Here is a 55,704-nt window from a genome sequence, read left to right as displayed (position 1 = left end):
CCGAACGGGCTCGGCGGCACCGGACCGCCCTGGACGAGCGCGGTGTAGACGTCCGCGACCCGGCGGGTGATCAGCAGCGACCCGAAGGCGTCCATCACGGCATGGTGGTAGCCCTGGTACCAGTAGAAGCGATCGGCGGCGAGGCGCAGGAGCGCGTACTCGAAGAGCCGGTCCTCTGCCAGGTCCATCGGCCGGGCGACCGCGTCGTCCAGCCAGTCGCGGGCGGCTCGTTCGGGGTCCGGCTCCGCGCTGAGATCGACCAGAGAGGGTGACCAGTCGCCGATCTCACGGACGACCTGCCGTACCTCGCCGCGCTCCTCGACGAAGCCGACGTGCAGGGCGTCCGCTTCAGCGACGACCAGCAGCAGCGCCTGCTCGAACAGCGCCGGATCCACCGGCCCGTGAATCTCCAGGAATTCACCCACCCGGAAAACCCGGTTCGCTTCCCCAAGCCGCTGCTCGGCGATCCATATTTCGCGTTGCGCGGCCGTCAAGGGCAGCGCAGTGCCGGCACTGACGAACAAGTCTCTACCTCCGAAAAATTGCCGCACGGATGGCCGGACAGATGAAAGTGAAAAGCTCGTGACGGCCCAGAGAACGCACCGGAAATTCGACCGGGCAAGCAGGAGAGCAGTAACCGTCGGACCGTAGAAGCGAAAAAGGTGCGCCCGTAAGCATGAGAATCGGAGGCATCGGTCCTGAAAACAATCATGGGCAACCTAGCCGGGGATCCGTGAAGGGTCAAGGAAACACATGGATATGCCAGACACATGTCCCGCCGGCGGGACAAAGGAGCGACCGGCGAGCGCCGTCGCGCTCGCCGCGTGCTTGCCCGACGTTTCCCGGAAGTGCTAGTTTCCCCTTCACCAAATTCCGGATCTAACGTTTCGCGACCTCATGCGCTAAGGGAAACGTGAAGGAAACGCGTATGGAAAATAATTGGTGGGGAAGCCATCTACTGAACCGGGGCGTGGACGACGAATTATGGGCAATTTCCAGCGCACCAGTCACTCGAGGGCAGTTGCGCAAGACGGTCGCTGACCTCGGGGGGCACTTTCGGGAGCAGGGCATTACGGCGGGTAACTCGGTCCTTTTACGCATGAAACCGAGTTTCACCTATCTGCAAGTCCTGCTGGCCTTGTGGAGTCGCGGCGCACAGGTCGTCCTGGTCGACTTCCGGCTGCAACCGGCCGAATACGAGCCGCTGGTCGACCTGGTACGTCCGCAGTACGCCGTCGTCGCGACCGGGGCCGGCGGGCCGGTGGCCGGGTTCCGGCAGGAGTCCGACTTCGCCGTCCAACGGCTGCCGGACGGCCGACCGGCCTTCGACGGCGTCCGCCTGGTGCAGTTCAGTTCGGGCTCGACGGGCCGCCCCAAGGTGATCGGGCGGCCGGCCGACTCCGTGCTGGCCGAGCTCGACCGGCACAGCGCACTGCCCGGTGTCCCCGGCCGGGGGGATCGCGTGATGCTGCTGAACTCGGTCATGCACAACATGGGCCTGGTCAGTGGCGTGCTGCACGCCCTCGCGGCCGGGGCGACCCTGATCGTCCCACCGACGCTCCGCCCGGCCGAAGTGGTGCGCATGATGGCGCGGACCGAGGCGACCGCCGTGTACGGGACCCCCGTTCACTACGACCTGCTGTCCCGGGTCGGGAGCGGGCCCGAGCTGCCCGCGCTGCGGCTCGCGGTCTCCGGCGGTGAACGGGTGCCGCAGGAAACCTTCGATCGGTTCCGCACCCACTTCGGCCTGCCGATCAGTCCGGTCTACGGCGTGACCGAGTTCGGGTTGATCGCGGGCGACCTGTCCGGTGCGTCCACGCCTCCTCAGCTGGGGCCCCCGGTGCCGGGGGCCGAGGTGAGGGTGAACGGCGAGGAACTCTTCGTCAGGATGGGCCAGTCGCCGTACCTGTACAGCGAGCACACCGACCGCTTCGAGAACGGTTGGCTGCGCACCTACGACCGGGTGCACCAGGACCCGGCGACCGGGATTCTCGGCATGCTCGGGCGGGTCGACTCGTTGGTCGTCGTGGGCGGGCTGAAGGTGGACCTCACGGAGGTGGAGGCGGTCCTGCTCGATCACCCCCGGGTGACCGAGACGGTGGTGACCCATGGGGAGGTCATCGAGGCGTTCGTAGGCGCCGACCAGGCACTTACCCCGGATGAGCTCACCGCCTGGTGCCGGGAGCGGCTGAGCCCGGTCAAGAATCCCAAGCGGTTCTTCGTCACGCGCCAGTTGCCGCGGAACTCGATGGGAAAGCTGGTCCGCGACCGTGCGCTCATGCACGGGCGCGTCACGTCGGCATCGTCGTCGCAGACATAGGGGGATCAGTGATCTCGAAGGACGACATCAGAAAGATCTTGTCATCGAACGCGGGGCTCGGACCGCCCGAGGAACTACCCGACGACGCCGAGCTGGCGATCGACTCGTTCACCCTGGTCGTGCTCCAGCACAGACTGGAGGAGCGCCATGGCGTGGTCATCGACCCCCAGTTCGAGGATATGGCGCTGTTCACCTCGATCAACGGCATCCACACATACGTGACGGCGCTTCTGGAAGAGAAGTGACCGACCCGTCCCCCGCCACGACCGCCACGACCGTTTCACGCAGGGAGCAGCAATGACGAGCAACCCCTTCGAGAACCCCGACGGCACCTTCCTCGTGCTCGTCAACGACGAAGGCCAGCACTCGCTGTGGCCCGCGTTCGCCGAGGTGCCCGCGGGCTGGACCGTCGCACTCGCCGAGAGCGACCGTCCGGCCTGCCTCGCCTACATCGAGGAGCACTGGACCGACATGCGCCCGCTGAGCCTCGTACGCCGATAGGGGAACGTGATGGATGACGCCGCCTTCGCCCAACTGCTGCTGACCGAGAAGGATCTGGAGGAGTCGTTCTACGGCGAGGAACCGAGCGCCGCCTACGATCCCGTCTTCGTCTCCGGCGACGCATCAGGTCGGACCATCGTCGACCTGACGAACATGCTCACGCATGGCACGCACTCCGAGACGACGCATCACGCCTCCGCGCTGTTCACGAACATCGTGGGTTCGGTGGTGTTCCACCACGTCGCGCAATTCGGCAACGGGGCATGCCCGCAGGTGTATCAGGAACTCTTCGACGCGGTGCGCGACTGCACGCACTACCGGATGGGACTGAACGACGGCGTAGAGCTCGACATCACGAAAGTGAATCTGGAGCCGCTCGATCTGGGGGACGGCGGTTTCGTGGTGCGCTGGCTGTCCGCCGTAGACCACTTCCGTATCGAGACCGCCTGGGCGATCGTGCCCAAGGACGGCATCCTCACCTTCGTCAACACCCGCATTCCGGACGAGTCCGAGATCCATCGGCTCGCCCGCGTCGCCATCGATCGCGTCGTCGACCTGACGGGTTCGTCATGACGCCCACGGCATCCGTCGTCGACTTCGAGTCCGTACTGGAGTCGGTGGACTCGTGGCTGACCGAGTACATAGCGGCGAGCCATCCGGAGATCGGCCGCACGGGACCGATCTGCCCCTTCGTGTCCCCCTCCCGCAAGAACAGGACAATGGAGATCCGCCTGCGCCTTGTCGGGCACGCGCCGAGCCTCGAACTGGTCGAGGAGATCGCACGCAGCAGCCTGCGGGAGTACGAGCTGACGACCTGGCAGGGCCGGAATCCCATGCTGCAGGCCATGGTGACCGTCCTCCCCGATCTCCGCAGCGAGGACACCGGTCTGCTCGACCAGGCTCAGGCGCAGGTGAAGGACGACTTCGTGGCGCGGGGGCTCATGATCGGCCAGTTCCACGAGAACTGCGAGGTGACGGCGGCGCGCAATCCCCGCTTCGTGGTGAGCCGGGCGCCGGTGCCGGTCCTCGCGATCCGTGCGATCGCCCTCCACGATGTCTTCTTCCTGTCCGAACGGCCGCACTGGTTCCAGAAGTACCGGGAGAAGTTCGGCAAGTTCTACGGCCCGAATTCCACCCTCATGGATCCGCTTCTGATGGAGCGATTCCGGGAGAGCGAGCAGGCTTACGGACGGCCGTCGTGAGAGGGACGGATGTGCAGTTCGGCCAGGAATGCCTGCACATCCGTGGCCGTCTGCTTCGGGGTCGGCCGAGGACCGGAAGGGATCACCGGCTGGGCGGTGACGGTGGCCGTGCTGTTGCCCCAGACGCAACGTGAACTGGTCGTGTTCGCGACCTCGTATTCCACGCATCGCAGCTTGCCCCCGATGGGGCCGGGAGCGTAGTTCCGTACTGTGCCCGAATCCACTCGCGTGTTGAGAAGCACCGAGATGACGTCGTCGTCCTCCCCGGGATCGGATACGTCGACAGACGGGTCGAGTTCCAGGGTGACCGTGTAGGACTTCTTGCCGTCCGGGCGCACGTACGTCGCGTGTGCCGTCTCCTTGGTCGGGTCGAGATTGTCGCCGCCGCGCGTCGCCGACCACAGCGACTTGTCGCCCTTGCCCGCGAGCCGGTAGTCACCGAAGCCGACCGGCAGTTGGGCAGTGTGTTTGACCGGCGGCTCGTCCTCGTCCCCCACCGCACGCCAGGTCCCGACCGCCGCCCCGGCCGCGAGGACGACGGCAACGGCTCCACCGATCATCTTGCGACGCTTGCGGAGCCGGGCGGTCCGCGCCCTGGCGGCCGCCCAGTCGATGGGGCGTCCCAGGGGTCCGGCTTCAGGGGCGGCCGGTGGGCTCACGTGCGCGGCGTCGCCGACATCGGAGGGTGCGGGTGTCCCGGGGTTCGGCATGTGGCTCTTCCTTGCGTACTCAAATTCCGAGGCTTGCGCGGGTCACGGAGAGCCATACTGGTCGCCATGGATGAGGTCACGGTCATCGTCGCCCATCACGAGCGCGCGACGCTGCGGGTCGGCGACGTATTTCTGAAGATCGACGCCGACCGGACGCGCACCGACGACGAGGTCGAGGCGATGGCCCTGGCGCCGGTCCCGACCCCGGAAGTGCTCTGGCGCAAGCCGTCCGTGCTCGCGATCGCGGCGGTGCCTGGGACGGCGCTCGGCCGCCTCGGCGAGCCGTCGGCCGCGCCGCCGGCGGCGTGGGCCGCGGCCGGTGCCGCCGTGCGGAAGCTGCACGACGGCCCGTTGCCGCCCCGCACCGGCCGGGCCGGCCGGGACCTCGATGAGTTGGTGTCGGAACTCGACGGCGAGTGCGAGTGGCTCGTGGCGAACGGCGTCCTGCCCGCCGACCTGGTCACCCGCAACCGTGAGGTCGCCGAGGCCGCGCTCCGGCCGTGGACCCCGGTGTTCACGCACGGCGACCTGCAGATCGCCCACGTGTTCGTCGACGGCGACGAGATCACGGGCATCATCGACTGGTCCGAGGCGGGCCAGGGCGATGCGCTGTACGACCTCGCCACCTTGACGCTCGGACACGAGGAGCACCTCGGCGACGTCATCGCCGGTTATGGCACCGACGTCGGCCTCGACGTGATCCGCGCGTGGTGGTCGGTGCGGAGCCTGCTGGGGGTCCGCTGGCTGGTCGAGCACGGCTTCGACCCGGCCGCGCCGGGCTGCGAGGTCGACGTGCTGAGGTCCCGCATGTGAGCGGTCAGCCGCTTGCCGCGGGTCTTGCAGGGCAGCGCTGTTTCTCTTTTCAAAGCACTCGGTCGCGCGTAGTGTTTCGGTAATCGAAGCACCGCGCTTCGCGGCGAGAGGACATCGAACAATGTCTGCGACTCCGAGGCCGGGACATCCGGTGCGTGGTTCCACCACAGGGCGCCCGCTCATGGCCGCACTTGACCTGTTCGGCCGTCGCTGGGCCCTGCGGATCCTGTGGGAACTGCGCGACGGGCCACTGGGTTTCCGGGCTCTTCAGCAGCGGTGCGACGGCATGTCGTCCAGCGTGTTGCGCCAGCGACTGCTCGAGTTGCTCGAAGCACGGCTCGTACAGCGTGCCACCGATGAGAGCTACGGCCTGACGGCGCTCGGGAAGGAGGCGTGCGACGGGCTGACCGGCTTGCACGCGTGGGCGGAACGCTGGGCCGTCGAGCTCGGGACACACGGCCCCCCGCAAGGCCAGGACCAGTGAGAACCGGAGGAGCGCATGAGCGAACGGATATCTCCCCTGACGCGGCCCTTTCCACCGGAAAGCGAGGCCTTGCTGGGCCGGATGATGCCGCACGGCGAGGAGCCCATAGCCCTGTTCCGCGTATTCGCACACAACCGACAGCTCACCGAAGCGCTGCACGCGTGGGGCTCCTACCAGCTCAGCAGGCGGCTCAGCCTCGGCCTGCGAGACCGTGAGATCGTCATCGACCGTACCTGCGCTCTCTGCGGCTGCGAGTACGAGTGGGGCGTGCACGTGGCACGGTTCGCCGGCCGCGCCGAACTCACCGACGATCAGGTGTCGTCGCTGACGCACGGCACCGGTGCGGATCCCTGCTGGACGACTGAACGCGACCGCGTGCTGATCGATGCCGTCGACGCGCTCCACACTGCCTGCGACATCGACGATGATCTGTGGAGCCGCTTGCGCACGCAGTTCACGGAGGAACAGCTCCTCGACCTGCTCATGCTGTGCGGTTGGTATCACGCCATCAGCTTCACCGCCCGCGCGAGCAGGATCTCCCCGGAGCCCGGCGCACCGCGCTTCGCGGATATCCCGTCAGATCACGTTCGAGGGGGGTTCGGTAGCAGGGGGTGACGCGTGCGCGTCATGGCGCGGGGTCCGGGGGCCCGAAGCCGCTCACCATTCCTGGCGCTGGGTGACGCCGATGACGTAGCCGTGGGGGTCGGTGAAGTAGAAGAGCTTCTGGCCGTGGTGCTCCATGACGTCCTTCTCCACGGCGACCAGGGGCCGGATGGTCTCGACATACGTGTCGAAGTCGTCCACGGCCAGGTAGAACATCCCGAACGCGCCGACCGGGGTGTCCTTGAGCACCGGCAGCCAGTCGCGCAGGTGCGCGTCCCGGTAGAGCATCAGCGCGAACTCGCCCTCGAAGAGCAGGATGCGGATGTCGTCGCCGTCGGCGTCGCCACCGGGCAGGGCGGTGAAACCGAGCCGCTCATAGAAGTCGCAGGCGGCCTGCGTGTCCGGGACGCCGAGGCACGGGGAGATACGGGGAGCCTTCATCGCTGATCACTTCCTTGCTTACGAACAGTACATAAGTACTGTAAGCATGGATCGACAAGGTCCGCAATTCGGACCAATCGGTAACTTGCGGAGCGCCGACGGCGTCACACCCTGTACAGTACGTATGTACACAGCGACGCTCTCAGTGAGAAGGAGGGTCACGGTGACGGAGAAGCCCGCCCCCGCAACCCGACGGGCCCGTGACCCCCAGGCCCGGATCGCCGAAATCGCGGCGGCGACGGAACGGGTGATCGCCGAGCGCGGTATCGAGGGCCTCACCCACCGGGCGGTCGCCCAGGAGGCCCGTGTGCCGCTGGGCGCGACCACCTACCACTTCGCCACCAAGGACGACCTGATCACCACCGCACTGGAACGGTGCGTGGACCGCTTCGCCGCATACCTCGAAGACTGGGTCGCCCAGCGCCCCGACCTCACCCACGAACAGCTGACCGTGCTGCTCACCGACGTCCTGATGAGCTGCTTCGGCCCCCAACGCGACCAGCAGGTCGTGGAGTTCGAGCTCTACCTCGCCGCCCTGCGCCGCCCCGCCCTGCGTCCCGTCGCCGACCGGTACATCGAGCACACCGTCCAGGCGCTGGCCCACTACACCGACCCGGTCACCGCCACGACCGCGGCCGCCGCCATGAACGGCCTGACCCTGCGCGGCCTGGCCGGCACGAGCACCCCCCGACGCGCCGACGTCGAAGCGACCCTGCGCCGCATCCTCACCCCCAACCCCGCCCTCACCCCGCCCCGGAGCGAGGGTCACATCCGCCAGTGATGCTCCATCACGTCGAGCATCACCTTCGGCTTCTGCCACACGTCCCGCTCCTTGTGGGCCCAGTCGGAAGCCGCACGGCCCAGCGCTCGCGCCTCGTCCCGGTGGGAGGCGACCCAGCGGAGGTGCTGCGCCGCCTTCGCCACGTCCGGGACGCCGCGGACGCCGCACCGTCCCAGATGAGGCTCGTACACGTCCTCCCAGTGGGACGGGGTCACGGGCAGGACGAGATCGCCCGCGTCCGCGCAGACGTCGCCCTGGCCTTCGGAGGACAGGGCGATGACGGGCAGACCGGTTGCCATGCCCTCGACGAGCGGGAGGCCGAATCCTTCGCTGCCCAGGGCGAGGAGGACATCGGCCTGCTCGTACCAGTGCAGGATGCCGCGGGTCGGCTCATTCTCGTCGACGATCGTGATGCGGGGATCGCGCGCGGTCAGCCCGCCCCGGCCCTCCGCACCGAACCGCGCCTTGACCACGAGGCGAGCTGTCGGGTCCTCGGAGAAGGCCAGCTGCCACGCCTGTACCGCCTGGTCGACGTGTTTGCGCGGCACGACCGTGCCGACCACCAGCGTGGTGACGCCCTCGCGCTCCGGCCGTGCGACACAGGGGTACACGTCGGCATCGACACCGTCGGGGGTGACCTCGATGGGGGCGGTGATCCCACTGTCGCGGAACATGCGGGCGACGAAGCGGGTCGGCACCATCAGAACGCGCGCCCGGTCGAGCGGTCCGACCCAGCTCGCCGGCAGTCGGCTGGACTCCCACATGGTGTGGATCATGTGAGGGCGGTCGGCATACCGGTCGAGCTCGGGACGGACCCACGAGTTGAACAGCAGCGGGCCCGTCCCGATGGGTCCTGCTGCCGCCACGATGTCGAGCATCTCGGCCGAGAGGCCCTCCGTCTCCAGTTTGAAGGGGAGCGGATTGACCCGGACCCCGAGCCTGCTGAGGCCACGGGCGATGTACTCGGACATGCCGGCGTAGCCGTCGTAGATGTAGAACTCACCGGCCAGGTCCAGGGACTTGATCATCGCGGAGCCGTCACGAGCTCGGTTTCGCGCACCCAGCCGATGACCTCGTCCAGCATGACCTCCAGCGGGGTGTCGGCGACGAAGCCCAGGACTTCCTCGGCCTTGCTCGTGTCGGGCTTGCGCACGCGGACGTCGTCGGGAAAGGGCTCCTCGCGCCGGAGCACGAACGGCTCTCCGGGGTTGATCCGGGTCCAGACGGTCCTGGCCAGTTCGGCGATCGTGCAGCCGTGCCGGCCGGACAGGTTGAAGTCGTCGTTGTACGCGGCGTCCGACTCCATGGCGAGGACGACGCCGCGGGCCATGTCGCGGGCGTAGGTGAAGGTGCGGAACTGGTTCCCGTCCCCCAGGATGCGGAACGGGTTCTCCCGGCTCAGCGCCCGCTCGACGAAGTCGGGGATCACATGTCCGCGCACCATGCGCTGCTGGTCACCGGAGGACGTGCTGCTGTGCGGGGCGTGCCGCTCGCCCGCGCCGACGCAGTTGAACGGGCGGACGATGGTGTACGGCAGGCCGTACTGCGACCAGGCGGCCCGCGCGTAGTACTCGACGGCCAGCTTCTGGAATCCGTAGGCGGTGGAGGGCGGGCCGATCCGGCGTTCGTCACCCTCGCGGAAGCCGACGCCCGCATGGTGTTCGTACACCATGGAGGAGCTGAGGTAGGTGACCTTGCGCAGCTGCTCGCCCCGCCGTCTGATCCCCACCTCGGCCGCCGCGCCGACCAGCTGGTTGTTGGTGGTCAGGATGTCGTACGCGAGGTCCTTCATGTATCGCACGCCGCCGATGAGGGCGGCGTTGGCGATGAAGTGGTCGCAGCCCGCCGACAGTTCGTACAGGAGGTCCTTGTCCGCCGCGTCACCGACCACGTGCGTGTAGCGCTCGTGGTCGGGCAGTGTGCGCGCCGGTCGGCCGTACTTGGCGAGGTTGTCGAGGCCGACGACCGTGTACCCGCGGGTCAGCAGTTCTTCGACGACGTACCCGCCAAGGAAGCCGGCCGCCCCCGTCACCAGCACCTTCACATTGTTTCCCTTCTCACGTACGGATGTACCGATCTCATGTACCGATGTACCGAAATGTGTGACCCCGCGGTCCCGCGGAGCCGGTTCGCCTCACGCGAGGCGGGCCAACTGGCCTTCGCCGAAGGCGAGATACCGCACCGGACCGCTCAGCTCGGCGCCCGCCTCGGCGTGCAGGGCCCATGCGTCGTAGACAAGGCCGGGGCCCGCCATCCGCTCGGTGAGCCATTGCAAGGAGAGATCGGCGTACGCCCTGTGGTTGGTGCCGATGATGACCAGATTGGCGCCCTCTACAGCCTCTTTGGCCTCCGCGCACGGCTGGTAGCCGAGGGCCCGTTGCCGGTGTTCCGGCACGGCCGGGTCATGCGAACGGACCGTCACATCGCCGTATCGGCCGCGGAGTTGGCTCACGATCTCGACCGCCGGTGAGGATCGCTCGTCATCGGTCTCGGGGTGCCCCTTGAAGGCGACGCCGAGGAGCGCGACGGTCAGGGGGCCGAAGCCCTCGGTGCGCGTCACGTGCTCCGTCAGCTCGTCGGCGACCTGTGCCGCCGTCCCGCGATGGGCCGTGCGGACGCCGTTCAGGAGGTCGGAAGCCGGTGCCCCGTGAGCCAGGAAGGCCCGGGAGAGGATGGCCGTGTCCTTGGGGAGGCAGGATCCGCCGACCGGCCCGGCGAAGGGCATCGCAGCGCGGTCGTACCCGGCGGCCGCGGCGTCGCGCACCTCCCGTGCACTGACCCCCACGCTCCGGCAGAGCCGGGCGAGTTCGTTGGCGAAGGCGAAGACCGAGTAGCGGTAGGCGTTGCAGGCGAGCTTGGCCAGCTCCGCCGTCTCCAGGTCGGACACCTCGACGATGCCGGGTGTCAGCACCCGGAACAGGGCCGCGGCCCGCTCGGCCGCGCCGGAGGAGCCGGCGGACACGATCTGCGGGAGGCTGCGCAGCTCCTGCACGGCGATGCCCTGAACGGTCCGCTCCGGACAGAAGGCCAGCTCGATGTCCGCGTGGGTGCGCAGTTCGGCCAGGAGGCGCCGGGACGTCCCCACTGGCACGGTGGAGCGGAGGATCACCAGGTTCCCGTCGACCGCCACATCGGCCACCGACCTTGTCGCGCCCTCCACTTGGCGAAGGTCGGGCGTGCCGTCGTCGTCCACGGGGGTGCCCACGCACACGATGTACGCGTCCACGTCCCGGCCCGGCGGGACGGAGTCCGTCACCGTGAAGCGGCCGCTGTCGATCGCCCCGGCCAGATCCAGACCCTCCTCCCGTACGTGGGGCTCCTTGCGCGCCAACTGCTCGCGCACTGCCTCGTTCCGCTCGACACCGATGACCCGGCGGCCCTGCACGGCGAGCGTGACGGCGAGCGTCAGGCCCACGTAGCCGAGGCCGATCACGCAGACGGCGCCGGTCCCTTCCCGCGCCTTCACCTCGGCTCGCCCCCTTCCGGACGGCGGCCCACCGGTGGTCTCAGCGGGCGCCTCGGGCGCATATGGGTCTCCATGGCGTCGAGCAACGCGGGCCCCTTGTTCCATAAGTTGCGGTGCTTGTGCACCCACTGCGACGCGGCCACACCCATGGCCGTCGCCTCCTGCCGGTGGCCGGCCACCCAGCGCAGTCGCTCCGCGACCTCCTGGACGTCGGGGACGCCGCGTACCCCGCACCGCCCGTAGCCGGGCTCGTCCGCGACTTCCCACGTTTTGGGGCGTACGGACAGGAGGAGATCGCCCGCGTCCGCGCAGACGTCGCCCTGGCCTTCGGAGGACAGGGCGACGACGGGCAGACCGGTGGCCATGCCCTCGACGAGCGGGAGGCCGAACCCTTCGCTGCCCAGGGCAAGCAGGACATCGGCCTGCTCGTACCAGTGCAGGATGCCGCGGACCATCTCCTGGTCGTCGACCAGGGTGATGCGCGGGTCACTGACCGCGAGACCGTACGCCTGAGCCGTCTGGAAGCGGGATTTGATGATCAGACGCGCGTCCGGGTCGCCCTCGAAGGCCAGTTGCCAGGCGGCGATCGCCTCGGAGACGTGCTTGCGCGGCAGCACCGTGCCCACGATCAGCGTCGTCACGCCCTCGCGGGGCGGACGCTCGGTCCACGGGTACAGCTCGGGGTCGACGCCCTCGGGGATCACTTCGACGGGGACGGTCACGCCGCTGGAACGGCACACGTCGGCGACGAAGCGGGTCGGCACGATCACGGCGCGGGCGCGATTCAGCTTGCGGGGCCAGTCGGCGGGCAGCGCGCTCGACTCCCACATGGTGTGCACGAAGTGCTCGGTTCCCGCGTAGAGCTCGAGCTCCGGTTCCAGGGCGGCGGAGAAGAGAACGGGCCCTTCCTCATACGGTGTGGAGTTCACGAGGAGGTCATGCATCCGCGGGGACAGGCCCTCGGGGAATACCTTGATGGGGATGATGTTGACCCGAGCGCCTTCTCGGGCCATTCCCAGGGCCGCGTACTCTGCCAGGCTCCCGTAGCCATCCGCTACGAGGAAATGCGCCACCAGGTTAACGGGCGCAGGGTTCTGATTCACGATGTGACGGGCCTGCTTTCCACTTGTGACAGTCGGACGCATAACCGCGACCACCCCCAGCATCACGCCTCTGACCAGCGACCTTCTCTACAGAGACGGATGATCGATCGAAGTGGTCCTTCGGGACGCTAAGCAACTAATGCGATTTAGTCAACAGCCCATCCGGCGCGCCCCGTTGGGGGCTTCACCCGCCGCGTTCACCGGCAGATCCGATGCTTGACCCTGCGCCGAAAGGTGCTCTAGCGTGACGGTCGTTTCATGCGGAACGCAGTTCGACTTCACAATGAAGTCTCTTGTTTCTCCGTCGCCGACGGTGGGCAAGGGGCCGCTGCACACATCTGAATGACGTGCCGAATCCAGGCTGTCGCGGGGGGAACGGTGGAGCATTAGTGGATGAGCGAATAGCCGTGGTGACGGGGGCTGCCGGGGGAATCGGGTCGGCCACGGCCCGGTATCTGGCACGTGCGGGTGCCGCGGTCGCCCTTGCCGACATCGAGGCCGAGAGCGTCACCCGTCTCGCCGCTGAGATCACCGCCGCGGGCGGCCGCGCGCTGCCCGTCCGGTGCGACGTCACCGACCCGGTGCAGGTCAAGGCGATGGTGCGAACCGTCGCCCGGGAGTTCGGCGGCCCGCACATCCTGGTCAACAACGCGGGCGTCGTCAGGGACGGTGCCCTGCACCACATGTCCGAGGCCGACTGGGACGCGGTCCACTCCGTGAACCTGCGCGGGGCGTTCCTGTGTGCCAGAGCCGTGCACAAACACATGGCGAGGGCCCGCTGGGGGCGCATCCTCAATCTGTCGAGCGTCTCCGCGCTCGGCACCGCGGGCCAGGTCAACTACGCAGCTTCGAAAGCGGGGTTGGAGGGCATGACCCGCGCGTTGGCCGCGGAGCTCGGCCCGTTCGGCATCACGGTCAACGCCGTGGCGCCGGGATTCATCGAGACCCCGCTGACCACGGGCGCCGACAGCTTCGAGGGAGCAGTCGGCGGGCGGTCGACTGTGGTGGCCGAGACGGCTCCCATGCGCCGGGCCGGGCGCCCACAGGACGTGGCGGCGACGCTCGCCTTCCTCGCCGGGGACGGGGCTTCGTACATCACAGGTCAGACGATCCACGTCGACGGCGGGCTGCCCTTGGGGCGACTCCCCTTAAGCGGCTACGGGGTGGGAGATTGATGCGCCAGCACCGGCACCAGCAGCAGCAACAACAACACGTGCACAGGCCCATGCACTTGCCCGTACACATGCCCGTACACATGCACCGGCAAGTGGAACAGCACGCGGCCGAGCGCCCCGAAGCGTCCGCCGTGCGCGTCTTCACCGCCGGTCGATGGGTGGACACCGACTGGTTACGGCTGCGCGACATGGCAGCAGGGGTGAGCGAACACGCCCGCCGCACGTACCGGGCCGGTGCGCGCGTGGCCCTGGCGCTCGACAACTCCGCCGAGAGCCTCGCCGTGTTCCTCGGACTGACGTCTGCCTCGGTCGATGTCCTGTGCCTGGAGGCCGACCCGGCACGGGCCGAGGTGCGGCGGGCGGCGGCGCGGCGCGTCGGCGCCCGGGACTCCATCGGCCCGGTCGGCGGCGACGGCGTCCTGGCGTACGCGGACGTGCTGGAGACGGCCGAGGGGCCGCTGGAGGCGCCGGACCGGAACCCCGAGCTCCTCGGGATGACCTCCGGCTCCACGGGCGAGCCCCGGATCGTGCGCCAGAACCTCGCCAACATCGAGCGCGGCGGGTGCGTCTACCGCGACACGTACGGCTACACGGCGCACGACAGCCTGCTCGGCCCGATCCCGATGGCTCATTCCTTCGCCATGATGGGGCTGTTCGCGGGCGCCCTCATGTCCGGCGCCCGCATTGTCACCATGCCGCGCTTCAGCGTCAGCGCGGTGCACACGGCCTTCGACGAAGGCGCCACCGTCCTCCTCGGCACACCGATGATCTACCGCATTCTCGGCATGGCGTCGCTCCCCGCGGAGCGCGCGTCCTCCCTGCGTGCCCTGCTGTCGTCGGGCGGACCGCTGCCTACGGACACCCGGGCGCAGGCGGAGCGCGTGTTCGGTCTGCCGGTGCGCCAGATCTACGGCAGCACGGAGGCCGGCGTGATCGCCTGCCAGTACGACCGCGAGGAGCCGTGGCAGGACGGGTGCGCGGGTCGGATCCACCCCTCGGCGACATGGGAGCTGCGGCCCGCCGGGGTCGCCGACGCCCCGGCGGGGGCCGGGTGGCTGCACGTCCGCACCGCCACCTTGTTCGCCGGGTACCTGGGCGGCGACGACGCGCTTGACGAGAACGGTCTGTACGACACCGGGGACCTGGTCAGCGTCGGCCCCGGGGGCGATCTGACGGTCCTGGCGCGCAAGAGCAGCTTCATCAACGTCGGCGGGCGCAAGGTCGAGCCCGGCCGGGTGAGTGCCGTCCTCGACGCGTGTGCCGCCGTGGCGGAAGCGCATGTCTTCGGCCACGAGAAGGACGGTGAGGAGTCGGTGCACGCGGCGGTCGTGCTGCGGGATCCGTGCGCCGCATCGGTCGCCGATGTCCTTGCGTTCTGCCGCGAGCGCCTTGCCGCCTATGAAGTGCCGCACCGTGTGCACGTCCTGTCGGCCCTGCCGCGGACCTCGCTGGGGAAGGCGGATCTCACCGCGATCAAGCAGGCGTGCGCCCTGCCCGCGGTGGCGGGCACGGGCGGCGGGAGCGTGCGGTGACCCTTCGGCCCTGCCGCGATCAGGCTGCCGGGGCCCCGGACTCGGCGGCCACCACCGCCGCGAGATGCCCCGGAGTCGCCTGGTCGAAGACGGCCGTCACCAGGGCCGCGCGCAGCCGCTCGGCCCCCTCTCCTTCGACCGGGTGCAAGCGGTCGACGAGCCGAGTGATCAGATCGACCGCCCGCAACGAGTCGCCCCCGCTCGCCACGAAATCCTCGTCGGGCGTCAACGGGATACGGCTGAGAATGTCACCCATCTCCGCACCGATGACCCTGGATATGCGAACGACATCGCTGAACGCCTCGTCGGCTGCTCCGTTGACCATGGCCGCAATAGTAGAGGGATTCCCGGTGGACGAACAGCCCGGCCGTTGTCAGAAGTTGGCGAGGAGTCCACGATGACAGTGATCCGAGAGGTTTCCGGATACTGGCCCGAGAGTTCTGTTCCGGCCCGGGAGTTCCTGCGGCGGAGCGGAGTTCCCGAACCGCGTATCAAGGTTTATGAGCGGTACTTCGGATTCTCGCGGATCCGCGTCTGCGAGGAACCGGACACCGCACGACAGCTCTTGGCCGCGGCACGCGGTCTGGCGGGACTGCGGGGGAACGAGCACCGCGTTCGCCATGTACTCCAGGGCCGCACGATGCCCGTGGGCGCCCCCTATCCGCACAGCACCGTGCACGAGGTGCGCGACGCCCTCGGGCTGCACGGCGCGCGCGCCTTCTGCGTGACCCAGCACGCCTGCGCGGCGGGCCTGCTCGCCGTCGAACTCGCCGGGCGGCTGCTGACCGACGACGGTGATCCGGAGGCGCTCGCGCTGGTCCTGACGGGGGAAAAGGTGTTCACGGAGGGCGCCCGCGTGATCCCCGACACCGGCGTGATGGGGGAATGCGCGGCGGCCGTCCTGGTCGGCCCGAGCGGTCCGGGCGACCGCCTCCTCGGCTATGCGACGCAGACCTGCGGCGCCTTCGAGGACGGCATGGACATGGCCCCGGAAGCGGCCGAAGCGTTCCAGGAGGTCTATCCGAAGGTGCTGGCGGATGTCATCAGGTCCGCCGTGGCACGCGCCGGCCTCACCGTCGGGGACATCGACCTGATTCTGCCGCACAACGTCAATCGGCTGTCCTGGATGCCGGTTCTCAAGGAGCTCGGAATGCGCGGCACCGACCGCCTCTTCACCGAGAACATCGCGGAAATCGGGCACTGCTTCGGCGCGGACCCCTTCCTCAACCACCTGTCCGCCCGCGCAGCAGGACGGTTGATTCCGGGAAGCCGGTATGTGATGACCGCAGTCGGACTCGGCGCGACATTTTCCGCCATGGCCTTCGAACACGGAAAGTGAGTACGGAAAGTGAGTTCTGACAAAGGCACCGTGAACACGAATGCCGCCAAATCCTGGCCCACCCGGATACGTCGCGTACTCGCCGGAGCCGCGGACACGCCGATGGTGCTGCTCGGCAACTTCGAGGTCGAGAACCAATGGGCCGCGGACGAACCGGGGCTGCCGCGGATCGCGGTGAGTGCCACCCGCGAGATCGCCCACCGCATGGATGAGTTCTGTCTGCTGTTAGCGGGACCGGACGATCATGTGCTCCTCAAGTCGGCGCCCGACGAAGCCCACTTGTCGCACCTCGCGGCACTGGGTTTCGAGCTGCCGCGCGTACTGACCCCCGCTGTGCAGGATCCGGTCCGAACGGTCACGGAGGACGTGCTCGCCGACCCCGCCCTCCTCAAAGAGATCGGGGCGCTCACCGGCAGCCCCGTGCTCTGGCCGCACGGGGTGTCCGAGCGGGAGGAACTCCTCGCCGAGAGCACCGGCCTGCGGCTCGCGGGACCGTCCGCACAGATCTGCAAAGCGGTCAACGGCAAGGCCTACAGCCGGGAGATCGCCGACGAGCTGGGGCTGCGACAGCCGCGGGGCTGGGTCTGCCGCACGGTCGGCGAACTGCTCGGCGCCGCCGCCGAGTCCGGGCACCTCCTGGACCGGGGAGGCACGGTCGTGCTGAAGGACTCCTACGGAGTGTCGGGCAAAGGGCTGCTCGTCGTCTCCGACCGGTCGGCCCTGGACCGTGTCGTACGGAAGATCGCCCGACGCGCGGAGCGCACGGGCGACGACCGCGTGAACATGGTCGTCGAGACGTGGGTGGCCAAGAAGACCGACCTGAACTACCAGTTCACCATCGACCGGACCGGCACCCGCACGTTCGACTTCGTGCGGGAGGCCGTCACGGAGGGCGGCGTCCACAAGGGCCACCGCATTCCGGCCCGTCTCGACAGCCACCAGCGTGCGGGGCTCGCGGAGGCGTCGCGCAGGATCGGGGCCCGGCTCCACGCCGACGGCTATGTCGGCACGGTCGGGGTCGACGCCATGGTGGACCCGGACGACGGGCTGTATCCCCTCGTGGAGATCAACGCCCGCAACAACATGTCGACGTACCAGGAACGCGTGCGCGAACGGCTCGTTCCCGAGGGGCGGGTCGCACTCGCCACCCAGTACCCCCTCACCCTCCGCGGCCATCTGCCGTTCGACCGCCTGGCCGACCGGCTCGGCGACACCCTGCTGACACCCGCGTCCTCCGAGGGGCTCCTCGTCAACAACTACGCCACCGTCAACGCGGCCGAGCACCGGCTCGACGCCGACGGCCGGGAGACCTTCGACGGCCGCCTGTACGGAATCGTCGTGGCGGAGAACGACGACCGTCTCGCCGCCCTCGACCAGCGGATCGCCGCACACATCACGGCCCTCACGGAGGAGAACCGGCATGGCCACTGACCCCTCGCCCGCCACCGAGCTCCACATCCAGGGCCTCTCCGGCACGGACCTGGCAGCCGAGTTCGGCACTCCGCTGTACGTGTACGACGCGGCGGCGATAACCCGCCAGTACCAGGACCTGCGCGACCTGCTCCATCCTCACCTGGAGATCTTCTACTCGTTCAAGGCCAACCCCAACGCCTCGGTCTGCGCCCTGCTCGGCTCCCTCGGGGCGCGCGCGGAGGTCTCCTCGCTGGCCGAACTGACCACGGCGCGACGAGCCGGATTCGAACCGGACGACATCGTCTTCCCCGGCCCCGGCAAGAGCACCGAGGAGCTCATCGCCTGTCTGGACGCGGGGATCGCGGCGATCGTCTGCGAATCCCTGGACGAGCTGGAACTCATCGACCGGCTCGCCACCGAGCGAGGCGTCACCGCGCGGGTGGCGCTCCGCGTCAACCCGAACTTCTCCGTCAAGGGCGCCAAGCTCGTGATGAGCGGCACCAGCAGGCAGTTCGGCATCGACCAGGAAACGCTGCTCGCCCAGCGGGACCTGGCGCTGCGCTTCCCCTCGGTGCGCCTGATCGGCGTCCACATCTACATGGGGACGCGCGTCCTGGAAGAGCGCGTGGTGGCCGAGCACACCGAGCGCATCCTGGAAGCGGCCGAGCAACTCTCCGCCGCCCTCGACTTCTCCCTCGAACTCGTCGACATCGGGGGCGGTCTGGGCGTTCCGTACTTCGACGGTGAGCGTGCCCTCGACCCCGCGGCCCTCACCGCGCTGCTGAATCCGCTCATCGAGAAGTTCACCGCCGACCACCCCCGGACGCGGCTCGTCATGGAACTGGGCCGCTACCTCACGGCGCCCGCGGGCATCTACCTGACCCGGGTGCGCTATCTCAAGGAATCGCGGGGCGAGCGGTTCGCGATCGTCGACGGCGGCACGCACCACCACATGGCGGCGGTCGGCATCGGATCGTTCGTCAAGCGCAACTTCCCGATACGGCTGCTCAACCGCGCTGCCACCGAAGAGCACCAGGCATGGAACATCGCCGGCCCCCTCTGCACGCCCAACGACACGCTGGGCAAGAAGGTGGCCCTGCCGCCCCTCCGCGTCGGCGACCTCATCGGCGTACTCCAGTCCGGCGCCTACGGGCCGAGCGCGTCGCCCGTCCTCTTCCTCAGCCACGGCCACCCCGCCGAAGTCCTCGTCCACGAGGGCCGGGCCCTGCTGGTACGGGCCCGTGACGGCATCGACGACCTGCTCGGCAAGCAGTACAGCCACGACTTCACCAGCGCCGACGGCCGGGCGAGCGCGCCCTGACGCGAACGACCACCCGGACGAAGACGAAGAAGAAGACGAAGGAGAGAGAAGACCATCGTGAACGCACCTGCCCAGTCCTCCGCCGGACTGCCCCTCATCACCCGGACCACCATCTCCGCGCTCGCCACGATGCGCGAGCGCGAGCCGGACTCGATCACCGAGAAGACCCGGCTCTTCGACGATCTCGGATTCGACTCGACGAGCATCCTCGAACTGCTCATGACGCTCGAGGACGAGCTGGACTTCGAGTTCGACCCCGAGACCCTGGAGCCGGACGACTTCGAGACGGTCGGGTCGCTCGCGGCGTACGCGGCGAGGCAGCTCGACGAGGCCGAGCAGTGATGCACACGTCCGTTCCCCCGCCGACGGCCGGCGCACCCGCGCCGCTGCGCCTCGCGTTCGTACACCGGCGGGAGTTCGCCCCCGAAGAGGCCGCCGACGAGCCGTTCCCGGCGGGCGACCGGGAGTTCTTCTCGGATCTCGTGTCCACCGCCGGTCTTCCGGTGGACGACGACGCCTTCACCCGGGGGCGCACGGTGTACGCGGCGATGGTCTCGGCGATGCTGCCCGAGCTCGCGCCCCATGACGACTTCGACCTTGCCCTGCTCGCCCACGCCACCCCTGACGCGGCACCGGGCTGGCCGCTCAGCCGCCTGGAACGGTCCACCCCCCGGACCGGCCTCGCCTTCGCGATCTCCGACCAGGGGATCACATCGCCCTTCGCCGCCCTGCGCATGGCTGTCCGCGGCATCGCCGTCCAGGACGCCCGCCGCGCTCTGGTCCTGATCACGGAACAGAGCGCCGTGTACCACCGGGGCCCGATACCCGAGGAGTTGCGTGCCCGGCACGACACGGGCGTCGCCCTGGTCCTGGACGCCTCGGGCGAGCTCGGCGCGCTGGAATGCGACCAGTTGGCCGGGGTCGCGCCCGGGGACGTACCCGCCCGGCTCGCCACCCTGACGCCACCGGTCGCGGACGGCACCGTCCGGCCCGTACTCATCGCCGGAGCGGGGCTGGCCCGCCACTGGGCCGGCGCCCCCGAGGGATACACGGTGCACCTGGCCCCCGACGGCAGACCGGCGGCCGGGATCTGGTCGGTGCTCGCGGAACAACTGCCGGACCTGCGCAGGACCGGCCGACCCGTCCTCCTCGCCGACTACGACGCGCGCTTCGGATACCTGGGGTGGTGCCGACTGGACGTCGCGGCGGACGGCGGGCAGGCCGAAGCCGGCCAGGAAGGGAAGAGAGCCCATGCCGGGTGAGACCGAGGAACAGCACACCGGTCCCGGCCGCCTCGCGTTCCACCGGAGGATCGACGAGGTAGCACGGAGGTCCGGAGCGATACGGGCCTTCGAGGAGTTGTACGGGGCCCACCCCGAGGGCGCCCTGCTGCGGGGTCCCGCGGGCCACGCCGTGGTCCCGTCGGGGCGGCGGCCGGACGCCGACGACGTGCTTCCGGAGCCGCTGCGGGGCTGCGGCCTGACCATCGTCCGTGACCCGGTGGCGGCCCCGGAGCAGGCCGGGTCGGACGACGCCGACGCGCTCGCAGCGCTCGTATGGCTGCGTCTCGGGCTGTCCCGCGCCCTGCTCGACGCGTGCCTCGGCTACCTGGAGCAGCGCACCGTCCACGGCGCTCCCCTGCTGCGCCAGCAGTTGGTCGGCGGCGCGTTGGCCGACGCGGTCACCGAGCAGACGGAGGTCGAGAGCGTCCTGCTGGCCCCCGTGCACGGACCCGCCGCCCTCGGCGACCTGCACCACCAGATCAGCGCCGTCGACCGGAGGCTGCTGCGTCTCCTCGGCGCGTTCGGCTTCACCGCCGAAGGGCCCGGCCGCACGGCCCTGCTCTCCGAACTGATCGCCGACGTGTACAGCTGCCACCGTCACGCGGAACCTTCGGAACTTTCGGAACCTTCGGAGCCTTCGGAGCCTTCGGAACCAGCGCAACCAGAGGCCGTCCAGTGATCGAACTCGACCCGCACCACAGCCTGCTCCAGGGGCAGGCCCGTGAGTGGTGGGCCCAGGTGCGCCCCCACGCACTCGACGTGGACCGTGACCCGACGCTCCCCACCCGGCTGCTGCACCTCGCGGGGCTCGGGCGGCTCGCCACCCTGCAGATACCGCCCGCGTACAACCCGGACCCGCTCGTGATCGGCGGTCGGCGCTTCCACCTGATGACGGCCGCGGAGCGTGTCGTGTACTACGAGGAGGCCGCGTGGGGCGATCTCGCCACGGCCCTCGCCGCACCGGGCGCACCCATGGCAGGGGTCCTGGTGGACGCCCTGGGTGACCGGGCGCAGAAGGAGTGGTTCTACGGGCGGCTTCTCGCCGAGCCGACGTGGACCTTCTTCGCGCTGACCGAGCCGGAGCACGGCTCCGACGCCGCCGCCATGGCCACGTCGCTCACCCGCGCCGACCCGGCCGGGCCCTGGCGCCTCAACGGGACCAAGAAGTACGTGGGGAACGCGGTGCGAGGCCAACTCGGTGTGGTGTTCGCGCGGACGGGCAAGGGGCCGCTCGGTGTCAACGCGGCGCTCGTCGAGGCCGGTCAGCCCGGGTTCGACGTACGCCCCGTGCCCACGCTCGGCCTGCGGGGAGCCCAACTCGGCGCCCTCACCATGGAGTCGGTGGAGATCGCCCCCGAGCGCGTGCTCGGCAGGCACCTTTCGCCCACCCGGCGCGGCATGGCCGGCTGGCTGCGCACCTTCAACCTGCTGCGGCCCGTCGTGGCGAGCATGGGCGTCGGCCTGGCGCGGGCGGCACACGAGTACGTGCGGAGCGAACGACGCGGCCTGACACGCGACGAACAGCACCGGCTGGACGCCCTGGCACGCCGCGTCGAAGGCGTACGCCGTCTGACCAGGCGGGCCGCGGCCACCGTCGACGCTGACATCACCGCCGGTCAACTGGCGTGCATGGCCAAGCTCCGGGCGGCCCGGCTCGCCGAGGACGTGACCGTGGCGGCCCTCGCGTTCTTCGGCCCCGGTGCCCGCCTCGACCACCCGTTCCTGGAGAAGCTGGCGCGCGACGCACGCGGCATCGAGTACATGGAGGGCACCGAGAACATCCAGCGCATGAGCGTGTTCAAGGACCTCTCCCGGGGTGGTCGGCATGGCTGACGACCCCACCACCGGCCCGCCGACCAAGAACACCGAAGGCACCTCCATGGACTCGCCCACGAACACGTCCGCCCCCAGGCCCGCCGCCGCGGAGCCGAAACCGGCCCGGCACACGCTGCAGATCGGCCGCCTCGCCGTCCCCATGGTCATGGGTGAGATCGTCGGCTATCTGACCATGCTGATCCTGGTGGCGATGGTCGGGCGCATGGGCAGCAACGCCCTGTACGTGCGCTCGCTCTTCCTGCCCCTCGGCATGGTGTTCAGCGCCATCAACGCGGCCCTCGCCGTCAGCACCCAGGTCGCCTGCGCGATGAGCAAGGGCAAGGACGCCCCCGAGGACGCCTTCCCGCTCACCGTGAGCATGACGAAGGTCTGGGTGGTGGTCGGGACCTCACTGACCTTGCTGCTCTCCTTCGGCGCGCCCGCCTTCGCCACGTTCTTCGACGTGTCGGCCGCCGCACACCACGAGTTCATCTGGTTCCTGCGGTGGATGTCCGTGGTCAGCCTGCTCGGTTTCGGGCCCGCGCTCTGCGCGTCCGCCCTGCGCGGCTTCGGGTTCGCGCGGCAAGGCCTGATCCTCACCCTGGTGAGCTCGTTCGTCGAGATCGCGCTCGTGGCCTGGCTCGGCTTCGGCACGGGGCTCGGCATGAACAGCCTGCCGATCGCCGCCGCCGTCTGCGCCGTGGCGGGCACGGCCGCGGGCCTGTGGCTGCTGCGGCGTGCGGGCCTGTGGCGGCGCGGTCAGCGTGCCCCGTGGCAGCCGGCGACGCTCGGCCACATCAGGTCCGTCGGCCTGCCCGTGGGCGCCACCCTCGGCATCATCTCCCTCTACAGCCTGGCCCTGGTCTGGGTGCTCGGCCCCTTCGGCGAGGCGACGGTGGCGGGCTTCTCCACCGCCTCATCGGTGCAGAGCCTGATCATCATGCCCGCGCTCGTGCTCGGTTCGGCCACGGCCATCGTCATCAACCAGCAGCGGGGCGCCGGTGCGTACGGGAGCGTGGCGCCGACCTACCGCAGCGGCATCCTGCTGTCCTTCGCCGTCTTCGCCGTCATCGCCCTCGCGACCTTCTTCGGCCGGGACCCGATCGCGCAGCTGATGACCGGCGACGACGAAGCGGCCGCGGTGGCCGCCAGGTACCTGGCCGTCGTGGGCCTCACCTATGTGGTCGAAGGGCCCGTCCTGGTGGCGCTCACCCTGCTGGAACACGTCGGCGGCGGTGGCCGCGCGGTGGTCCTGAACATCGTCTACTTCGGCGGGAACGTCGTGGTCGGCCGCTGGGCGGTCGCCGCCGCCGACAGTCCCGACGGCCTCTACTGGACGGTGGCCGTCTCCAATCTGGTCAGCGCCGTGGCCCTCGTCGTGGGGGCCGCCTACGTACGCAGACTCGTCGCGGGCGCCAAGAGAGCCGAGGCGGAGGCATGTTAGGGAGCCGAGCCGGGCGCGGGCCCGGAACGCGGGGCGAGCGCGCGCCGGGGGCGGACCGGGTCCGTGTCTGGCGGATCGACCTCGACGCCGTGATGGAGCGGTCCGCCGCCCCGCTCCGCGCGGCCCTCAGCCCCGAGGAGCGGCTCCGCTCCTCCCGTATGCGGGACCCCGTGCTGCGCGGCCGGTTCGAGGCCGCACGCGGTGCCGCCCGCCACATACTCGGCCGGTACGTCGGCCGGCCGCCCGCACGGCTCGCCTGGCACACCGGGCGCTGGGGCAAACCGTGGATCGCCGGTCACGAGGACACCGTGCGCTTCAACCTGTCCCACTGCGACGGGCACGCCCTGCTGGCCGTGACCGGCCCGCGGGACATCGGCGTCGACCTGGAGCGCGTACGGCCCGGCGGAGACGTAGTCGCGCTGAGCCGCCGCTACTTCCCTGCCGAGGAGAGCTCACTAGTGGCCGACGCCCTCGAAGCCCGCAGGCCCGACGTGTTCCTGACCCTGTGGGCGAGGAAGGAGGCGTGCACGAAAGCGGCGGGGGCGAGCCTGCTCGGACACGGCCTGCGCCTGCTCGTCTCCGCGCCCCCCGTCGGCGGAGGCGCCGTCCTCGCACACGACCCGACGCGGCGGCTGCCCGGCAGATGGCTGGTCCACGACGTCCCCGCACCGGCCGGTCACGGTGCGGCCGTCGCCCTCGACGGTGCCGAGCCCGCGCACCTCACGATCCGACAGTGGGAGCCGCAGTGAACGACACCCGATGGGCCCCCATGCTCTGGGGCCAGGAGCACTACTGGTTCCTGTACTTCGACGTACCGGCCTACGGCGCCGACCGGGACTGTGTGAAGATCACCCGCACCTGGCGCATCGGCGGGGACCTGCCGGACGACACCGTCCTCGCGGCGCTCAGTGCTCTGGTGCGCCGGTACGAGTCGCTGCGGACCAACTTCCTCCAGGACGGCACCGGCAGGCCGGTCCAGGCGGTGCGCCCGCCATGGGAGGTGGCCTTCGAGGTGCGCGCCGAGGGCGACGCGTCGGAGATACCCGCGGTCATGGAGCGTCTCGCCGCCCGCGCCTTCGACCCGGCGCGGGACAGGCCCGTCCGGTTCGCCCTGATCAGAGAACCGGGCAACGGCGCGTGGGTGGTGGCGACGGCCATCCACAGCGCCATCGACGGGCAGAGCTGGGTGGTTCTGGAACGCGCCTTCCTCGCCCTCCTCGACGCGGAGAGCGACACCCCGCCGTTCCTTCCCGCACGGCAGCCGCGCGAGCAGGCCGAACTCGACCACTCCCCCGAGAAGACCCGCTACCGCGAGCGCGTGCGCGCCTACTGGCGCGACCGCTACCGGACGATCCCGCAGGGCATGTTCCCCGACTACCGGCCGGCGCCGGTGGGGCACTTCAACGGATACACCCCGCCGAGTCCCTACGAGCGGGTGACCCTGCGGTCCCGCGCGCTGCCGTTCGCCGCCGAACGGGTCGCCGCCCGGCACAGGGTCTCCCCCGGCATCGTCTACCTCGCGGCCTTCGGCACCGCCCTGTCGTCCCTGTCGGGAAGCGAGCGCTGCGTCGTGTCCATGGACACGGCCAACCGGGCCGACCCGCGGCTGTCCGCCGCGGTGGGCTGCTTCTTCCAGCCCGCTCTCGTCGTCTTCGACGTCACGGCGCAGGACACGTCGGACGCGCTGCTGACCAAGGTGTTCCGCGCCGTCGTGGCGGCCCAGCGGTACGCGCGCTACTCCACGCTGGAGATGACCGAGGAACGCGCCCGCGCCGGCCACGAGCGCGGGATGAACCTGCGGATCGGCGTCACGTACAACTACTTCGCCCAGGCACGACCGGAGCACGACACGGCGCCGCCCGACCGGCCCGACGGCGCCGTGGCCACCGACGACTTCGTCATCGAGAAGGCGCCCATCGACTGGCAGGACAACAGCGCCGACCTGTACCTCGCGGTGGAAACCGGCGCGGACGGGGTGGTCCTGTCGATGCACGGCCACACCTCCGTGACCGACGCGGACCGCATCGCCCGCGCCGTGCGCGCCATGGGCGCGCTGATCACCGGCTGGGCCGACGGCACGCTGCCGCTGGACGCCCCGATCGGCGGCATACAGGAGCAACTCGGCTTCCCCCGGCGCGAGTTCGACCCGGGGTGGGTTCTGGTGGATCACGCCTGGGTGGACACCGGGGCGTGCGCCGCACGCCTTGCCGAACTCGATGGGGTGACGGCGGCCCAGGTCTTCTCCGACGACGGCGAGGCCCGGCTCGTCGCCTACGCGGCAGGACCCACCACACCCGGCGAGCTGCGCGAGCACCTGGCGGCCGCCCAGGTAGACCACCCCTCCCTGGTCATCCCCCATTGGTACGTGGTGTGTGCGCGGGCACCGGACGAGCTGAGCGTCAAAGGCTGGGGCAGGGTCGCCGTGGTGACCGAGGGCGACGGACGACCGCTCCACCCGGCGCCGCCCCGCACCCCGCAGGAGCAGGCCCTGGCCGCCGCCGTCCGTGCCCACTGCCCCGCCCACCCCGCCGACATGGCGACTCCCTACCTGCCGCCGGGCGGCAGGACGGCACTCGCGCCCCGGGTGACCGACCACCTCCACGCGGCCGGCTTCACCGGAATCGTCCCGGCCGACCTCCTTGGGCCCCTCCCCCTCAGGGCGGTCGCCGCGAAACTCAGAGCCCGTCCTTGAACCCCGACCGGCACTACCAGGAAGCACTGATGGACAGCACCGACGTGAACACCGTCAAGGACACCCCCGACGACCCCGGCGCCGCGCTCCCCGGCCTCCCGTTGACCCGGACGTGCCCCTACCACCCTCCCCGGGAGTACGAGGACCTGCGGGCGAGCGGCCCGGTGACGAAGATCCGGCTCTACGACGGACGGGAGATCTGGGCGGTGACCGGCCACGCCGCGACCCGCTCCCTCCTTGCGGACGAACGTCTCACGGTGGACCGGGACAAGGCCGAATTCCCCAAGCTCGCCCGGCTCCTGGTCCTGGGCCGCCCGGACCGTCACCCCGCCATGCGGGCCCTCCTGCGCTCCGACCCGCCGCTGCACACCGAGCAGCGGCGCGCCCTCCAGCCGGGCCTCGCCCTCAAACGGATACAGAGCTGGCGGCCCGCGATCGAAGCGGACGCCGAAGCACGGCTGGACCAACTGGCCGCCGCGCCGCGGGGCGAGCCCGTCGAGCTGATGAGCGCCTACGTCCGGCCCCTGGTCACGACGAGCATGCACGAGATGCTCGGCATACCGGACGAGGACCGCACGCACTTCCACGAACTGCTGCACCGGAACTTCGACCCGGTGCCCGGCCTCGTCGACTATCTGACGTCGCTCTGTGCGGCCAAGCAGCGCCGCCTCGCCGCCGGTGAACAGGGCAGCGGGCTCCTCGACGACCTGGCAGGACGGGTGGGAGCGGGAAAGCTGACGGCCGAACAGTTCGCGCACTACGGCACCGTCCTCATCGTCGCAGGACAGGACGTCACCGTGGCCACCATCGGGGTCGCCGTCCTGACCCTGCTCGAGCATCGGGACGAACTCGCGCTCCTGCGCCGCGACCCGGCACTCTGGCCGAACGCGGTCGAGGAGCTGCTGCGGTTCCTGTCCCTCACCGGCGGCCTGATCCGCGTCGCCACCGAGGACATCGAAACGTGCGGCGTGGTCATCCGGGCCGGGGACGGCATCGTGCTCCTCAACCCCGCGGCCAACCGTGACCCGCAGGTCTTCGCCCGCCCCCACGGACTCGACCTGCGGCGGAACCCCCGAAGCCATCTCTCCTTCGGTTTCGGCGCCCACCAGTGCATCGGTCAGAACCTGGCGCGCCTCGACATCGAGATCGCGCTGAGAGCGCTTTTCGACCGCTTTCCGACGCTGCGGCTCGCCGTGCCGCTGGACGACGTACCGGTACGCCAGGGCCTGGTCTTCGGCGTCAACGCGCTGCCCGTGCAGTGGTGAGCGCAGCGCCCTGACGCCCGCGCCGCTCAGCCGTGCGCGGCCTTGGCGTAGAGGGTGGCCGCCTCGATGCCGAGGATCACGCTGTACGACACGTCGGGGGTGTCGCCGCCCTCGTGGTAGCCGCCGAGGACGCCGATCACGTGGCCGTCGGCGGTGACCCACGGGCTGCCGCTGGTGCCGCTGCTGAAGCCGGGGCAGCCGATGCGCTGCTGGCCCGCGCGGAAGCGGTTCGTGGTGCTCGTGCAGGTGCGCGGGGCGTCCTCGTCGGAGGGGTAGCCGGTGACGGTGACGCGGTGATCGGGGTCCGCCGTGGTGTCCAGGGTGTTGGCCCCGGTCACGTCCTCGATCTTCCGGCCGCCTCGGGGTTCGACGACGGCGAAGGCGAGGTCGTGGTCCTCGTCCCCGTCGCGGGCCCAGCGGTCGTCGGCGTAAACGCGCTCGATCTTCCACAGGCCGTAGGGGGCCTTGCCGTCGTGGTAGCCGGGCGCGAAGGTGACGCCCTCGCCGTCGCTGAGGCAGTGGCCCGCGGTGACGATGAGGTCGCGGCCCTTGCTGTGCACCACGGACGCGGAGCAGAAGTGGTCGTCGCCCAGGCCCCCGTCGAGGAGGACGCCGACCCGCGCCGCATCGGGCGGTTCGGGCGGTGCGGGCCGCACGGTCGTCGTGACGGCGTGGGGCAGCGCGTTGCCGTCCGCGAGCGCGAGGCACGAGAACAGGGCACCCACAGTGAGCAGCGCCCGCAGGGGCCTGCGTCTCAGCCGTACGCGCCTCGCCATCCGTCGCTCCCCTCGCTCGATCTCGGGGAAGCATGCCCCGGGAATCTGAGGATTCTCTGTGACGCCCCGCACAAAAGATCCTGATGGACGGTGAATACCCGCAGGCGGGTGCGTGAACGGCCGGGGGTCGGCGCGTCGGACGGCACCGCAATGCCCTTCACCTGAAGGCGAGTTGAGGAGCGAACCGGTCGATCAGCCGTCGAGTCAAGGTGCGGCAAAATCTCGCCGCATTGGTCCAGTCCTTTACGAGCGCGGGAGCGTGGCAGAGGCGTCCGGCGCCGCGCATTGGTACGGCCCGCACCCCTTTCCACCCGCGTTGACATGCCCACGGAGGGTGGTTCTCTAAGAGGTCTGAACCTCAAAAGGTCTGTACCGCAAGAGCCTGCATCGCGGGCCCGGCACGGACGGACGCCTCACCTCCCAAGGAGAGCCGTGTCCCCACTCAGATCCACGGCCGGACCCCGCGAGGTCCTGGCCCACCCCCGACGCCTCATCGCCGTCCTGGCCGTGCTCGCACTGGCGCTGGCCGGACTCACCTCGTTCGCGGCCCCCGCCGTCGCGGCCGCCAAGCTCACCGCCACCTTCGTCAGCGAGGGCAGCGGCTCGTCCTGGACCGGCAAGTTCGTCGTGAAGAACAGCGGCGACACGGCCGTCGACACCTGGTCCCTGGAGTTCGACCTGCCCGACGGCGTCACCATCAGCGGCCACACCCACGGCACCGCCGAGATCAAGGGCAAACACGTGGTCGTGACGCCCGCGTACTACAACGCCCGCGTCCCGGCGGGCCGTGACACCGAGCCGTACAGCTACAGCTTCCGCGGCAGCGGCCAGCTCAAGGCCCCCACCGGCTGCCTCATCAACGGCGACAAGTGCGACGGCACCGCGGCCGTGCCCCCGAAGGCCCCGACCGGGTTGAGCGTCGCCGATGCCACCGCCCGTACGGTCGGCCTGAAGTGGACGGCCGCCGCACAGGGTGACTTCCCCGTCGCCTCGTACGAGGTGCTTCGCGGCACCACCGTCGTGGCGGCCAGCGCCACCACCCAGGCCACCGTGCGCGGCCTGGAACCGGCGACCGCCTACCAGTTCAGCGTCCGGGCCAAGGACTCGCGCGGCAACGTCGGCGAGGCGAGCGCTCCCGTCAGCGCGACCACCGTGGACCCGGCGACCGACACCGTGCCGCCCACCGCGCCCCGCAACCTCCGCTCCACCGAGGTCACTTCGAGCACCGTGAAGCTCGCCTGGGACGCGGCCACCGACAACCAGCGCGTCGCCGCGTACGACGTCTACCGCGGCACGACACTCGTGGAGAGCCTGCCCGCCGACACCCTCACCAGCACCGTGACCGGACTGACGCCCGACACGGAGTACTCCTTCACCGTCAAGGCGCGGGACGCCGCCGACAACGCCTCGCCAGCGAGCAACACCCTGGCCGTCACCACCAAGGAGCCCGTCGGCCAGGGCGGCTACGCCAAGGTCGGCTACTTCGTGCAGTGGGGCATCTACGGCAGGCAGTACTTCGTGAGGGACCTGGAGACGTCCGGCGCAGCGGCCAAGCTCGACGTCATCAACTACGCCTTCGCCAACGTCGACCCCAAGAACCTCACCTGCCTCAACGGCGTCACCAAGGGCACCACGCAGAACCCCCAGGACCCCAACCAGGGCGACGGAGCCGGGGACGCGGAGGCCGACTACGGCCGGGCCTTCCCCGCCGGGCAGTCCGTGGACGGCGTCGCCGACGACGGCTGGGGCAAGCTGCGCGGCAACTTCAACCAGCTGAAGAAGCTCAAGGCCAAGCACCCGAACCTCAAGGTGGTCGTCTCGCTCGGCGGCTGGACCTACTCCAAGTACTTCTCCGACGTCGCCAGGACGGACGACTCGCGGAAGAAGTTCGTCAAGTCCTGCGTCGACATGTACATCAAGGGCAATCTGCCCGCGTACAACGGCGCGGGCGGTGACGGCGTCGCCGCCGGCATCTTCGACGGCTTCGACCTGGACTGGGAGTGGCCGGGATCGCCGGACGGCCACCCCGGCAACCACTGGAGCACGGACGACAAGGCCAACAACACCGCCCTGATCGCCGAGTTCCGCAAGCAGCTCGACGCGCTCGGCGGCAGCCACCGGCTGCTCACCGCCTTCACCCCGGCCGACGCCAAGAAGATCAACGACGGCTGGGACCTCAAGGAGGTCTTCAAGTACCTGGACTTCGGCAACGTCCAGGGCTACGACTTCCACGGCGCGGGCAGCGACAACTCCTGGGAGCCGAACCGCACAGGACACCAGGCCAACCTGTACAAGGACGCGCAGAGTCCGTACCCCACCGACTTCAGCATCGACGACGCCGTGAAGGTGTACACCGACCAGGGCATCAAGCCGCGCAAGCTGACCATCGGCTTCCCGTTCTACGGGCGCGGCTGGCAGCAGGTCGCCGACGGCGGTGCGCACGGCGAGTGGCAGAGCGCCAACGGCGCCGCGCCCGGCCAGTTCCAGGAGGAGGCGGGCACCCGCGGCTACGACAACCTCGTCGCCGCCTTCCCGAACCTGACCGTCTACCACGACGAGCAGTCCGTCTCCACGTACGGCTACACGGGGGCGAACGGCCAGTGGTGGTCCTTCGACGACGCCTGGTCGATCGAGAAGAAGACCCAGTACATCAAGTCCAAGGGTCTGCTCGGCGGCATGATCTGGGAGATGTCCGGAGACACCTCGAACAACACCCTGTTCAACGCGCTGGACCGCGGTCTGAAGTAACCGCACTGAAGTATCCACACTGAAGCAGCCACCTGAGGACAGCCGGGGCCGCTTCGGAACCTCCCTCCGAAGCGGCCCCTTCCCCTGCCATGTGTGCCATGTGCGACCGCGCTCCGACATCGTTGTCAAGATGCGGCAGGCACCGTCACGTCACGGCGTGTAGACGGCATCACTCCCGTACAGCTCCCTGGTGAACGCGGAGACGTCGGCGCTGCGGTCGGTGCCGTCGAGGTTGTACGTCAGATAGACGCCGTACCCCTCGCTCACCGTGCGGCGGGCGAAACTGGCCACCGTGCTCTGCGAGGTCCTGCCGATCTCGACGGCCGCGGGCGACAGCTTGGACTTGGGCAGCGCGATGCCGGGGACCTGCCAGGAGCCGTAGTACGGGTTCCAGGCGTAGTCGAACTTGGACGAGACGTCGACGCCGCCGTAGGAGAGGCGCGACGCGGCCGGGCCGATGTTGTAGAGACTGATGATCTTGTTCGGCATGTTCGTGCGCAGCGCCGTCACCAGGTTCACGAACGAGCCGGCGTTGGGCTGGCCGGTGCCGTTGTTGCCGTACTCGGCGTACTCGTCGTCGAAGTCGATGCCGTCGAGGTTGTACTTCGACACGGTGTCCGACATCTGCTTCGCGAACGCCGAAGCCGCTTGCTTGGACGGGAAGTTGGCGAAGCCTGCGCCCTGGTGGTTGCCGAGCACCGAGAGGACGACCTTGATGCCCTTCTGCTGCAGCGGCCGTATCTCCGTGGCGGCGTTGTCGAGGACGCGCTGCACGTTCTCGTTGAAGTGCAGGTACGCGGCCTTCTTGCCCGTGTCGTAGTTGATGTTCGCCGCGAAGATCACGGCGACGTCGAAGGCGTTGCCGCCGCCGTTGGCGAGGGTGTACTTGCCGACGTTGCGCATGCTGTTGTTGTTCACCTCGACGTACGCCACCGAGGTCGGTCCCTGCTTCTTGGGAGCCGGGGCGGGCGCGGGGGCCGCCGCCGCGCCGGTCGTGGCGGTCGTACCAAAGGCGAGGGCCGCGACGGCCGAGAGCGCGAGCGCTGCCGTCCGCGTTCTGCTCCGTACCAGAGTGAACATCGTTGATCGGTCTCCCATCGTGTGGGTCGGCGCCCGACCTGTTCGAAAGCGCCGAGTGAGCCCTCAGAGTTTTCCGCTCAGGTGACCGAATGCGGCGAATCACAGGGGAGATCTTCACAACTTCCACGCATCACACGCCACGACGGGGCGCGTGCGCTACGGGATCACCGTTCCGGGGCCGTTGTCCCCACTGAGGTTCTCGCCGAACAGCGCCTTCGACGCCGGTGCCCCGATGTCCTTCGGGTTCCGCGCCGTGGAGTTCGCGGTCGTCAGGCCGGAAGAGGCACCCCGCAGCAGCCACACCGCGCCACCGTTCACGACGGAGCCCAGGTTCTCCCCCGGCGCGCCCGCGACCAGGTCCGCCTTGGCGTCACCGGTGACGTCGGACAGCCGCACCGATCCGCCGAACACGTCGCCGGACTCCGCGACCCCCGGCACGCCCGCCGTGTCCTGGTGGAAGGCCTGCGCGTCCTTGCCGGTGAGCCCGCTCCTGCCGCCCTTGAGCAGCACCACCGCGCCGGACTTCGCCTTCGAGCCGATCGCCTCGCCGGGGACGCCGACCGCCAGGTCGGGATAGCCGTCGCCGTTCGCGTCCCCCGCGCTCAGCCGCCCGCCGAACTGGTCGCCCTTCTCGTTCACGCCGGGCACACCCGCCGTGTTCTGCGTGATCGTCTGCGTACGGGTCCGGCTGGGCCCCGCGGCCGAACCGTAGGAGAGCTTGACGGTGCCGAAGTCCTCCTCGGTGCCCTCGGTGTCGCCGCCCGGGAAGATCCGCGTGGCGAGGTCGGCGTAGCCGTCCTGGTCGAAGTCGGCGACGGCCGTGCCGGCCGCGGAGTCCAGTCGCTGCGGGACGGTGGAGAGGCCGGTCCTGGTGCCGAGCCACAGCTTGCCGCCCTCGGCGTGGTTCTCGTAGACGTAGAACGTCGCGAGGTCCTCGATGCCGTCGCCGTTGAAGTCGCCCGCGGCCGTCGAGTTGATGGAGTTGTCGGTGCTGTACACCTGCACCCGCTGCTCACGCGCGGGGGCGCCGCTCCGGCCGAAGGGGCCGTAGAGCACGTCGTGGTAGTCGTAGTCCTCGCCGTTGCGCATGAACAGGTCCACGTGCCCGTCGGCGTCGAAGTCGCCGGCGGTGAGGTCGTCGCCGACCTGGGCGTTCGCCGGTGCGTCGACGCGGACGGCGCCCTCACCCGAGATGCCTGTCTTACGGCCCCACAGGACGATGACCGATCCGCTGACGTCGTCGTCCGGTCGGTGGCCGCGGGCGACCGCCGCCAGGTCGGTCAGACCGTCCCCGTCCAGATCGCGGGAGACCATGTCGTAGCCGAAGACCTGGTGGTCGCCGGAGGCACCGGGCACGCCCGGGGTGTCCTGGCTGATGACCGTGGTGCGGGCCGGGTCGAGGCCGTGCGCCGAGCCGTAGCCGATCGTGAGGTAACCGGCCCAGGCGTGGCCGCCGACCGTCGCGCCGGGGGCGGCGACTGCCACGTCCTGGTAGCCGTCGCCGTCGAAGTCCTCGCGTACGGTGACGGCGCGGGCCTGCGCGGCCGCGGTGCCCGCGACGGCCGGGAGGCCGAGCGACCCGATCAGGGCTGCGGCCACGGCGGTCGACAGGGCGGGTCGGCGGATGCCCACGGTTCCTCCTTCAGCGCGAGCGGTCTCGAGACGCGTGCGCGCGGGTGTCGTTCACCTGCGAGACACGCGGAATCGGCTGATGGTTGTACGCGCGGAGCACGTGAGGCGTACGTGCTGACCCGCGCACTCACCCCACCAGATCGGGCGAGCGCAGCATCTCCGCCGGGATGCCCCAGGCGTCGACGAGTTCACCGGCAAGGGGCCGGATCTTGCCGCAGAGGTCGTTCACCTCGCGGCGGATCGCCTTGGACCGCTGCACGGTCAGCCGGCCGTGCTCCATGAACCAGGCACGGTCCGTCTCGATCGTGGAGAGGGCGAAGAGGTCGCACAGCAGCCCGAGGGCCACCTTGTTGTCGCCCTCGGGCAGCCCCCGCACCTTGTCGACGAACGCCTCGAGCACCAGCCGCTCGACGTGGGCGTGAGCCACCGCGATGACGTGGTCCTGCACCTGCGAGAAGACGACGCCGGGGTGGCCCTCCTGGTCCACCCCGCGCTTGAGCCGACGTGCCGCACCGGCGAGCATGTGCTCCTCGCGGAAGCGGAGCATGGCGAGGTGGTACTCCGAGTCGAGGAGGCCCGCCTCCTGGTCCCACTCATCGCCGCCCGGCAGCAAGTCCCGTACGCGTTCCAGCAGTTTGTGGGCCGAGGACTTCTCGATGACCGTCTCGACGGCGAGATTCGTGACGTACCGGACCATGCCGAGCTGGTCCATGCTCTCGAACTCGCTCGCGTAGTGCGTGAGCAGGCCCTTCGCCACCAGTTGCAGGAGGACGTGGTTGTCGCCCTCGAACGTCGCGAAGACGTCGCTGTCGGCCTTGAGCGCGGCGAACCGGTTGACGGCGAGATAACCGGCGCCGCCGCACGCCTCGCGGCACTCCTGAATCGTGCGGGTCGCGTGCCAGGTGCCGAGCGCCTTGATGCCCGCGGCCCGCGCCTCCAGCTCACGTCGTGCCTGCTCGTCGTCGCTGATCCCCGAGAAGACCGCGTGCAACTGGGTGCGCGTGACGTCCTGGGCGAAGTGCAGCGCATAGGTCCGCGCGATGAGCGGGAGCAGCCTGCGCCTGTGCATGCCGTAGTCGAGGAGGACCTGCTCCTCGGAGTCCGAGGCCGCCTCGAACTGCCGTCGGCGCAGGGCGTACTTGGTGGCGATGGCCAAGGCGACCTTGCCGGCGTTGACGGCACCGCCCGCGACGCTCACACGTCCCTGCACGAGCGTGCCGAGCATGGTGAAGAAGCGGCGGTCGGGGTTGTCGATCGGACTGCGGTAGACGCCCTCGGGCGTGACGTCGGCGAACCGGTTGAGCAGTGCCTCGCGCGGTACGCGCACGTCGTCGAACCAGATCCGGCCGTTGTCGACGCCGTTGAGACCCATCTTGCGGCCGTCGTCCTCGATACGGACCCCGGGGGCCACCCTGCCGCCGACGCGGATCGGCACGACGAACGCATGCACACCCCGGCGCTCTCCGCCCACCTCGAGCTGGGCGAAGACGACCGCGAGTTCGGCGTGCCGGGCCGCGTTGCCGATGTAGTCCTTGCGCGCCTGGTCCTCGCCGGTGGTGATGACGAATTCCTGGCTTTCGGTGTCGTACCGGGCCACCGTGCCGAGCGCTTGGACGTTGGAGCCGTGTCCGGTCTCGGTCATCGCGAAGCAGCCCATCAGCTTCCCGGTGATCATGTCCGGCAGATGGGCCTCGTGATGGCGCTCGGTGCCCAGCTGCAGGATCGCACCGCCGAAGAGCCCGAACTGCACGCCGACCTTCACAAGGACGGACAGGTCACCGAAGGCGAGCGTCTCGAACGCGGCGATCGACGCCCCGATGTCGCCGCCACCGCCGTACTCCTTCGGGAACCCCATGCCGGTCTGACCGGTGGCCGCCATCTGCACGACGATCTCCCGCACGCGCTCGCGGAACGCGTCGAAGCCGAGCTGTTCCGCGTCGTCCAGCACATCGGCGTACGTCGAGAGGTTGGCGCGGACCAGGCGGCGGACCTCGGCGTACTCGCCGTCGAGCAGCTCGGCGAGAGCCTGGGTGTCGATGACGGGCTGCACGTAGCCGTTCGGGGAATCGGCGTTGTCGGTGACCATGGCGCACGGTTACCCGGCCTCGGGACGATCAAATCGAGGGCTACTGCAGGCGGGCGCCCGCTTCAGTGCATATTCAACTCAGTGAAATATTCAACTAATGCGCACTGTTACAGGTCTCGAAGGAGGCAGACAGTGGACATGCAGACAGTGGACATGACCTACTACGACCACGGGACGGCGGCGGAGCGCTGGGAGCGTGCGCGGCAGTTCTTCGACGCCAAGGAGTACGCGACGGCGGCCCGCGTCCTCGACGCCCTGGCCGACGAGGTGCCGGAGCAGGTCGCCCCGCGTCTGCTGCTCGCCCGCGCCTACTACCACTCGGCGCAACTCCTGCGCGCCGAAGCGGCGTTGCGCACGGTTCTCGAACTCGACCCGGTGGAGAGCTACGCCCGGCTCATGCTGGGGCGCACGCTGGAGCGGCAGGGCCGCCCGGACGAGGCGCGTCCGCAGCTGCGGATGGCCGCGGCACTGACCGGCGACGACTTCGACCGGATGTGAGAGGACGCGGGGCCGGACGGTGCGTACCGTCAGCCCAGCGACCTGCCGCACCGGCGGGCGCACGACGACGGTGAGGACCCGTGATGGGCAAGATCGTCTGGATGATGTCCGCGTCCTTGGACGGCTTCATGGAGGGACCGGACCGCGAGCTCGACTGGCACCTGGTCGACGACGAGCTGCACCGGCACTTCAACGAGAAGGCCGCCCGCATGGGCGCCTCCCTGGAGGGGCGCGTCACCTGGGAGCTGATGGCCGGCTTCTGGCCGACCGCGGACGCCGATCCGGACTGCACCGAGCCGGTGCGGGAGTTCGCCGGTATCTGGCGCTCCATGCCCAAGTACGTGTTCTCCCGGACCCTGGAAAAGGCCGGTTGGAACACCACGATCGTGCGCGAGGTGGTGCCCGAGGAGATCCGGGCCCTGTGCGAGGGCTCGGAGGGGGACCTGGGCGTCGGCGGCGCCGATCTCGCCTCGTCCTTCCTGCGCCAGGGGCTGCTCGACGAGATCCATGTCTACGTCCACCCGGTGCTGATCGGCCGGGGCAAGGCCATGTTCCAGGCGGCGGACGTCACGGCGGACCTCCGGCTCACCGGGACACACACGTTCGGCAACGGTGTCGTCCTGCTCCGCTACGACGTCCAGAGCGCCTCGGCGACGGCCACCCCCGCGTAGGCCGCGCCGAGGCCCGCGACGACGCTTCCCAGTGCGTTCGCCACCGAGTAGAACCCCGCACCGCGCTCGGCGAGCCGCAGGGTCTCGTACGAGAAGGTCGAGTAGGTCGTCAGTGCCCCGCACAGGCCGGTGCCGAGGAACAGGTGGATGTGCGAGGTCGCCGCGCCCGCCACGACCGCGCCCGTGAGCACGCCGAGGACCATGCAGCCCACCACGTTGACGGTGAGGGTGCCCCACGGGAAGTCGGTCTTGTGCCGCGCTTGCACGGCGCGGTCGGTGAGGTAGCGCAGCGGGGCGCCGATCATGCCGCCGGCGACGACGAGCAGCCAGTTCACGTCCGCCTCCACGCCACCAGGCGGCGCGTCGTCCACGCCGCGCACCACACCGCCGCGACGGCAGCGAGCAAGGTCAGGCCCAGGTAGGCCAGGCCGGTGCGGGCCCGGCCGTCCCGTACCAGGCGCTCGATGTCCACCGCGTACGTCGAGAAGGTGGTGAAGCCGCCGAGGACGCCGGTGCCGAGGAACGGCCGGACCAGCCGGTGCGCCGTCCCCAGCTCGCTCACGAGGACCATGAGGACGCCGATCGCCGCGCACCCCACGGCGTTCACCACGAGGGTCGTCCAGGGGAATCCGCCTGTGGTGCCCGGCCAGGTCCTCGACGCCCCGTACCGTGCCACGGCGCCGATGCCGCCGCCCACGGAGACCGCCGCCAGGATCTGCCACTGGCCCCATCGGCCCCCCGCGAGTTCGCGGCGCCGCGCGGCCACGGACAGATCGATGTCGGGGTCCGTGGGTTCGTCCACCGCCCCGGGCCGCTGAGCTCCCATGGGCCTACGCTAACCGTCCCCGCCGGTCGCCGTGTCGCCGACTCCCGGCGTCGGCTCCCTAGGACCGCCCTAGGACAGGTGCTCGCCGTTCCGGATCGCGCGCACGAGGCCGGCGACGAGGTCGGCCCGTCCGGCCATCGTGTCGACCACCAGGTACTCGTGGTCCGCGTGCGCGCCGCCGCCGACCGCGCCGAGGCCGTCCAGTGTCGGCACCCCGAGCGCGGCGGTGAAGTTGCCGTCGCTTCCGCCGCCGACCGCCCTGCCCGCCAAGCCGGGCACCAGCCGCCGCGCCACCGCGAACAGCCCGGCGGCCGCGGACTCGGGCATCGGGGGGCGGCCGACCGATCCCCGGACTGTGACCTGCGCCTTTGCGAGGTGCGGGGTCAGTGCCGCGAAAGCGGACTCGATCCGCTCCTTCTCCTCGGCGGTCTCGACCCGGACGTCGACGACGACGGTCGCCTCGGCGGGAACGACGTTGTCCAGGGTGCCCGCGGACGCGACGGTCGGGGTGACGGTCGTGCCGATGCCGGGGCGGCCGAGTGCCGCGATGTCCAGGACTTGGCGGGCCGCTTCGACCAAGGCGTTGACGCCCGCCTCGGGTTCGAGGCCCGCGTGCGAGGCGCGGCCCGTGACCGAGACCTCGAACGTGCCGCACCCCTTGCGGCCGGTCTTCAGGCCGCCGCCGTCGGCAGCGCCCTCGAACACCAGGACCGCACCGCAGGCAAGGGCGCGCTCCTCGATGAGCGCGCGGGAGGAGTGGGAGCCGACCTCTTCGTCGGCGGTCACCAGGATTTCGACGCCGGACCGGTCCTCCAGGGCCGCGATGCCGTGGATGGCCTGGACGAGACCGCCCAGCATGTCGAAGACTCCGGGGCCGGTCGCGTGGCCACCCTCGACCTCGAACGGGCGGCGTTCGAGAGTGCCGAGCGGAAACACCGTGTCGTGGTGGCCGAGGATCAGCACCCGGGGCTTGCCACCGCCCGACCAGTGGACATGCGGCCCGGCTTCGCTCCCGACGAGGACGGCCCGCCCGCCCAACCGGCTCTCGATGACCGCGGCGACGGCCCGCGCCGAAGCCGTCAGGGCGTCGACGTCGCGCGAGGGCGACTCGACCTCCACGAGCGTCCTGAGATCCTCGATCATCGCGCTGACACTCACATCGACTGCCTTTCGCATCATCACGGCGCAAGGGTACGTGGCGTGTCGATCTTGCCCGGCCGATCTTGGAGCATCGGTCAAGGAACGGGCCCGCCCGAGCGCCGCGCGTTGGGGGGCGCCACCTTCGGCGGCCACGCGGCCGGGTCGAGGAGGCCGAGTACGTAGGCCCGCGCCACGAGCGCCGTCCGGTTCGGGGCCTGGAGGCGGCGGCAGAGCCGTGTCAGGTGGTAGTTGACGCCGTCGACACCGATGCCGACCGTGCGCGCCACGACCGATGTGGTGGCGCCGCCCGCCACCAGGCGCAGGATGCGGGCCTCCTGCGCGCTCAGGGCGGGGTGGGCGAGCTCCGCTCCAGCCTCGTCCGCGTCGGTCGCGACACCGTCCGCGGCCTGCTCCGGCCGCTCCTCCGCCACGCGCAGCGTCACCAGGAGGGGCGGGATCTCCTCCAGCGGGTCGGCGACCGGTTCGACGGTCACCCGACCGTGTCGTGCCGCGCCCCGCACCGTCCAGGTCGCCTCGACGGGGTAGCGGGATCTGCGGCCGGAGCGCATGGCCTCGTCCAGCTTGCGGAGCTGTCGGCTGTTGGTGGGGGTGAGCAGTTCGAGGAGCAGCCGGTTCGCGACGCGGCCCGGCTGGAGCCCCAGGGCCGCGGCGAACGCGGGGTTGGCGACGGAGACGAGGCCGTCCGCGCCGGCGATGGCGGTCGGGGTGGGCGAGCGGTCGAGCAGGCTGAGGAAGCGCCCGCGCCAGACGGCCGCGTCGGCGACCTTCCCCGCGCTCTTCCCCGCGCTCTTCCCCGCGCTCTTCCCCGCGCTCTTCCCCGCGCTCTTCGCCGTGCTCCTCGCCCCGTGCCCCGCGGTCCCGCCCGGGGCGCTGTCGGGTTCGCCCGAATCACTCACGTACATCACTTCCCGCACACATCACGACTGCACACACTCCGGTCCACGCACTCCGGTCCACGCACTCCGGCGCCCCGCGCGCAAGCTCCGGGGCCGAAAACACCCCTACAAGATTATGTAGTTCTCGCGCGGCGGCGCGGCCCGGGGCGGGTCACGGTATGAACGGCGCCCCGCCCACCGGGCGCTCAACTCCCCTGCGTCCACGGGAAGAGGCACTGGCCGATGAGCGAAGAACACACCGTCGAAGTCTGCGGTCTGCGGGATCACCCGGACCTCGTACTGCCCACCGTCGATGTGACGGCGGCCGGACCGACCGCCACCCCCATCCAGCAGTCCGTGGAGCTCGCGCGGCGGCACGGCCCCTGCTACGTCCGCCGGTACCACGGGCGCGAGACCGTCTTCGTCAGCTCCCTGGAGCTGGTCGAGGAGCTCGCCGACGAGACCAGGTTCGCCAAGGGCATCGGACCGGCGCTGGAGAACGTCCGGGGCATCGCCGGTGACGGCTTGTTCACGGCGTACGACGACGAGCCCAACTGGGCGAAGGCGCACGACATCCTGCTGCCCGCCTTCGCCATGAACTCGATGCGTACGTACCACCCGCACATGCTGCGCGTGGCCCGGCGCCTGATCGCCTCCTGGGACGGCCGGTTCGCACCGGGCGCGGCCGAGTCCGCACCGGTGGACGTGTCGGACGACATGACCAGGATGACGCTGGACACCATCGGCCTGGCCGGGTTCGGCTACGACTTCGAGTCCTTCGGCCGCGCCGAGCCCCACCCCTTCGTGCAGGCGCTCGTACGGGGCCTGGCGCACAGTCAGGCGAAGCTGGCCAGGGACCCCGCCGGGGAGTACCGCGCGCAGGACGCGGCCTTCGAGACCGACGCCGCCTTTCTCGCGCAGGTCGTCGACGAGGTGATCGAGACCCGCAAGACGTCGGGGGACACCGGCGTCGACGATCTGCTCGGTCTGATGCTCAACTCCCCGCACCCCGACAGCGGTGAGATCCTGGACGAGGCGAACATCCGCAACCAGGTCATCACCTTCCTCATCGCCGGGCACGAGACGACCTCGGGCACGCTGGCCTTCGCCCTTCACCAGCTGGTGCGCAACCCCGCGGCCCTGCACCTCGCGCAGGCCGAGGTCGACGCGCTGTGGGGCGACGAGCCGGACCCCGAGCCGACGTACGAGGACGTGGGCAAGCTGCGTTACGTACGCCAGGTGCTGAACGAGGCGCTGCGGCTGTGGCCGACCGCCCCCGCGTTCCAGCGCCGGGCCCGCGCCGACACGACCCTCGGCGGGCGCCACCCGGTCGAGGCGGGCCAGAGCGTGGTGGTGCTCACGCCGATGCTGCACCGCGACCCGGTCTGGGGCGACAACGTCGAGGAGTTCGACCCCGAGCGCTTCGCCCCGGAGACCGAGGCGGCCCGCTCCCCGCACGCGTACAAGCCCTTCGGGACAGGTGAACGCGCTTGTATCGGGCGGCAGTTCGCGCTGCACGAGGCCACCATGCTGCTCGGCATGCTGGTGCATCGCTACCGCTTCGTCGACCGGGACCGCTACCGCCTGAAGATCAAGGAGACCCTCACCCTCAAGCCCGAGGGCTTCACCATGACGCTGGTCCCGCGCACCGCGGCGGACCGCGCGCGCGGCCGGTCCGCAATCGCCGGGCCGTCCGCGCCCGGCGGCCTGTCCGGTTCCGGCGGCGCGGCCGGAGATGCCGTCGCCGGGCCTGCGGACGGCCTGCCCACCCGGGCGGCGGCGGGCACCGCCCTGACGCTGCTGCACGGTTCCAACTTCGGGACGTGCCGCGAGTACGCCGCCCAGCTCGGCGAGTCCGCCGCGGGCCTCGGCTTCGACGTGCGCGTCGCCCCGCTCGACGAGGCAGCCGGTGCGCTGCCCGCCGACTCCCCCGTCGTGATCGTCGCCGCCTCCTACAACGGCCGGCCCACCGACGACGCGGGCGCGTTCGTTTCCTGGCTGGGCGAGGCCGCGCCCGGCTCGGCCGACGGCGTGCGGTACGCGGTCCTCGGTGTCGGCGACCGGAACTGGGCGGCGACCTACCAGCGGGTGCCCACCCTCATCGACGAAGGGCTGACCGCCGCGGGCGGGACCCGCCTCCTGGAGCGCGCCGCGGCGGACGCCTCCGGGGACCTCACCGGCACGGTCGACCGCTTCGCCTCGGCGCTGCGTCAGACGCTGCTGCGGCAGTACGGCGACCCGGAGAGCGTCGGGGACACCGGCACCAACACCGGCACCGGCACCGCGCCCGCGGCCAGGGGCTACGACGTCGTGGAGGTCCTCGGCGGGCCGCTGGACGCGCTGGACGCCCGGCACGGCACGCTGCCGATGACCGTCACCGAGACCGCCGATCTCGCCGACCTCACCCATCCGCTCGCCCGCCCGAAGCGGTTCCTGCGCGTGGCGCTCCCGGACGGTGTGTCCTACCGCACCGCCGACCACCTCTCCGTCCTGCCGGTCAACGGCCCCGCGGCGGTCGAGCGCGCGGCGGCGGTCCTCGGGGTCGCCCTGGACACGGTCCTCAGCATCCGCGCGCACCGGCCCGGCCGGTCCACCCTGCCGCTGGACCGCCCCGTCGCCGTGCGTGAACTCCTCGGCCGGTACGTCGAGTTGGGGGACCCCCCGACCGCCGCGCAGGCCGCTCTGCTCGCCGAGCACAACCCGTGCCCGCCGGAACGGGCCGCGCTGCGGCAACTGGCGGGAGACCAGGCAGCCTTGACGGCGCGTCAGGGAAGCCTGCTTGATCTGGTCGAGGACCATCCGGCCCTGTGCGGCGGGCTCTCCTGGCCCGTCCTGCTCGAACTGCTGCCGCCGGTCCGCCCGCACCACTACTCGATCTCGTCGTCACCCTCGGCATCGCCGGACCACGCCGACCTGATGGTCTCGCTCCTCTCGGCACCGGCCCGCTCGGGACGCGGAACGTTCCGCGGCACCGGATCCTCGTACCTGCACGGCCTTCGGCCCGGCGACACCCTCCACGCGCGCGTGCAGCCCTGCCGGGACGACTTCCGGATCGCGGCCGGTGCGGCGACGCCGGTCGTCATGGTCGGCGCGGGCACGGGTCTCGCGCCGTTCCGCGGGGCGATCGCCGACCGTCTGGCGCTGCTTCGGGACGGCGGGAGCCTCGCCCCGGCGCTCTGCTACTTCGGCTGCGACCACCCCGACGTCGACTATCTGCACCGCGCGGAGCTGACGGACGCGGAGCGCGCGGGCGCGGTGTCGATGCGCCCGGCGTACTCCGCCGCGCCCGAGGGCGAGCTCCGCTTCGTACAGCACAGGATCGAGGCGGAGGCCGCTGAGGTCTGGGGCCTGCTTGAGGCCGGGGCGCAGGTCTACGTCTGCGGCGACGGCTCACGGATGGCCCCGGGCGTCCGGGAGGCGTTCCAGCGGCTGCACGCTAAGTACACGGGCGGCGGGAGCGCGGCGGCCGAGGCGTGGTGGCGCGACCTTGCCGCCTCGGGGCGCTATGTCGAGGACGTCTATGTGGGCAGCTGAGATGGAGCCGTCGCCGCGGGCGGGGCTCATCCCCGGTACGTCTCGAGCAGCCGCAGCCACACCTCGCTGATCGTCGGATAGGCGGGGACCGCGTGCCACAGGCGGTCGAGGGGGATCTCGCCCGCGACCGCCATCGTCGCCGAGTGGATGAGTTCGCCGACGCCGGGGCCGACGAAGGTGACGCCGAGCAGGACCTCGCGGTCCAGGTCGACGATCATGCGGGCGCGGCCGCGGTAGCCGTCGGCGTAGAGGCCCGCGCCCGCGACGCCGGACATGTCGTAGTCGACGGCGCGGACGTGGTGGCCCGCGGCCTGTGCCTCGGCGAGGGTCAGGCCCGCGGAGGCCGCTTCGGGGTCGGTGAAGACGACCTGCGGGACGGCGTCGTGGTCGGCCGTGGCGGCGTGCGCGCCCCAGCGGTCGGTCTCCAGGAGCGGGACGCCCTGGGCGCGGGCGGCGATGGCGGCGCCTGCGATGCGGGCCTGGTACTTGCCCTGGTGGGTGAGGAGCGCGCGGTGGTTCGCGTCGCCGACCGCGTACAGCCAGTCGCTGCCCTCGACGCGCAGGCTCTCGTCGACCGACAGCCAGGAGCCGGGTTCCAGGCCCACGGTCTCCAGGCCGATGTCGTCCGTGCGCGGGGCGCGGCCCGTGGCGAAGAGGATCTCGTCGGCCTGCAGGGTCGAGCCGTCGTCCAGGGTCGCCGTGACGGTGCCGTTCTCGCGGCGCACCGCGGTGACGGAGACGCCGGAGCGGACCTCGGCCCCCGCTTCCGTGAGGGCCTCCCGCACCAGCTCGCCCGCGAACGGCTCCATGCGGGGCAGCAGGCCCCCGCCCCGTACCAGGACCGTGACGGCCGAGCCGAGGGCCTGCCAGGCGGTGGCCATCTCCACGGCGACGACGCCGCCGCCGACCACCAGGAGGCGGCCGGGCACGTGGTCGGCGGCGGTGGCCTCGCGGCTGGTCCACGGCTTGACGTCGGCGAGGCCCGGCAGGTCGGGCAGGGCGGCGCGGGTGCCGGTGCAGACGGCCACCGCGTGGCGGGCCCGCAGCGTGCGCACGGCGCCGTCCGTGCCGGTGGCCGTGACCTCGCGGGGGCCCGCGATGCGGCCGTGGCCCCGGTACAGGTCGACGCCGACGCCCTCCAGCCAGCCGACCTGGCCGTCGTCCTTCCAGTGCGACGTGTAGTCGTCGCGGTGCGCGAGGACCGCGGAGGCGTCGAGCGGTCCCTGCACGGACTGGCGCAGGCCGGGGACGCGGCGGGCGTCCGCGCGGGCGATGACGGGGCGCAGCAGGGCCTTGCTGGGCATGCACGCCCAGTAGGAGCACTCACCCCCGACGAGCTCGCTCTCCACGATCGCGGCGCTCAGCCCGGCCGCACGGGCCCGGTCCGCCACGTTCTCCCCCACGGGACCTGCTCCGATGACTACTACGTCGTACGTGATGGCATCCGTCATGAGGACAGTCTGTCGGCAGGTGTGCGCCGTGGCCACACGGGTACGCGCGCGTAATGCGCCGGTGCACATGCGGCACCTTCCGCGCGTACGACAGGCGGAATACGTCCGCGTCATCGGCCGTTGTGCACAGCGGCTACGCCCGACAGCAGGAAGTAGGACACACCATGAGCAACGCCACCCTGGAGCTCACCAAGGACAACTTCGACCAGACGGTCACGGACAACGGATTCGTGCTGATCGATTTCTGGGCCGACTGGTGCGGGCCGTGCAAGCAGTTCGCCCCGGTGTACGAGAAGGCCGCCGAGGCCAATCCCGACCTGGTCTTCGCCAAGGTCGACACGGAGGCGCAGCCCGAGCTCGCCCAGGCCTTCAACATCCAGTCGATCCCGACCCTGATGATCGTCCGCGACCAGGTCGCGGTGTTCGCCCAGCCGGGCGCGCTGCCCGAGGCCGCGCTCACGGACGTCATCGGCCAGGCCAGGAACCTGGACATGGACGAGGTGCGTCGGCAGGTCGCCGAGGAGCAGGCCGGTCAGCAGGGCGAGCAGCAGGGCCAGTAAGCGGTACCTCGGGCTTGGTCAGCTGGACTCGCGGTGCACGATGTCTGCTCCGAGCACGTCGTGCACCTCGGGTTCGGCGCCCGGGTCGCGCACCACGCGGTCGACGAGTTCGGCCAGTCCGCGGCCCGACGGCAGTTGGATGCGGACGGTGCTGAGCCGGGGCCTGAGGAGTCGGCCGAGCATCAGGTCGTCCGAGCCCATGAGGGCGGTCTCGTCCGGGACGGCGATGCCTTCGTCCTGCAGGGCGCGCATCAGGAGCATGGCGTATTCGTCGTTGTACGCGAAGACGGCGTCGAGGCCCAGGTCGCGCCAGCGGTCCGCGAGCCGGGCCGCCGATTCCTCGTCGTACGCGAGGGGCAGTTCGGTGACCGACGCGCCGGCGGTACGGGTGCTCTCGACCGCCTGGCGGGCCCCTTCGAGGCGGGGTCGTGAGAAGTGTTCCAGGCCCAGTTCCTCGGGGACGACGACGCCGATCCGGCGGCGCCCGCGGGCCAGGAAGTGCAGGGCGGCGGCCTCGCCGACCCTGCGTCCGTCCATGAGCAGGGCGTGGGCGCCCTCCACCCGGTGCGGTCCCAGGGTGAAGACGGCCTTGGCGCCGGACCGCTTGAGGACGGTGACGCCGCGCGGGCCGACCGCGGAGACGTCGGGGGCGAGCACGGCCACGGGGCGCAGTTCGGCCCAGGCGCGGGCGGCGTCCTCGCCGGTCAGGCCGAGGCTCGCGTACTGCACGACGGTGTAGTCGAGGCGGCCGAGCGCCCACTGCAGCTCATTGAAGAACTGGCTGAAGAGCGGGCCGATCGGGATTTCCGCGGTGGGCATCAGGACCATGCGGCTGTGTCCGGCACGCAGGCTGCGGGCGGCGGCGTGCGGAACGTAGCCGAGCTCCCTGGCCGCTTCGTGGACGCGGCGGCGCGTGGGTTCGCTGATGCGGACGGCGCTGGTGTTGTTGAGGACGTACGAGACGGTCGCGCGGGAGACCCCCGCCAGACGCGCGACGTCGGCGCTCGTCGGCACGGAACGCTGCGTGGACTGCTGCTTCGGTATCTGCACCATGGCCCCGCCATCCTTGCAGACGCCGCCGGTGCGGCCTCGGGCGGGGAACTTCCTTCCCGGCGTTCCGTGTTGTGCTACTCGCCGGTTAACGTTCGGGCACCCGTCGTCGAGCGAAGGTGCCCCCCACATGACTGCCGACCGTGCCGAAGGCCTGGCGCGCACCGCCCGCGCGCTCGCCGACGGAGAGGTGTCCGCGCGTGCGCTGACCGAGCGGACGCTGGCCAGGATCGAGGCGTCGCAGCCGGTGCTCAACGCGTTCAAGCTGGTGCGGGCACAGGCCGCGCTCGCCGAGGCGGACGCGGCCGACCGGGAGTTGGCGGCGGGCGGCGCGTCCTCGGGGCGGCCGCTGCTCGGGGTGCCGCTGGCCGTGAAGGACGACATGGACGTGGCGGGCGAGCCGACCGCGTTCGGCTGCCGGGGCGACTTCCCGCCGAAGGCGGCCGACTCCGAGGCGGTGCGCAGGCTGCGGGCGGCCGGGGCCGTGATCGTCGGCAAGACCAACACGTGTGAGCTCGGGCAGTGGCCGTTCACGGAGGGGCCCGGCTTCGGCGACACCCGCAACCCGTGGAACACCGGCCACACCCCGGGCGGTTCGTCGGGCGGCTCGGCGACCGCGGTCGCCGCGGGTCTGGTCCCGGCGGCCCTTGGCTCGGACGGCGCGGGCTCGGTGCGGATCCCGGCGGCCTGGACCCATCTGGTGGGCATCAAGCCGCAGCGCGGCCGGATATCGACGTGGCCGTGGCCCGAGGCCTTCCAGGGCATCACCGTCAACGGACCGCTCGCCAGGACCGTCGCGGACGCCGCGCTGCTCCTGGACGCGGCGAGCGGCAGCCACGAAGGCGACCTGCACCGGCCCCCGGCCATCAGGGCCGCCGAGGCCGCGACCCGCGATCCGGGGCGGCTGCGGATCGCCCTGTCACTGCGGATGCCGTTCACGGCGACGCCCAAGCGACTGCACCCAGTGGTCAGGGACCGGGTAGTGACGCTCGCGGAGCGGCTCGCCGCGCTCGGGCACGACGTGGCCGAGGCCGACCCCCGCTACGGCCAGGTCGGCCTGGCGTTCGTGCCGCGGGCCACGGCGGGCGTCGCGGAGTGGAGCCGCCAGGTGCCGGACTTCTCGCTCCTGGACCCGCGCACGCGGGAAGCGGCCCGCATGGGGCGGCTGTTGGGGCGCGCCCCGCTGCGGCTCGCGCGCCGCGCGGAGGCCGCGCTGCACCGCCGGGTGGGCGCCGTCTTCTCGACGTACGACGTGGTGATCGCGCCGACGACGGCCGCTCCCCCGCCGCGCGTCGGCACGCTCGCCACGCTGAACGGCTGGCGGACCGACCGGGCGATGATCGCGGCGTGCCCCTACGCCTGGCCGTGGAACGTGCTCGGCTGGCCGGGCGTCAACGTGCCCGCGGGCCGCACCCCGGGCGGCCTGCCCGTCGGCGCCCAGCTGCTCGGCCCCGCGGGCAGCGAGCCGCTCCTGATCTCCCTGGCCGCGCAGTTGGAGGCGGACCAGCGGTGGTACGAGCAGTGGCCGGCGCCGGTGCCCGACGCGGACTGCGGCGGGAGTCCCGCGCAGATTCCCGGTACGGAAACGGCCTGAGGGGCACTCTTGTGCGGAGGCCCTCAAGGGTTTTGGGTGTGACGAGCAATGCCGGATGGAAGGATCCCCGCATGCCTGAGGGAGACTGTAGGAAACACCGCAGCACGCGCCCCACAAGGGCGCGGGACACGGTGTCGGAGGCCGAGGTGGAGGCGCTGGTCCGCGGCATCTGCTTCAAGACCGGCCCGCCCCGCGTCATCGGCGTCGAACTGGAATGGCTCGTTCATGAGCCGGACCTGCCCCATCTGCCCGTATCCACCGCCCGTCTGGAAGCGGCCTACGCCGCACTGCGGGCCCTGCCACTGCACTCGTCCGTCACCGTCGAACCCGGCGGCCAGCTGGAGCTCAGCTCGCTTCCCGCCACCTCACTGACGGAGTGCGTATCGGCCATGGAGGCCGATCTCGGCGTCGTACGCGACGCATTGCGTTCCCGCCACCTCACCCTCAGCGGGTACGGCGCCGACCCGTGGCGGCCACCGTCGCGGATCCTGCGCGAACCCCGCTACGACGCCCTCGAGTCCTGCCTCGACCGCGGCGGTCCTGCCGGGCGCCGCATGATGTGCTCGACGGCGTCCGTGCAGATCTGCCTCGACGCCGGGTACGAGGAGCCGGGACCGCTCGGCTACGCGCGGCGCTGGCGGTTCGCCCATCTGCTCGGCCCCGTCCTGGTCGCGGTGTTCGCCAACTCGCCGCTGCAGGACGGCCGTCCCACCGGCTGGCGGTCGACCCGGCAGGCCGTGTGGGCGGGCATCGAGCCCGGCAGATCAGGTGCTCCGCCGCTCGACGGTGAGCCGCGCGAGGTGTGGACGCGGCACGCACTCGACGCGCCGGTCATGTGCGTCAGGAGAGAGCCGGGCGACGGCCCTTGGAGCGTCCCTGAAGGGCTGAGCTTCCGGGAGTGGGCCCGGATCGGCGCCTCGCGCAGACCCACCCACGAGGACCTCGTCTACCACCTGACCACGCTCTTTCCGCCGGTCCGCCCGCGCGGTCACCTGGAGCTGCGGATGGTGGACGCCCAGCCGGGGGACGACGGCTGGATCGTGCCCCTTGCCGTGACGAGCGCGCTGTTCGACGACCCGGAGGCGGCCGAGACCGCCTACCGCGCCGTCAAGCCGCTGGCCGAGCGGTACGGACCGCCCGGCTCCCCCGCCGCGCCGCACAACCCGCTCTGGCTCGACGCGGCGCGGCACGGCCCGGCCGACCCCGAACTGCGGGAGGCCGCCGTCGCCTGCTTCGCCGCCGCCATGGACGCGCTGCCCCGCCTCGGCGCGGCCGCCTCCGTGCGCGACGCCGTCGCGGCCTTCGCCGACCGGTACGTCGCGCGGGGCCGCTGCCCGGCCGACGACCTGCTCGACGGCCTGCGCGACGCCCCCCACCCCCACGACACACCTGGGAAGGACTCCCGCCGATGACAGGCTCCACCGCCGACCCCGAAGCCCTTCGGGAGCGCGCGCTGGCCGCGCTCCTGGCCGCCCGGGACCGCACCACCCTCCTCACCACCTGTGTGGAGGAGTCCGAGCTGATCGCACAGCACTCGCCGCTGATGTCGCCGCTGGTCTGGGACCTCGCGCACATAGGGAATCAGGAGGAGCAGTGGCTGCTGCGCGCGGTCGCGGGCCGCGACGCGATGCGGCCGGAGATCGATTCGCTGTACGACGCCTTCGAGCATCCCCGCGCCGAGCGGCCCAGACTCCCGCTCCTCGCGCCCGCCGAGGCCCGCGGCTACGCGGCCGAGGTGCGGGGCCGCGCGCTCGACGTCCTGGAGAAGGCGCCGTTGCGCGGCACACCGCTCACCGACGCGGGCTTCGCCTTCGGGATGATCGCGCAGCATGAGCAGCAGCACGACGAGACGATGCTGATCACCCATCAGCTGCGGACGGGCCCCACCACCCTCACCGCCCCCGACCCGCCCTCCGGAGAGCCCTTCGACGGCCCGGCCGAAGTCCTGGTCCCCGGCGGCCCGTTCACGATGGGCACGTCCACCGAGCCGTGGGCCCTCGACAACGAACGCCCCGCGCACCGCCGCCTGGTCCCGCCGTTCTTCATCGACACGACTCCGGTGACGAACGGCGCGTACCAGCGTTTCATCGACGACGGCGGCTACGACAGGATGCACTGGTGGGACCCGGCCGGCTGGGCGATGGTCCGCGAGAACAGGCTGCGGGCGCCGCTGTTCTGGCACCGCGAGGGCGGCCAGTGGCTGCGGCGGCGCTTCGGGACGGTGGAGCCGGTGCCCGCCGACGAGCCGGTGCTGCACGTCAGCTGGTACGAGGCCGACGCGTACGCGCGCTGGGCGGGCCGGCGCCTGCCCAGCGAGGTGGAGTGGGAGAAGGCCGCCCGGCACGACCCGGTGACCGACCGGTCGACGCGCTACCCGTGGGGTGACGCGGACCCCACCCCGGAGCGGGCCAACCTGGGGCAGCGGCATCTGCGCCCCGCCCCCGCCGGAAGCTACCCGGCGGGTGAATCGCCGCTCGGCGTACGTCAGTTGATCGGCGACGTCTGGGAGTGGACGGGCGGCGAGTTCCTTCCCTACCCGGGCTTCTCCGCCTTCCCCTACCGCGAGTACTCGGACGTCTTCTTCGGCGGCGACTACAAGGTGCTGCGCGGCGGCGCCTTCTCCGTCGACGCGGTGGCCTGCCGCGGCACGTTCCGCAACTGGGACCATCCGGTGCGGCGGCAGATCTTCGCCGGATTCCGCACGGCGCGGGACGCCGGGCCCACGGAGACCGCGGACCCGGAGAGCGCCTGATGTGCCGTCACCTTGCCTGTGTGGGCCCGCCGGAGCCGCTGGGCGCTCTCCTCGTGACACCCGAGCACAGCCTGTTCCGCCAGTCGTGGGCGCCCCGGATGCAGCGGCACGGCACGGTCAACGCCGACGGTTTCGGCGTGGGCTGGTACGCGGACGGGGACCCGGAGCCCGCGCGCTACCGTCGCACCGGGCCGATCTGGGGCGATCAGTCGTTCGCCGATATCGCCAGGGTCGTGCGCTCCGGGGCGCTCCTCGCGGCCGTGCGCGACGCGACCGTGGCGGGCGCCGACGGGGAGGCCGCGGCGGCGCCGTTCGCCGCCGGGCCGTGGCTGTTCAGTCACAACGGCGCGGTCACCGGCTGGCCGGGATCGCTCGCCCCGCTCGCCCGCGACCTGCCGGCCGCCGAGCTGCTTTCCATGGAGGCGCGCTGCGACTCCGCACTGGTGTGGGCGCTCGTCCGGCACCGGCTGCTGCGCGGCGACGAGGCCGGGCAGGCCCTCGCGGACACCGTCGTCGAGGTCGCGGGGGCCGCCCCCGGATCGCGTCTGAACCTGCTGCTCACCGACGGCGACACGATCACCGCGACGGCCTGGGGCGACACCCTCTGGTATCTCGCGGAGCCCGGCCGACGCACCGTCGTTGCCTCCGAGCCCTACGACGACGACCCCCACTGGCGCGAGGTGCCCGACCGCACGCTGCTCGCCGCCGACCGCACCGACGTACTGCTGACCCCGCTCAAGGAGCCCCCCGCGTGAGCCCGTTCCTGCTGACCCGCACCCTGCCCGAGGACGCCACGGACGCCGCGCTGCGCGCGGACGTCCTGAACGGCCTCACCCGCACCCCCAAGTCGCTGCCGCCCAAGTGGTTCTACGACGCGCGCGGCAGCGTCCTCTTCGACGAGATCACCACCCTGCCCGAGTACTACCCCACCCGCGCCGAGCGCGAGATCCTGGTGGCCCGCTCCGCGCGGATCGCCGAGGTGACGGGCGCCCGCACGCTGATCGAACTGGGTTCGGGCTCCTCGGAGAAGACCCGCCACCTGATCGACGCCCTGCCCGCCCTGCACACCTACGTCCCCGTGGACGTGAGCGAGAGCGCCCTGACCGGCGCCGCGAACACCCTGGTCGCGGAGCGGCCCTCGCTCGATGTGCACGCCCTGATCGCCGACTTCACCCGCGGCCTCGCGCTGCCGGGCACGCCGGGCCCGCGCCTGATCGCCTTCCTCGGCGGCACGGTCGGCAATCTGCTGCCCGCCGAACGCGCCGCGTTCCTCTCCTCGGTGCACGCGCTCCTGCAGCCGGGCGACGCGCTGCTCCTCGGCACGGACCTGGTCAAGGACGAGTCGGTGCTCGTCTCCGCGTACGACGACCGGACGGGTGTGACGGCGGCGTTCAACAAGAACGTCCTGTCGGTGATCAACCGGGAGCTGGCGGGCGACTTCGACCCGGACGCCTTCGAGCACGTCGCCGTCTGGGACCGCGAGCGCGAGTGGATCGAGATGCGGCTGCGCTCCACCGCCGATCAGACGGTGAAGATCCACGCGCTGGACCTGGCGGTCGACTTCGTCGCGGGCGAGGAGCTCCGTACGGAGATCTCGGCCAAGTTCCGCGAGGACGGCGTACGGGCCGAACTGGCCGCCGCCGGAATGGAACTGACGCACTGGTGGACCGACGAGAGGGGGCGCTTCGCGCTGTCGCTGAGCACGGTGGCGTAGGGCGGCCGTACCCAGACCGGCCCCAGACCGGCGCCAGACCGGCGCCAGACCGCCCCCAGGGGCCTCTCCACTGTGGCCGGTGGCCAGCCCGGTCCCGCCCGACGCGGCGCGGGACCGGGCATCCGTCACAGCCCTCCGACGTTCAGCGCCTCGGTGATCTGGTCCGACGCCTTGCGGGCCTCGGCCTGCGGGTCGCCGCCCATCAGGACCTGCGTCATGTAGTCCTTGATGGGGTTGTCCGCCTCGACGCCCGCCCAGCGGGGTGAGTTGGGGGTCGCCCGGCCGTTCGCCGCACCGGCGGCCATCGCGGCGACGCCCTCCTCACCGGCGACCGCGGGAGCCAGCTTCGCCTTGTTCGGGACGTAGTTCATCGTCCGGGCCAGCTCGGTCTGCCACTTCTTGCCCGCGAGGGCCTCGATCACCTCGACCGCGCCCTTGTGGTCGTCGCTGTGCTCGGGCACCACCAGGTCGGAGCCGCCGGTGAAGACCGCGCCGGGCTTGCCCGCCTTCTTGCCGGGGATGGGGAAGTAGCCCAGCTTGCCCTTCAGTTTCGGGTTCTTCTCCTCGATGGCGCGGGCCGCGCCGGGCACCGTGACGATCTGTGCGACATCGCCGCCCGCGAACACGCCCGCCTGCGAGGGATGTTCCTCGTCGGCGTTGCGCGGCCCTTCCCCGAGCGCCTGCAACCGCTGGTAGAACTCCATGCCGCGCTGCGCCGCGGGTGTGTGCAGGCTGCCCCGCCAGTCGCCGGAGGACTCCTTGGTCTCCTTGGCCAGTTCGCCGCCCTCGTCCCAGATGAACCCGGCGAGGGTGTACCAGTCCTGGCCCGCCAGGTAGATGCCCTGGTTCCCGCCGGAGTTGAGCTTCTCCGTCGCCGTGATCCACTCCTCGCGGGTCCGCGGCGGGCTCTTGACGCCCGCCTGCGCGAACAGGTCCTTGTTGTAGATGACGACGCGGTTGGCGGCGTACCAGGGGATGCCGTACTGGGCGCCGCGGTAGCGTCCGGGCTCGGCGAGGCCCGGCAGCCAGTCGTTCATGCCGAGGTCGCGCGCGGACTCCAGAGTGAGGTCGTACAGGCCGCCTTCGTCGACGTACTGCGCGACCTGGGTGTTGCCGACCTCGATGACGTCGGGGCCGTCCCCGTCCTCTTCCTTGAGCGCGTTCTTCACCTTGGTGCCGATGCCGGTCCATTCCTGGACGCGGACGTCCAGGTCGATCCCGTCGTGCTCCTTCTCGAAGTCCTCCGTGAAGCCCTCGACGAACTCGGACGACGCGCTGCCCCGCATCAGCCAGACCGTGACGGTGCGGTCTCCGTCGCCGCCGGGCAGCACCCCGCATCCGGCGAGCAGAACGGACGAGGAGAGCGCGAGGGCCAGAGACATGGCGGCGCGGTGGTGCGGGTTCACGTGGGTCACTTTCTGCCTGCGGACAGGGAAGGTCAGCCCGACGCGGGGGGATGAGCTCGTGGCTCGAACGGGTTATTGACCTGGATTTTGGTATGTACCAAAGGCCTGGTCAAGGGGGTACGCCATCTCGCGCGAGCGGGCGCGCTGGTGCACGGTGGAGTGACGGCGCGCCACGGCGCCGTGCGACGTCACCCGACGGCCCGGAGGAACACGCTCATGACCGACCACACCTATCGCGTCACCGAGATTGTCGGCACCTCCCACGAAGGCATCGACCAGGCGATCCGCAACGGCGTCGAGCGCGCCTCGCGCACGCTCCGTTCGCTGGACTGGTTCGAGGTCACGCAGGTGCGCGGGCACATCGAGGACGGGCAGATCCAGCACTATCAGGTGGGGCTGAAGGTGGGATTCCGCCTGGAGGACGGCGACAGCGCGTAGGCGCTTCGCGCTGCGGGAGTCTGCTGTGCGGGGTTCTGCTGTGCGTTGTCGAGTGCGGGTGGTCTGTGGTTGCTCGCGCAGTTCCCCGCGCCCCTTAAGGGGGGCGCTCAGGTGCGGCCCTCCGTCTCCTGGGCTGTCTTCAGGGGTTCGGACTCCGTGCCCCAGGTGGCGCGTACGACCGTGAAGCCCGCGCGTTCCGCGTCGTCGCAGACGAGCTCGTCGTCGTCCACGAGGACGCGGATCTCGCGGTCGCGGGCGAGGGAGCGCAGGATCTCCAGCTTGGTGCGGCGGGCCGGGCGGCGGTCCCCGTCGCGGCGCATCCAGACGCGGCCCCCCGGCAGGCCCTGGCGTGCCAGCCAGTCCTCCGTGTCCGCCCGGCACCGCTCGGGGCGGCCCGTCAGATAGACGACCTCGCACTCCTCCGCGCTCGCCAGGGCCAGCTCGACACCGCGTGCCAGCGGCGGGTCCCGGGGCGCCGCGGCGAAGAAGGCGTCCCAGTCGCGCGCCTTGCCCACCAGGTACTTCTGGCGGTGCGCGGTGTCAGCGAGGGTGTTGTCCAGGTCGAACACGGCGAGGGGTCTGCTGTTCTCGGTCATGGTCACGCCGACAGGGAATCATGACGGCGCCCGGGTGTTGAACCCTGTGTGAGCTCAGTGATCGCAGCAACCCGGTTCTCCGTCCTCGACCGCTCCCGCACCCGTGAGGGGCACGACGGCCCCGCGGCGCTGCGCGACACCGTGCGGCTCGCCCAGGACCTCGAAGCGCTCGGCTACCACCGCTTCTGGGTCTCCGAGCACCACGGCGTGCCCGGCGTCGCGGGTTCCGCGCCCACGGTCCTCGCGGCGGCCGTCGCCGCGGCCACCCGCTCCATCCGCGTCGGTACGGGTGGTGTGATGCTGCCGAACCATCAGTCGCTCGTCGTGGCCGAGCAGTTCGGGGTGCTCGCATCGCTCTTTCCCGGCCGGATCGACATGGGGCTCGGCCGTTCGGTCGGCTTCACCGACGGGGTGCGCAAGGCACTGGGGCGCGACAAGCACGACGCCGAGGACTTCGCGGACCGGTTGGGCGAGCTGCTCGACTGGTTCCGCGGCACGTCCGGCACGGGGGTGCGGGCCCGCCCCGCCGAGGGCCTGACCGTGCCTCCGTACG

General features: G+C 71.0%; 55 protein-coding genes (2 of these 55 running past the window's edge). 35 read left to right on the top strand and 20 right to left on the bottom strand.

Translation table 11 applies throughout. The features are described 5' to 3' along the window. Positions 1 to 467, bottom strand: partial view of an amino acid adenylation domain-containing protein gene (locus ABZ953_RS09825; protein ID WP_361720162.1) — the 5' end (the start) only. 7,363 nt of this gene lie to the left of the window's left edge; the window shows 467 of its 7,830 coding nt (coding positions 1-467); the start codon lies at positions 465 to 467; its stop codon lies off the left edge, out of view. Between ABZ953_RS09825 and ABZ953_RS09820 the strand changes: the two genes are divergently transcribed. From ABZ953_RS09820 to ABZ953_RS09795, 6 genes are all read left to right on the top strand, one after another. Then, positions 402 to 569 (top strand): hypothetical protein, encoded by a 168-nt coding sequence (locus ABZ953_RS09820; RefSeq protein WP_361720212.1) that lies wholly within the window; start codon positions 402 to 404, stop codon positions 567 to 569. The genes ABZ953_RS09825 and ABZ953_RS09820 overlap by 66 nt on opposite strands. A gap of 359 nt (positions 570 to 928) precedes the next feature. After that, entirely contained in the window at positions 929 to 2,320 is a 1,392-nt protein-coding gene (locus ABZ953_RS09815) for a class I adenylate-forming enzyme family protein (RefSeq protein ID WP_361720159.1), read from the top strand. Between the two features lie 8 nt (positions 2,321 to 2,328). After that, entirely contained in the window at positions 2,329 to 2,565 is a 237-nt protein-coding gene (locus ABZ953_RS09810) for an acyl carrier protein (RefSeq protein WP_361719537.1), read from the top strand. A 52-nt stretch (positions 2,566 to 2,617) separates the two neighbouring features. Then, complete coding sequence (locus ABZ953_RS09805; RefSeq protein ID WP_361719534.1) at positions 2,618 to 2,821, top strand: MbtH family protein; 204 nt, start codon at positions 2,618 to 2,620, stop codon at positions 2,819 to 2,821. Positions 2,822 to 2,830: 9 nt separating this feature from the next. Beyond that, a complete protein-coding gene (locus ABZ953_RS09800) occupies positions 2,831 to 3,394 on the top strand; it encodes a hypothetical protein (RefSeq protein WP_361719531.1) in 564 nt (187 codons plus the stop codon). Continuing rightward, entirely contained in the window at positions 3,391 to 4,023 is a 633-nt protein-coding gene (locus ABZ953_RS09795; RefSeq protein WP_361719528.1) for a DUF6875 domain-containing protein, read from the top strand. Before ABZ953_RS09800 ends, ABZ953_RS09795 begins: the two co-directional genes overlap by 4 nt. On the opposite strand, the gene ABZ953_RS09790 is transcribed toward ABZ953_RS09795, so the two are convergent. After that, positions 4,005 to 4,733, bottom strand: a complete 729-nt coding sequence (locus ABZ953_RS09790; protein WP_361719525.1) for a hypothetical protein — start codon at positions 4,731 to 4,733, stop codon at positions 4,005 to 4,007. The two genes, ABZ953_RS09795 and ABZ953_RS09790, sit on opposite strands and share 19 nt — an antisense overlap. Before the next feature lie 66 nt (positions 4,734 to 4,799). Here ABZ953_RS09790 and ABZ953_RS09785 point away from each other — a divergent pair, with 66 nt between their 5' ends. The 3 genes from ABZ953_RS09785 to ABZ953_RS09775 all read left to right on the top strand — a co-directional run bounded on the left by ABZ953_RS09785 (position 4,800) and on the right by ABZ953_RS09775 (position 6,645). Then, positions 4,800 to 5,546 carry a phosphotransferase gene (locus tag ABZ953_RS09785; RefSeq protein WP_361719522.1) on the top strand — a complete coding sequence of 249 codons (747 nt, stop codon included), beginning with the start codon at positions 4,800 to 4,802 and terminating at the stop codon, positions 5,544 to 5,546. Between the two features lie 181 nt (positions 5,547 to 5,727). Next, positions 5,728 to 6,030, top strand: coding sequence for a winged helix-turn-helix transcriptional regulator (locus ABZ953_RS09780; RefSeq protein WP_361719519.1), 303 nt, complete (start codon positions 5,728 to 5,730; stop codon positions 6,028 to 6,030). A gap of 15 nt (positions 6,031 to 6,045) precedes the next feature. Further along, complete coding sequence (locus ABZ953_RS09775) at positions 6,046 to 6,645, top strand: carboxymuconolactone decarboxylase family protein (protein ID WP_361719516.1); 600 nt, start codon at positions 6,046 to 6,048, stop codon at positions 6,643 to 6,645. Between the two features lie 42 nt (positions 6,646 to 6,687). Here the strand turns inward: ABZ953_RS09775 and ABZ953_RS09770 are convergent, their stop codons facing one another. After that, on the bottom strand, positions 6,688 to 7,074 hold the full coding sequence (locus ABZ953_RS09770; protein ID WP_361719513.1) for a VOC family protein: 387 nt from the start codon (positions 7,072 to 7,074) through the stop codon (positions 6,688 to 6,690). Between the two features lie 163 nt (positions 7,075 to 7,237). Between ABZ953_RS09770 and ABZ953_RS09765 the strand changes: the two genes are divergently transcribed. Further along, positions 7,238 to 7,855, top strand: coding sequence for a TetR family transcriptional regulator (locus ABZ953_RS09765; RefSeq protein ID WP_361719510.1), 618 nt, complete (start codon positions 7,238 to 7,240; stop codon positions 7,853 to 7,855). Here the strand turns inward: ABZ953_RS09765 and ABZ953_RS09760 are convergent. The 4 genes from ABZ953_RS09760 to ABZ953_RS09745 all read right to left on the bottom strand — a co-directional run bounded on the left by ABZ953_RS09760 (position 7,840) and on the right by ABZ953_RS09745 (position 12,250). Continuing rightward, positions 7,840 to 8,883, bottom strand: coding sequence for a glycosyltransferase (locus tag ABZ953_RS09760; protein ID WP_361719507.1), 1,044 nt, complete (start codon positions 8,881 to 8,883; stop codon positions 7,840 to 7,842). The genes ABZ953_RS09765 and ABZ953_RS09760 overlap by 16 nt on opposite strands. Continuing rightward, the gene (locus ABZ953_RS09755; RefSeq protein WP_361719504.1) at positions 8,880 to 9,899 is read right to left on the bottom strand and encodes an NAD(P)-dependent oxidoreductase; all 1,020 of its coding nucleotides are present in this window, start codon (positions 9,897 to 9,899) and stop codon (positions 8,880 to 8,882) included. The genes ABZ953_RS09760 and ABZ953_RS09755 overlap by 4 nt, the downstream gene beginning before the upstream one ends. 90 nt (positions 9,900 to 9,989) lie before the next feature. Next, the gene (locus ABZ953_RS09750; protein WP_361719501.1) at positions 9,990 to 11,321 is read right to left on the bottom strand and encodes a nucleotide sugar dehydrogenase; all 1,332 of its coding nucleotides are present in this window, start codon (positions 11,319 to 11,321) and stop codon (positions 9,990 to 9,992) included. Beyond that, positions 11,318 to 12,250: a glycosyltransferase family 4 protein gene (locus tag ABZ953_RS09745; RefSeq protein ID WP_361719498.1), complete on the bottom strand. Its 933-nt coding sequence runs from the start codon at positions 12,248 to 12,250 to the stop codon at positions 11,318 to 11,320. The genes ABZ953_RS09750 and ABZ953_RS09745 overlap by 4 nt, the downstream gene beginning before the upstream one ends. 563 nt (positions 12,251 to 12,813) lie before the next feature. Between ABZ953_RS09745 and ABZ953_RS09740 the strand changes: the two genes are divergently transcribed. Beyond that, positions 12,814 to 13,599: an SDR family NAD(P)-dependent oxidoreductase gene (locus ABZ953_RS09740; RefSeq protein WP_361719495.1), complete on the top strand. Its 786-nt coding sequence runs from the start codon at positions 12,814 to 12,816 to the stop codon at positions 13,597 to 13,599. Positions 13,600 to 13,679: 80 nt separating this feature from the next. Next, the gene (locus ABZ953_RS09735) at positions 13,680 to 15,131 is read left to right on the top strand and encodes a fatty acid--CoA ligase family protein (protein ID WP_361719492.1); all 1,452 of its coding nucleotides are present in this window, start codon (positions 13,680 to 13,682) and stop codon (positions 15,129 to 15,131) included. Positions 15,132 to 15,150: 19 nt separating this feature from the next. On the opposite strand, the gene ABZ953_RS09730 is transcribed toward ABZ953_RS09735, so the two are convergent. Then, on the bottom strand, positions 15,151 to 15,456 hold the full coding sequence (locus tag ABZ953_RS09730) for a phosphopantetheine-binding protein (RefSeq protein WP_361719489.1): 306 nt from the start codon (positions 15,454 to 15,456) through the stop codon (positions 15,151 to 15,153). A 72-nt stretch (positions 15,457 to 15,528) separates the two neighbouring features. On the opposite strand from ABZ953_RS09730, the gene ABZ953_RS09725 reads away from it, so the two are divergent. From ABZ953_RS09725 to ABZ953_RS09675, 11 genes are all read left to right on the top strand, one after another. Next, a complete protein-coding gene (locus tag ABZ953_RS09725) occupies positions 15,529 to 16,470 on the top strand; it encodes a 3-oxoacyl-[acyl-carrier-protein] synthase III C-terminal domain-containing protein (protein ID WP_361719486.1) in 942 nt (313 codons plus the stop codon). 30 nt (positions 16,471 to 16,500) lie between these two features. Then, the gene (locus ABZ953_RS09720; RefSeq protein WP_361719483.1) at positions 16,501 to 17,901 is read left to right on the top strand and encodes a hypothetical protein; all 1,401 of its coding nucleotides are present in this window, start codon (positions 16,501 to 16,503) and stop codon (positions 17,899 to 17,901) included. Then, entirely contained in the window at positions 17,891 to 19,204 is a 1,314-nt protein-coding gene (lysA, locus tag ABZ953_RS09715; protein ID WP_361719480.1) for a diaminopimelate decarboxylase, read from the top strand. Before ABZ953_RS09720 ends, lysA begins: the two co-directional genes overlap by 11 nt. A 129-nt stretch (positions 19,205 to 19,333) precedes the next feature. Then, positions 19,334 to 19,546 carry an acyl carrier protein gene (locus ABZ953_RS09710; protein WP_361720151.1) on the top strand — a complete coding sequence of 71 codons (213 nt, stop codon included), beginning with the start codon at positions 19,334 to 19,336 and terminating at the stop codon, positions 19,544 to 19,546. Continuing rightward, the gene (locus ABZ953_RS09705) at positions 19,546 to 20,466 is read left to right on the top strand and encodes a hypothetical protein (protein WP_361719477.1); all 921 of its coding nucleotides are present in this window, start codon (positions 19,546 to 19,548) and stop codon (positions 20,464 to 20,466) included. Before ABZ953_RS09710 ends, ABZ953_RS09705 begins: the two co-directional genes overlap by 1 nt. Continuing rightward, complete coding sequence (locus ABZ953_RS09700) at positions 20,456 to 21,166, top strand: hypothetical protein (RefSeq protein WP_361719474.1); 711 nt, start codon at positions 20,456 to 20,458, stop codon at positions 21,164 to 21,166. The genes ABZ953_RS09705 and ABZ953_RS09700 overlap by 11 nt, the downstream gene beginning before the upstream one ends. Next, on the top strand, positions 21,163 to 22,320 hold the full coding sequence (locus tag ABZ953_RS09695; RefSeq protein WP_361719471.1) for an acyl-CoA dehydrogenase family protein: 1,158 nt from the start codon (positions 21,163 to 21,165) through the stop codon (positions 22,318 to 22,320). The genes ABZ953_RS09700 and ABZ953_RS09695 overlap by 4 nt, the downstream gene beginning before the upstream one ends. Further along, entirely contained in the window at positions 22,313 to 23,746 is a 1,434-nt protein-coding gene (locus tag ABZ953_RS09690) for an MATE family efflux transporter (RefSeq protein WP_361719468.1), read from the top strand. Before ABZ953_RS09695 ends, ABZ953_RS09690 begins: the two co-directional genes overlap by 8 nt. Beyond that, a complete protein-coding gene (locus ABZ953_RS09685; protein ID WP_361719465.1) occupies positions 23,740 to 24,495 on the top strand; it encodes a 4'-phosphopantetheinyl transferase superfamily protein in 756 nt (251 codons plus the stop codon). Before ABZ953_RS09690 ends, ABZ953_RS09685 begins: the two co-directional genes overlap by 7 nt. Then, on the top strand, positions 24,492 to 26,438 hold the full coding sequence (locus tag ABZ953_RS09680) for a condensation domain-containing protein (RefSeq protein WP_361719462.1): 1,947 nt from the start codon (positions 24,492 to 24,494) through the stop codon (positions 26,436 to 26,438). The genes ABZ953_RS09685 and ABZ953_RS09680 overlap by 4 nt, the downstream gene beginning before the upstream one ends. 29 nt (positions 26,439 to 26,467) lie before the next feature. Next, positions 26,468 to 27,703 (top strand): cytochrome P450, encoded by a 1,236-nt coding sequence (locus tag ABZ953_RS09675; protein ID WP_361719459.1) that lies wholly within the window; start codon positions 26,468 to 26,470, stop codon positions 27,701 to 27,703. 26 nt (positions 27,704 to 27,729) lie between these two features. Here the strand turns inward: ABZ953_RS09675 and ABZ953_RS09670 are convergent, their stop codons facing one another. After that, complete coding sequence (locus tag ABZ953_RS09670) at positions 27,730 to 28,479, bottom strand: trypsin-like peptidase domain-containing protein (protein WP_361719456.1); 750 nt, start codon at positions 28,477 to 28,479, stop codon at positions 27,730 to 27,732. A gap of 471 nt (positions 28,480 to 28,950) precedes the next feature. Here ABZ953_RS09670 and ABZ953_RS09665 point away from each other — a divergent pair, with 471 nt between their 5' ends. Then, complete coding sequence (locus tag ABZ953_RS09665; protein ID WP_361720148.1) at positions 28,951 to 31,227, top strand: glycosyl hydrolase family 18 protein; 2,277 nt, start codon at positions 28,951 to 28,953, stop codon at positions 31,225 to 31,227. Between the two features lie 150 nt (positions 31,228 to 31,377). Here ABZ953_RS09665 and ABZ953_RS09660 read toward each other — a convergent pair whose 3' ends face one another. The 3 genes from ABZ953_RS09660 to ABZ953_RS09650 all read right to left on the bottom strand — a co-directional run bounded on the left by ABZ953_RS09660 (position 31,378) and on the right by ABZ953_RS09650 (position 36,025). After that, positions 31,378 to 32,307, bottom strand: a complete 930-nt coding sequence (locus ABZ953_RS09660; protein ID WP_361719453.1) for an endo-beta-N-acetylglucosaminidase H — start codon at positions 32,305 to 32,307, stop codon at positions 31,378 to 31,380. 156 nt (positions 32,308 to 32,463) lie between these two features. Further along, entirely contained in the window at positions 32,464 to 33,939 is a 1,476-nt protein-coding gene (locus tag ABZ953_RS09655) for a hypothetical protein (RefSeq protein WP_361719450.1), read from the bottom strand. Positions 33,940 to 34,066: 127 nt separating this feature from the next. Further along, positions 34,067 to 36,025, bottom strand: coding sequence for an acyl-CoA dehydrogenase (locus tag ABZ953_RS09650; RefSeq protein WP_361719447.1), 1,959 nt, complete (start codon positions 36,023 to 36,025; stop codon positions 34,067 to 34,069). 147 nt (positions 36,026 to 36,172) lie between these two features. On the opposite strand from ABZ953_RS09650, the gene ABZ953_RS09645 reads away from it, so the two are divergent. Both ABZ953_RS09645 and ABZ953_RS09640 read left to right on the top strand, forming a co-directional pair. Continuing rightward, positions 36,173 to 36,523, top strand: a complete 351-nt coding sequence (locus ABZ953_RS09645; protein ID WP_361720145.1) for a tetratricopeptide repeat protein — start codon at positions 36,173 to 36,175, stop codon at positions 36,521 to 36,523. Positions 36,524 to 36,606: 83 nt separating this feature from the next. Beyond that, entirely contained in the window at positions 36,607 to 37,194 is a 588-nt protein-coding gene (locus ABZ953_RS09640) for a dihydrofolate reductase family protein (protein ID WP_361719444.1), read from the top strand. Here the strand turns inward: ABZ953_RS09640 and crcB (ABZ953_RS09635) are convergent. The 4 genes from crcB (ABZ953_RS09635) to ABZ953_RS09620 all read right to left on the bottom strand — a co-directional run bounded on the left by crcB (ABZ953_RS09635) (position 37,152) and on the right by ABZ953_RS09620 (position 40,077). After that, a complete protein-coding gene (crcB, locus tag ABZ953_RS09635; RefSeq protein WP_361720143.1) occupies positions 37,152 to 37,529 on the bottom strand; it encodes a fluoride efflux transporter CrcB in 378 nt (125 codons plus the stop codon). The two genes, ABZ953_RS09640 and crcB (ABZ953_RS09635), sit on opposite strands and share 43 nt — an antisense overlap. Further along, positions 37,526 to 38,020, bottom strand: a complete 495-nt coding sequence (gene crcB, locus ABZ953_RS09630; protein WP_361719441.1) for a fluoride efflux transporter CrcB — start codon at positions 38,018 to 38,020, stop codon at positions 37,526 to 37,528. Before crcB (ABZ953_RS09630) ends, crcB (ABZ953_RS09635) begins: the two co-directional genes overlap by 4 nt. Positions 38,021 to 38,089: 69 nt before the next feature. Continuing rightward, on the bottom strand, positions 38,090 to 39,196 hold the full coding sequence (locus tag ABZ953_RS09625) for a M20 family metallopeptidase (RefSeq protein ID WP_361720140.1): 1,107 nt from the start codon (positions 39,194 to 39,196) through the stop codon (positions 38,090 to 38,092). 59 nt (positions 39,197 to 39,255) lie between these two features. Continuing rightward, positions 39,256 to 40,077 (bottom strand): PAS domain-containing protein, encoded by an 822-nt coding sequence (locus ABZ953_RS09620; RefSeq protein WP_361719438.1) that lies wholly within the window; start codon positions 40,075 to 40,077, stop codon positions 39,256 to 39,258. 222 nt (positions 40,078 to 40,299) lie between these two features. Between ABZ953_RS09620 and ABZ953_RS09615 the strand changes: the two genes are divergently transcribed. Beyond that, positions 40,300 to 43,590, top strand: coding sequence for a cytochrome P450 (locus tag ABZ953_RS09615; protein ID WP_361719435.1), 3,291 nt, complete (start codon positions 40,300 to 40,302; stop codon positions 43,588 to 43,590). Positions 43,591 to 43,616: 26 nt separating this feature from the next. On the opposite strand, the gene ABZ953_RS09610 is transcribed toward ABZ953_RS09615, so the two are convergent. Next, the gene (locus ABZ953_RS09610) at positions 43,617 to 45,041 is read right to left on the bottom strand and encodes an NAD(P)/FAD-dependent oxidoreductase (RefSeq protein WP_361719432.1); all 1,425 of its coding nucleotides are present in this window, start codon (positions 45,039 to 45,041) and stop codon (positions 43,617 to 43,619) included. 164 nt (positions 45,042 to 45,205) lie between these two features. Between ABZ953_RS09610 and trxA the strand changes: the two genes are divergently transcribed. Continuing rightward, on the top strand, positions 45,206 to 45,601 hold the full coding sequence (trxA, locus tag ABZ953_RS09605) for a thioredoxin (protein ID WP_361719429.1): 396 nt from the start codon (positions 45,206 to 45,208) through the stop codon (positions 45,599 to 45,601). Between the two features lie 18 nt (positions 45,602 to 45,619). Here trxA and ABZ953_RS09600 read toward each other — a convergent pair whose 3' ends face one another. Further along, positions 45,620 to 46,654: a LacI family DNA-binding transcriptional regulator gene (locus ABZ953_RS09600; protein ID WP_361719426.1), complete on the bottom strand. Its 1,035-nt coding sequence runs from the start codon at positions 46,652 to 46,654 to the stop codon at positions 45,620 to 45,622. Between the two features lie 127 nt (positions 46,655 to 46,781). Here ABZ953_RS09600 and ABZ953_RS09595 point away from each other — a divergent pair, with 127 nt between their 5' ends. From ABZ953_RS09595 to egtD, 5 genes are all read left to right on the top strand, one after another. Continuing rightward, a complete protein-coding gene (locus tag ABZ953_RS09595; protein ID WP_361719423.1) occupies positions 46,782 to 48,245 on the top strand; it encodes an amidase in 1,464 nt (487 codons plus the stop codon). Between the two features lie 71 nt (positions 48,246 to 48,316). Beyond that, a complete protein-coding gene (egtA, locus tag ABZ953_RS09590) occupies positions 48,317 to 49,657 on the top strand; it encodes an ergothioneine biosynthesis glutamate--cysteine ligase EgtA (RefSeq protein WP_361719420.1) in 1,341 nt (446 codons plus the stop codon). Then, positions 49,654 to 50,997: an ergothioneine biosynthesis protein EgtB gene (egtB, locus tag ABZ953_RS09585; protein WP_361719417.1), complete on the top strand. Its 1,344-nt coding sequence runs from the start codon at positions 49,654 to 49,656 to the stop codon at positions 50,995 to 50,997. Before egtA ends, egtB begins: the two co-directional genes overlap by 4 nt. Beyond that, positions 50,997 to 51,752 carry an ergothioneine biosynthesis protein EgtC gene (gene egtC / locus ABZ953_RS09580; protein WP_361719414.1) on the top strand — a complete coding sequence of 252 codons (756 nt, stop codon included), beginning with the start codon at positions 50,997 to 50,999 and terminating at the stop codon, positions 51,750 to 51,752. The genes egtB and egtC overlap by 1 nt, the downstream gene beginning before the upstream one ends. Further along, on the top strand, positions 51,749 to 52,711 hold the full coding sequence (gene egtD / locus ABZ953_RS09575) for an L-histidine N(alpha)-methyltransferase (RefSeq protein ID WP_361719411.1): 963 nt from the start codon (positions 51,749 to 51,751) through the stop codon (positions 52,709 to 52,711). Before egtC ends, egtD begins: the two co-directional genes overlap by 4 nt. A 125-nt stretch (positions 52,712 to 52,836) precedes the next feature. On the opposite strand, the gene ABZ953_RS09570 is transcribed toward egtD, so the two are convergent. Beyond that, on the bottom strand, positions 52,837 to 54,093 hold the full coding sequence (locus ABZ953_RS09570; RefSeq protein WP_361720137.1) for an extracellular solute-binding protein: 1,257 nt from the start codon (positions 54,091 to 54,093) through the stop codon (positions 52,837 to 52,839). Positions 54,094 to 54,333: 240 nt separating this feature from the next. On the opposite strand from ABZ953_RS09570, the gene ABZ953_RS09565 reads away from it, so the two are divergent. Beyond that, a complete protein-coding gene (locus ABZ953_RS09565; RefSeq protein WP_361719408.1) occupies positions 54,334 to 54,555 on the top strand; it encodes a dodecin in 222 nt (73 codons plus the stop codon). Between the two features lie 107 nt (positions 54,556 to 54,662). Here ABZ953_RS09565 and ABZ953_RS09560 read toward each other — a convergent pair whose 3' ends face one another. After that, on the bottom strand, positions 54,663 to 55,151 hold the full coding sequence (locus ABZ953_RS09560) for a hypothetical protein (protein WP_361720134.1): 489 nt from the start codon (positions 55,149 to 55,151) through the stop codon (positions 54,663 to 54,665). A gap of 48 nt (positions 55,152 to 55,199) precedes the next feature. Here ABZ953_RS09560 and ABZ953_RS09555 point away from each other — a divergent pair, with 48 nt between their 5' ends. After that, positions 55,200 to 55,704 carry the beginning of an LLM class flavin-dependent oxidoreductase gene (locus tag ABZ953_RS09555; RefSeq protein WP_361719405.1) on the top strand. Its footprint extends 536 nt past the window's final position, so the window shows 505 of its 1,041 coding nt (coding positions 1-505); the start codon lies at positions 55,200 to 55,202; its stop codon lies off the right edge, out of view.

The sequence above is a fragment of the Streptomyces sp. NPDC046465 genome (assembly GCF_040646035.1).
Lineage (GTDB): Bacteria > Actinomycetota > Actinomycetes > Streptomycetales > Streptomycetaceae > Streptomyces.
The sequence above is the reverse complement of the archived record's forward strand: the minus strand, read 5'-3'. Positions and strand labels throughout refer to the sequence as shown.

Excerpts from the sequence above, each read along its gene's own strand:
- ABZ953_RS09780 (WP_361719519.1), top strand. The coding sequence starts at position 5,728 with ATGGCCGCACTTGACCTGTTCGGCCGTCGCTGGGCCCTGCGGATCCTG.
- ABZ953_RS09730 (WP_361719489.1), bottom strand. The coding sequence starts at position 15,456 with ATGGTCAACGGAGCAGCCGACGAGGCGTTCAGCGATGTCGTTCGCATA.
- ABZ953_RS09610 (WP_361719432.1), bottom strand. The coding sequence starts at position 45,041 with ATGACGGATGCCATCACGTACGACGTAGTAGTCATCGGAGCAGGTCCC.
- egtA (WP_361719420.1), top strand. The coding sequence starts at position 48,317 with ATGCCTGAGGGAGACTGTAGGAAACACCGCAGCACGCGCCCCACAAGG.
- ABZ953_RS09760 (WP_361719507.1), bottom strand. The coding sequence starts at position 8,883 with ATGATCAAGTCCCTGGACCTGGCCGGTGAGTTCTACATCTACGACGGC.
- ABZ953_RS09600 (WP_361719426.1), bottom strand. The coding sequence starts at position 46,654 with ATGGTGCAGATACCGAAGCAGCAGTCCACGCAGCGTTCCGTGCCGACG.
- ABZ953_RS09685 (WP_361719465.1), top strand. The coding sequence starts at position 23,740 with ATGTTAGGGAGCCGAGCCGGGCGCGGGCCCGGAACGCGGGGCGAGCGC.
- ABZ953_RS09625 (WP_361720140.1), bottom strand. The coding sequence starts at position 39,196 with ATGCGAAAGGCAGTCGATGTGAGTGTCAGCGCGATGATCGAGGATCTC.
- lysA (WP_361719480.1), top strand. The coding sequence starts at position 17,891 with ATGGCCACTGACCCCTCGCCCGCCACCGAGCTCCACATCCAGGGCCTC.
- ABZ953_RS09595 (WP_361719423.1), top strand. The coding sequence starts at position 46,782 with ATGACTGCCGACCGTGCCGAAGGCCTGGCGCGCACCGCCCGCGCGCTC.
- ABZ953_RS09725 (WP_361719486.1), top strand. The coding sequence starts at position 15,529 with ATGACAGTGATCCGAGAGGTTTCCGGATACTGGCCCGAGAGTTCTGTT.
- ABZ953_RS09565 (WP_361719408.1), top strand. The coding sequence starts at position 54,334 with ATGACCGACCACACCTATCGCGTCACCGAGATTGTCGGCACCTCCCAC.
- ABZ953_RS09705 (WP_361719477.1), top strand. The coding sequence starts at position 19,546 with ATGCACACGTCCGTTCCCCCGCCGACGGCCGGCGCACCCGCGCCGCTG.
- ABZ953_RS09640 (WP_361719444.1), top strand. The coding sequence starts at position 36,607 with ATGGGCAAGATCGTCTGGATGATGTCCGCGTCCTTGGACGGCTTCATG.
- ABZ953_RS09710 (WP_361720151.1), top strand. The coding sequence starts at position 19,334 with ATGCGCGAGCGCGAGCCGGACTCGATCACCGAGAAGACCCGGCTCTTC.
- trxA (WP_361719429.1), top strand. The coding sequence starts at position 45,206 with ATGAGCAACGCCACCCTGGAGCTCACCAAGGACAACTTCGACCAGACG.
- ABZ953_RS09700 (WP_361719474.1), top strand. The coding sequence starts at position 20,456 with ATGCCGGGTGAGACCGAGGAACAGCACACCGGTCCCGGCCGCCTCGCG.
- ABZ953_RS09775 (WP_361719516.1), top strand. The coding sequence starts at position 6,046 with ATGAGCGAACGGATATCTCCCCTGACGCGGCCCTTTCCACCGGAAAGC.
- ABZ953_RS09690 (WP_361719468.1), top strand. The coding sequence starts at position 22,313 with ATGGCTGACGACCCCACCACCGGCCCGCCGACCAAGAACACCGAAGGC.
- ABZ953_RS09570 (WP_361720137.1), bottom strand. The coding sequence starts at position 54,093 with ATGTCTCTGGCCCTCGCGCTCTCCTCGTCCGTTCTGCTCGCCGGATGC.
- ABZ953_RS09785 (WP_361719522.1), top strand. The coding sequence starts at position 4,800 with ATGGATGAGGTCACGGTCATCGTCGCCCATCACGAGCGCGCGACGCTG.
- crcB (WP_361719441.1), bottom strand. The coding sequence starts at position 38,020 with ATGGGAGCTCAGCGGCCCGGGGCGGTGGACGAACCCACGGACCCCGAC.
- ABZ953_RS09815 (WP_361720159.1), top strand. The coding sequence starts at position 929 with ATGGAAAATAATTGGTGGGGAAGCCATCTACTGAACCGGGGCGTGGAC.
- ABZ953_RS09770 (WP_361719513.1), bottom strand. The coding sequence starts at position 7,074 with ATGAAGGCTCCCCGTATCTCCCCGTGCCTCGGCGTCCCGGACACGCAG.
- ABZ953_RS09805 (WP_361719534.1), top strand. The coding sequence starts at position 2,618 with ATGACGAGCAACCCCTTCGAGAACCCCGACGGCACCTTCCTCGTGCTC.
- ABZ953_RS09650 (WP_361719447.1), bottom strand. The coding sequence starts at position 36,025 with ATGGTCACCGACAACGCCGATTCCCCGAACGGCTACGTGCAGCCCGTC.
- ABZ953_RS09560 (WP_361720134.1), bottom strand. The coding sequence starts at position 55,151 with ATGACCGAGAACAGCAGACCCCTCGCCGTGTTCGACCTGGACAACACC.
- egtC (WP_361719414.1), top strand. The coding sequence starts at position 50,997 with ATGTGCCGTCACCTTGCCTGTGTGGGCCCGCCGGAGCCGCTGGGCGCT.
- ABZ953_RS09670 (WP_361719456.1), bottom strand. The coding sequence starts at position 28,479 with ATGGCGAGGCGCGTACGGCTGAGACGCAGGCCCCTGCGGGCGCTGCTC.
- ABZ953_RS09790 (WP_361719525.1), bottom strand. The coding sequence starts at position 4,733 with ATGCCGAACCCCGGGACACCCGCACCCTCCGATGTCGGCGACGCCGCG.
- egtB (WP_361719417.1), top strand. The coding sequence starts at position 49,654 with ATGACAGGCTCCACCGCCGACCCCGAAGCCCTTCGGGAGCGCGCGCTG.
- ABZ953_RS09735 (WP_361719492.1), top strand. The coding sequence starts at position 13,680 with ATGCACCGGCAAGTGGAACAGCACGCGGCCGAGCGCCCCGAAGCGTCC.
- ABZ953_RS09800 (WP_361719531.1), top strand. The coding sequence starts at position 2,831 with ATGGATGACGCCGCCTTCGCCCAACTGCTGCTGACCGAGAAGGATCTG.
- ABZ953_RS09660 (WP_361719453.1), bottom strand. The coding sequence starts at position 32,307 with ATGTTCACTCTGGTACGGAGCAGAACGCGGACGGCAGCGCTCGCGCTC.
- ABZ953_RS09675 (WP_361719459.1), top strand. The coding sequence starts at position 26,468 with ATGGACAGCACCGACGTGAACACCGTCAAGGACACCCCCGACGACCCC.
- ABZ953_RS09615 (WP_361719435.1), top strand. The coding sequence starts at position 40,300 with ATGAGCGAAGAACACACCGTCGAAGTCTGCGGTCTGCGGGATCACCCG.
- ABZ953_RS09795 (WP_361719528.1), top strand. The coding sequence starts at position 3,391 with ATGACGCCCACGGCATCCGTCGTCGACTTCGAGTCCGTACTGGAGTCG.